We start from the raw sequence: 57,671 nt of genomic DNA on the forward strand, positions 1-57,671 counted from the left end.
ATGGCGCTTTGTCCGTATTGCAATCTCCCCCCTTGAGGGGGAGATGCCTGGCAAGGCAGAGGGGGGTAGGCCACGCCAAATTCCTCAGCGTCGTGTACTATGAAGCCTTACAGCGTCCTTTGTGCGTTTGATAAACGCACGGCGCTGTAAAAGCCCCGGCCGCAATCCGGGGCTTTGTCATGTCCGGGGTGACAGGACCGCTTTCTCGATGAAGTCGGCAATTGCATCTGTGTCGTCCAGATCGAAGACGGGCAGGCTGCAAGCGGCAACGGCGTGATCGGCGGCAATTGCGAGAATATGCGGATCGTCGGGCGCAAGCGGGCTCTGCCGCTTTGCCTCAAGGCGTCGCGTTTCGATCTTGGGTATCGGGTCGCGCTTATAGCCCTCAACCAGTACTAGATCGCATGGCGCAAGCCGGTCAAGAATGTCTGAAAGGGAAGGTTCCGGCTCGCCGCGCAACTCCCGCATGATTGCCATGCGCTGTGCGGAAACCAATGCGACCTCCCTTGCGCCTGCCTGCCGGTGCCGGTGGCTGTCTGCGCCGGGCTTGTCCACATCCACGTCGTGATGGGCGTGCTTGACGGTGGAAACGACAAGACCGCGCGCGGTAAAAGCTGCGACCAGTCTTTCGGTAAGCCCTGTCTTGCCGGAATTTTTCCAGCCCGAAATCCCGAAAACGGCTTGCTGTCTGCTCATGATCCTGTTGCCAGAAAGGCCTCGGCTGCGGCGAGATCCTGCGGGGTGTTGACGTTGAAGAAGGGGTCGAACGAGCCGGACGGTGTTTCGAACGGCGGAAACTCGACCGTCACAATGCTCCGGCCTTCGAGAAAGTCCATCACTTTGCGGCTCTTTCCCTCGGCAAGCCAGCTTACCAGCTCATGCCGGAGGCTGGTGGGCCAGAATGCGATCACTGGATGCAGACGGTTGGACGAGGAAGCAATCGCAATCGCCTGATGAGGGGCTGGAGCATGTCCCGTGGCGGCGGCCGCGTGAAGGGTTTCCAGTGCCGCGCCAAGACGCCTGCCAAGATCTTTCGGGATGAAGGGCGAATCCACCGGCACCGTCAGCACATGGCTGGCGCGGGTTTCTGCAAAGGTCATGGCTGCGGCAATGCCCGCCAACGGACCGGGACGGTCGGGCAGGGGATCGGCAATACGGGCATAGCCCATACTGTCGCAAGGATCATTGCTGTTGATGGCAATCTCTTCCGCTTGGGGGCCAAGCCGTGCCAGCACATGGGCAAGCAGCGGTTTGCCCGCAAGCAATACCTCCGCCTTGTTTGCGCCCATGCGGCGAGAAAGCCCGCCTGCGAGAACAACAGCCGGAAAAGGAGGTCCGCTCATGCCCTGCGTGCCTCGCGGCGGCGCTTGCGCTCACGGCTGAACATGTAGAGGCCGGAGGCGACGATGATGACCATGCCCAGTGTCATGGTTGCGTCCGGCACTTCGCCGAATAGAATGTAGCCAAGCGCGATGGCCCAGAGCAGCCCCGAATAACGAAACGGCGCAATAAAGGAAATTTCGCCCGAGCGCATGGCAAGAATGATTGATTGATAGCCGATGAACATCAGCGCTGCCGCCGCGACGAGCAGGGCGAGAACTTGCGGTTCTATGCTCTGCCAGCCGCCCTGGAAGGGAATGATGGCCGCGCCCGCAACCGTGTTGCCGATGGCCGTCAGCAGGGTCACGACAATGGAGGGCGTGGCAACGTGGATACGGCTGGTGACGAGATCGCGCGTGGCGGCAAGAAAGACACAGGCGACCACGTAAAGTGCCGGTGCGGTAAAGCCTTCCGCTCCCGGCTTGATGATGATCATGACCCCGACAAACCCTGCGAAAATGGCAAGCCAGCGGCGCCAGCCAACCGGCTCGCGAAAGAAAATCGCCGCCCCGAAGGTTACGGCAAGCGGCAGGGATTGCAGAATGGCCGATGCATTGGCCAGTGGAATGAGAGAAAGGGCGGTGAGATAGGCAACGGAAGACAGCATTTCGCAAAGCACGCGCGTGCTGACCAGCCCGTTGCGCAGCGGTGCCAGGCTAAGGCCGATACCTTGAACGCGCATCAGCGCGTAGATCATCAGGCAGGCCAGTCCGCCGCGAACGAACATGATCTGGCCGACGCTGAGCGATGTTGTCAGCATTTTCGTCATGGCATCGTTGATGGTAAAGCCCGCCATGGCTGATGCCATGAACAGCGCGCCCTTCCTGTTGTTGAAACCGTTCACGCATGTCTCCCGAGACAGGATGCCACACATCCTGTCCATTCAGGCCCGTCCGTTCAGACTGTAAACCAGAGTCGTGAGACTACTTCACAATGCGTTGAACCGAAATCGGTTTTTGCTGGAAATGCTCTGCTGGTGACAATGATTATCCGCCAGTTACGCTCATATGGCGCGAAACAGCCGGCCGGCTGGTTGTGCGGTCGATGATGAAATCATGGCCCTTCGGCTTGCGGGTAATTGCCTCGTCAATGGCGCGCGCCAGCAATGTGTCGTCTTCGCTGGCTCTCAGCGCGCCGCGCAGGTCGGCGGCGTCGTTTTGGCCAAGGCACATATAGAGCGTGCCGGTGCAGGTCAGCCGGACGCGATTGCAGCTCTCGCAGAAATTATGGGTCAGCGGCGTAATGAAGCCAAGTCTGCCGCCGGTTTCCTCCACCCTCACGTAACGTGCGGGGCCACCCGTACGGTCAGGAAGATCGGTTAGCGTAAACTGGCGGGAAAGATCGGCCCGAACCGTGGTAAGCGGCAGATAGCGATCCGTGCGATCTTCTTCCACCTCGCCCATCGGCATGGTTTCGATCAGTGTCAACTCCATGCTACGCCCATGCGCAAACCGCATCAGATCGACGATCTCGTCCTCGTTGAAGTCCTTCAGCGCAACGGCATTCAGCTTGATGCGTATGCCTGCTGCAAGGGCCGCCTCAATGCCTTCCATCACGCGGGCCAGCTCGCCCCAACGGGTAATCTTGCGGAATTTTTCCGCATCGAGCGTATCGATGGATACGTTGATACGCCTGACCCCGGCACGCGCGAGATCTTGTGCATGGCGGGCCAGTTGCGAGCCGTTGGTGGTGAGGGTCAGTTCCTCCAATGCGCCGGTTTCCAGATGCCGCGACAAGGACTGGATGAGAAACATGATGTTCTTTCGCACCAGCGGTTCGCCGCCTGTCAGTCTCAGTTTGCGCACACCCTTGGCAATGAAGGCGGAACAGAGCCTGTCCAGCTCTTCCAGAGTCAGCAGATCTTTCTTCGGCAGAAAGGTCATGTTTTCCGCCATGCAATAGGTGCATCGAAAATCGCAACGGTCCGTCACCGAGACCCGCAGATAGGTGACGGCGCGGCCGAACGGATCGATCATGGAATTGCCATCTGCCGGGGCAGGCAGGACATTGGCCAGTATGCCGGGCGCAATATTCACATAAACCTCCTGATGTACCCATCCTATTTGGCGGGGCATCTGGCATCCGTCAAGGAAAGCCTCTCATATTGCCTTGAACTGGAAGGAAAGCGGTCGCATTTTTGTCGGCGCAATCTTCGGGCGTCGCATCAGCGCTCTAACGTGGGGAGTATCCAGCGGAAATCCATTGCATTTGCAGGTCAGGAGCTATACCCCCGAACAGGGAAGGAACAGGAGCCTTGAATGCCGGACGTCTGGCCAACGGAAATTCGCATATCGGAAGATCGCCGCCTGCTGACCATTCGTTTTGATGACGGCAAGGCCTATGGTTTGCCCGCAGAAATGTTGCGCGTGCTTTCCCCTTCCGCCGAGGTGCAGGGCCATGGGCCGGGGCAGAAAAAAACCGTGCCCGGCAAGCGAAATGTCACGATCCGCAATGCCATTGCCACGGGCAATTACGCCGTGCGCCTCGTCTTCGACGATGGTCACGATAGCGGCATTTTCACCTGGACCTATCTTCGTGAATTGGGGGAACAGGGCGCAGAAAAGTTTGCCGCCTATGAGCGAGAGCTTGCCGAGAAGGGGCTTGCGCGGGACTGAAACATCCGTGAGCAGGTGTGCCCCATGGGCAATGCTCCTGTGTTTACCGCTTGTAGATCAGCCAGCTCTTGTTGAATTCCTTTTGCATTCCCGCCTCGAACAGACGGGTGCAATTGCGCCCGGCATTCTTTGAACAGTAGAGGGCAAGATCGCTTCGGCTGTAAAGCTCCGTGGCGTCTTCACAGGCGCCAGCCATGGCCAGGCCGAGTGAGACCGTGACCGGACCATAATTCAAGCCGGTTCGTGAATTGCGGAATGGCGTCTGCTCCAGACTTGTGCGAATGCGCTCGCAAAGCCCATAGGCATCCGCCTGCGCAATGCCTTCGATGATAATCGCAAACTCCTCGCCGCCGGTGCGTGCAACGAAGGTTTCCGCTGGCACGTTCATGCGGATAACGCCGGCAACCGTTGCCAGAATCTTGTCGCCGACCGGGTGGCCGAAGCTGTCATTGATCTTTTTGAAATGATCGATGTCGATGAGGATCAGAGCCGTGCTCGGCAGGCTGGTGGGAAAGCCGAATAGCGAGGCTATCCTTTCATCGAATGCGCGCCGATTGGCCAGACGAGTGAGCGAATCGGTGTTGGCGATGCGTTTATACTCGTCGAGTTCACGCCGGACCGCGTCCATTTCCTGGGATTTTCGACTGACATTTTCGACCATTTCCTCGCCTTGCGCCATCGTGTCGCCGGTCGCACGAGTGAGGATGGTAATGGCGTTACGAATAAGATCGGCACTGGAGTGGTTCTTGGCATCGATGCGCTCATAGGTCTCGCCGAGAATGCGGTTATAGCTCAAAAGCGAGTCCTGCTCCCGGCGCAGCAGAAGCAGCAGGCCTTCGAGTTCGGCGGTCATGCGCGAATGGGCGCTTTCGATGATGCGTTCGGAACCGTGCAGGTTGAATTCTGCGGCGATCTGGTCCAGCTCTTCCTGTCCTGCGCGGCTGCCAAGGCTGTTCAAACGGCGGGTCAGCGCCGGATTGGAGCCGATATAGGCCTCGTAAAACAGCTCGTAGTTCCGCGGAATAGGCGCCACCCCCATCGAGCGCATGGCAAAAGCGATCTGCGCGGCAATGTCAGCAGTTGGCGCTTTCGGCGGTGGTGCCGGGCTCATGCTGGGTTCCAACCTCGTCATCATATGTCTTAATGCCATTTACAGAAAACAAGTATCGAAAGGTTTAAGCTCATTGCCTGCCTGTAAAAAAAATCACTAATTGTTTATACAAATCATTGCTTTTATATGCGGAAGCACTGCAACGAGCAGATGATTTGAATTTACGAACATGACGTATGTTTGAATTCTATTCAGGGTTTATCCTGGAAAAGGAAAGCAACTTCGGCATATATGGTAAACAAACTCGTATCTTACACGAAAGCGCCGCGCATCCTGCGAGACGCGCGGCGCTCCAAACGGAAGTATCGCATGGGTAAATCCCCCGCGAAGATGGTCGTTTTTAGCTCAGGTTGAATTCCTGGAAGAAGTCATTGCCCTTGTCGTCGGTGACGATGAAGGCCGGGAAGTCCTCGACCTCGATCTTCCAAACCGCTTCCATGCCCAGTTCGGGATATTCCAGCATCTCGACCTTTTTGATGCAATCCTGCGCAAGACGCGCTGCCGGGCCGCCGATGGAGCCGAGATAGAAGCCGCCATGGGCTTTGCAGGCCTCGCGCACGGCCCGCGAGCGGTTGCCCTTGGCCAGCATGACCATGGAGCCGCCGAAGGACTGGAACTGATCGACATAGCTGTCCATGCGTCCAGCCGTTGTCGGCCCGAAGGAGCCGGAGGCGAAGCCTTCCGGCGTCTTGGCGGGGCCAGCGTAATAGACTGGATGGTTTTTCATGTAGTCGGGCATTCCTTCGCCCTTTTCCAGCCGCTCGCGGATCTTGGCATGGGCAAGGTCGCGCGCCACGATGATCGTGCCGGTAAGCGAAAGGCGTGTCTTGACCGGATGCTTTGTCAGCTCGGCCAGAATGGCGCTCATCGGCTGGTTCAGATCGATCTTCACCATAGAAGAAGAAAGAGCGCTCTCGTCGATTTCCGGCATGTATTTCGACGGATCGGTTTCAAGCTGCTCGATGAAAATGCCGTCGCGGGTGATCTTTCCCTTGGCCTGACGGTCGGCGGAACAGGAGACACCAAGACCGATCGGCAGGGATGCGCCGTGCCGGGGCAGGCGGATGACGCGCACGTCATGACAGAAATACTTGCCGCCGAACTGCGCGCCGACGCCGAGCGACTGGGTGAGCTTGTGGATTTCCTGCTCCATCTCCAGATCGCGGAAAGCGTGGCCGGATTCCGAACCTTCGGTCGGCAGGTCGTCCAGATAGCGGGCGGAGGCGAGCTTTACCGTCTTCAGGTTCATTTCCGCCGAAAGCCCGCCGATGACGATGGCCAGATGATAGGGGGGACAGGCCGCCGTGCCGAGCGAGAGGATCTTGTCCTTGAGAAAATCGATCATCCGATCATGGGTCAGAAGCGACGGCGTGCCCTGATAGAGGAAGGTCTTGTTGGCCGAGCCGCCGCCCTTGGCCATGAACAGAAACTTGTAGGCGTCCTCGCCCTCTTCATAGAGGTCGATCTGGGCGGGCAGGTTGGTCCTGGTGTTCTTTTCCTCGAACATCTTCAGGGGCGCGAGCTGCGAATAGCGCAAGTTGCGCTTCTCGTAAGCATCGCGCACACCCTTGGCCAGCGCTTCGTAATCGCCGCCTTCGGTCCAGACCCGGCGACCCTTCTTGCCCATGACGATGGCCGTGCCGGTGTCCTGGCACATGGGCAACACGCCACCTGCGGCAATATTGGCGTTTTTCAGGAGGTCATAGGCCACGAAGCGGTCATTGTCGGTCGCTTCTGGGTCTTCCAGAATGGAGGCCAATTGCTTGAGATGGCCGGGACGCAGCAGATGGTTGATATCGGAGAGCGCGGTCTCGGCCAGAAGCCGCAGGCCCTCAGGATCGACGCTCAGGATTTCCTGACCCTTGAACGTCTCGACCGAGACGTAATCCGAGGTGAGCTTGCGGTAAGGAGTCGTGTCTTTGCCGAGAGGAAAGAGATCATCAGCCATCGCGGGACCTTTCATGCCGGAAGGGAGTGCATTCCGGTTTTCGTTAGTCCCGCGACGGAGAGTTTGCAAATGATTCTAAACTGGAGTTTGCGGCGCAACATTTGCGCCGCTTTACCTCACTTGGGGCCGATCATCAGTTCCGGCCGCACATACTGGTCGAACTCTTCATTGGTCAGATAGCCGCCGCCCACGGCTTCCTCGCGCAGCGTCGTGCCGTTCTTGTGGGCGGTCTTGGCGATCTTGGCGCAGATGTCGTAGCCGAGCTTGCTGTTCAGGGCCGTCACCAGCATCAGCGAATTTTCGACGCCCTTTTTGATATTGTCCTCGCGGGCCTCGATGCCGACCACGCAATTATCCGTGAAGGAGACGGCGGCGTCGCCCAGCAATTGCGAGGATTGCAGGAAATTATAGGCCATCATCGGGTTGAAGACGTTCAGCTCGAAATGCCCCTGGCTGCCCGCAAAGGTAATGGCTGCCTGATTGCCGAAGATATGGGCGCAGACCTGCGTCATGGCTTCCGACTGGGTCGGGTTGACCTTGCCGGGCATGATGGAGGAGCCGGGTTCGTTTTCCGGCAGCGCCAGTTCGCCAAGGCCGGCGCGCGGGCCGGAGCCGAGGAAGCGGATATCGTTGGCGATCTTGAAGCAGGCGGCGGCGGCGGCATTGATGGCGCCATGGGCAAAGACCATGGCGTCATGGGCGGCAAGCGCTTCAAATTTGTTGGGAGCCGTTACGAAGGGCAGGCCGGTGATCTTTGAGATTTCTTCCGCCACTTTTTCGGCAAAGCCGACCGGCGCATTGAGGCCCGTGCCGACGGCGGTGCCGCCCTGCGCCAGCTCGTAGAGGCCGGGCAGGGTGAGTTCGATGCGCTTGATGGCGGAGGCCACCTGCGCGGCATAGCCGGAGAATTCCTGCCCCAGCGTAAGCGGCGTTGCATCCTGCGTGTGGGTGCGGCCGATCTTGATGATATGGGCAAAGGCTTTCGCCTTGGCATCAAGGGCTTCGTGCAGGTGCTTCAGGCCCGGAATGAGGTGATGCACCACATGTTCCGCCGCCGCGATATGCATGGCGGTAGGATAGGTGTCGTTGGAGGACTGGCTCATGTTCACGTGATCATTGGGGTGAACGGGCTTCTTGGAGCCCATCACGCCGCCCAGCATTTCAATTGCGCGGTTTGAGATGACCTCATTGGTGTTCATGTTGGATTGCGTGCCGGAACCGGTCTGCCAGACCACCAGCGGGAAATGGTCGTTGAGCTTGCCCTCGATCACCTCCTGCGCAGCCCTTATGATAGCCTCGCCCAATGCGGGATCCAGCACACCCAGCGCCATGTTGGCGCGCGCCGCCGCCTGCTTGACGATGCCAAGCGCACGCACCACCGGCAGGGGCTGCTTTTCCCAGCCGATCTTGAAATTACCGAGCGAACGCTGAGCCTGCGCACCCCAGTAACGGTCGCTGGCAACGTCAATCGGGCCAAAGGTATCGGTTTCGGTGCGGGTCGCGGTCATGTCTGCCTGTTCCTCCTGCGGCGCGGCCCACGAAAAAGGGCGCGGGCCGGATATTTTAAAAATATGAGTTTTCCATACATGTATTTGCTGCGCTCGCAAAGCCTTTCGCGCTCGCGATTATGTCATCCAGGCGTGATGGCTTTGTGGCCTTTGCTTACTTTTTATTAAGGTGTTGCACCCTTAAACTTTCAAAGGCGTTAACCATGTGCAGGCCCGTGAATCGGGCCTTTCGATAACGCCTTGAGACAATATAGGCCTGAAATGTGCATTGCCATCATGGGGCGAAGCGCATTAAGGAAACCGGCAAAAGATGGCGGACATTCCGTCTCTGCCGAACGTGTTTCTGAATGGGGAAGCAGTTGCAAAATTCTCGACTTCACCGGGCTTGCGTGGCAGCCCTTCTTGCGGGCGTAACGCTGGTGGGCGCAGGCACCCAGCCTGTCATGGCAACCACGCTGATGGAACTGCTGCGCGGCGGGCCTGCCGCGCAGAAGCGCCAGCCGCCACCGCAGGAAGTCATTCCGCCCCAGCAGCTGGCCGATCCTGAGCCGCTGCAAAAAGTGGATGCTCCGAAATACTATACCTACAAGGCAGAAAAGCCCCGGCTGATTGCCATCACCGCACCGGCCACGCCCATTGCCGTGTTTGGCGCCGATCATGATATTGCGCAGGCGCAACTGGCCATGTCGCAGGTGCAGGTTTTTGCCGTGCCGGACGTGGCCCAGGCGGTTGAGGCCTATTACAACAATAAGGGCGCGCCGATCTGGGTCAGCGATGCCGGGGTGAGCGACAAGGGCCGTCAGGCGATGGAAGCGCTGGCCGGTGCCGAAGCCGTTGGGCTTGAGCCTGGCGACTACGCGGTCAAGGTGCCGGACGGGTTGGATGGCATGGATGCCGACGCACGCCGCAAGGCGCTGATGAAGGTGGAGCTTGATCTCTCCGCCAAGCTTCTGACCTATGTGCAGGATACGACGCGCGGACGGTTGGATCCCAACAAGATCTCCGGTTATCACGATTTCAAGCGCAAGGCCGTCAACCTGCAACCCGTGCTGGATCTTTTGCGCACCAGCCCGGATGTCGCTGCCTATCTACGCGGACGTGATCCGGCGAACCCGCAATTTGCCGCGCTCAAGACCGAGTTGCAGCGCCTGTTGAGCGAAGATCGTCAGCAGCAGCAGGCGCCGGTGCGCATCAAGCCGAACACCTTGCTGAAGCCCGGCGGCTCCAGCCCGGAACTGCCGAATATCATTGCTGGCGTCAAGGCATTTGGCAGCGATTCGCTGAAGACCGAACACGCCCTGACCCTGACCAATTATACCGGCGGCCTGGACTATACGCCTGAACTGGTGGCGCTGGTGGAAGGCTATCAGAAGGAGCGGGGCCTCAAGGCCGATGGCGTGATCGGCAATGCCACGATCCGCACCATGGTGGGCCATTCCAATGCGGAGAAGATCGAAAAACTGGTGATTGCCATGGAGCAGCTGCGCTGGCTGCCCAACGATCTGGGGCCGCGTTACGTCTTCATCAACCAGCCTGCCTTCGAGGCCTATTACATCAATGATCGCCAGCAGCAATTGGCCATGCGCGTTGTTGTGGGTGCGCCGCAGCACCAGACGTTCTTCTTCCAGAACATGATCCAGACGGTTGAGTTCAACCCTTACTGGGGCGTGCCGCGCTCGATCATCGTCAACGAATTCATGCCGAAACTGCGGCAGGATCCAAGCTATCTGGACAGGCTTGGTTACGAGGTGAGCTACAAGGGCCGCAAGGTTAACTCCTCGCAGCTCGACTGGAACGCAAATCCCGATGTGGATGTGCGTCAGCCGCCAAGCAGCGACAACGCGCTGGGTGATCTGAAGATCCTCTTCCCGAATGCCCATGCCATCTATATGCACGATACCCCCGCCAAGAGCTTTTTCAAGCGCGACATGCGCGCGCTCAGCCATGGTTGCGTGCGCTTGGCGGAGCCGCGCGTGATGGCCGCTGCCGTCATGGGAACGACGGTTGACGACATCAACCAGCAGATTGCCTCCGGCCAGAACCGTGCTGTGCAGGTGCCGCAGAAATTCCCGGTCTATGTTTCCTATTTCACAGCATGGCCCGACAAGGATGGTGCGGTGCGCTATTACGACGACATCTACAGCCGCGATGAAGCGACCCGAAAGGCATTCATCGCTACGTCGGAAGCCCGTCAGGCGCAGAGCTGAGGCGTTTGCGGCAGGCCATAAAAGCTCAAAACCCGGCAGAGATGCCGGGTTTTTTATTGCACTTGAAAAATCTTAGAGCATTTTCAGGAAAAGTGGAAACCGGTTTTCCGTCCGGAAATGCGTAAAAACAAACAGTTAGAGCCTTTCCCTGTTTCCATGAAACAGGGAAAGGCTCTAGAGAAACTCGCTCAATGCATCGCGCGATTGCAGCGTGCTGAACTCGATAGCCACGCCTTCCAGAAAGTGGCGCACCACCCGGCCGCGCATATTGCCAAGCCGAACGGGGGCGCCAAGATTGGGCCGGACGTCCACGGTGATTGCTGCCCCTGACAGGGAAAGGTCCATGATGCGGCAGGCATAGCTGCGGCCGTCTTCCAGATGTATTTCGGTCTGGGTCTTGCGTGGCGTGAGGCGGTCGTGACGACGGTCCTCGGGCAAGCCCAGCTCATGCTTGTTGGCAAGCCAGGTCAGTTGCGCGGCCAGCTTTTCCCGCTTGCGGTCTGTGGCGGTGATAGAAATGACAAAGCCGTCCTCGGTGCATTTCACCACGCTCCCTTCTATGCGTCCGACATGCTCGAGATAGGCGATGATGCGTTGGCCTGCGACTGGCCGGGCAGCGCAGAGAAAGCGCACGTCGCCGGGCGACATGTCCATGGTCACACAGGCATATTCGTCATGCGTGGGAAGCATCAGCCGACCTTCAAGCCGCACCGCAACGCGCTGGAAGGCGCGCTGAACATGCCGTCTCGCCGGTGCTGTGGAGTGCGAAGGTTGAAAGGAATACATGACATGCTTCTTAATAAAATGACCCTCACCATATATTAGAGAACATGTCTTAATAGAGGGTTGTGGGTTGCGCCGCCAATGTGTTCCGTCTTGACCCGCCTTTGGTGCCGGGTGGGTATTTCAGTGCTCGAGTCATTTCTGTAAAGAAATGAAAAATATATGTTTTCAAGCATTGTTGCCGATGGTGTGGACTGCGCCGGAAAATCGCCTTTCGCGATAAGCTGTGGATAAGGTTTTGCGCGCAAAGCGTTTATCCCCGTGTGCAGCGCTGCCTTCAGGCGATTTTCAAGGCAGGAGCGAATGCCTTGCCCAACAGAGAGATTCCACCGGGTTTCCTCCGTTTCTGGTTGCAAATAAAGGCACAATTAACGCTATGGGGGAATGTCGCTTGCTGCCTCCACATCTCTGTGACATGCATCTCGTGATTGTTCCTGCCGCCCGGTGCTACTGACCTCGGCTGCGAGCGGCATCGATCAGGTGAAGTGTCACGCCTTTTTATCGGCGCCGATACTTCATGCGTCATCTATTCGGCTATCACCTTGCCGTCCGGCCCAGCCGGACGGCTTTTTTGGTTTCCTTCATCGCAGCCAAGGCAGCAACCGGGTCTATTTGAAGGTGAGCGTTACGCCGGTCTTGTCATAGGCAATCTCCGCATCGCCGCCCTGAACGACCACCTCGGCAAATTTCCCCTCAAGCGTTCCGGCATAGATCAGGCGGATGGCTGTGCCTTTGGCGGGGGCGGCATTTGCGGCAATCTGTACGAGGAGGCGCGCATCGGCGATGTGGGCGGTCTTTGCGATGGTCAATGCCGGTTGATCGGATTTCGTCACAGTCAGGGCGACATTCGCATCCTTCGTGGCCGTAAACTGACCGTCGATCGCAACGGTCGCAGGGCTGTTGACCTGAAGCGTTCCGGCTTCGACGAAGACGTCGCCCTTGCCAAGCGCAGAGGGTGAGAGTGCTGCAAGCGTTCCGCCTGCGATGAGTGTGCCGCCGCCATAACTGTTTGCGCCGCTCAGCGATAACAGGCCGCTGCCGAGCTTCTTCAGCCTGCCCGCGCCGGAAATATCGTTTTTCCAGCTATCTGCGGCATGGTAGCCGCCCAGCCCGGCATCCATCGTCACCGTCACGTCGCCGTTGAAGGCGCCATAGCCATCGGCGGCGGCAAAGAGGTTTAGCCTGCCCCAACCTTCGGCGTCGTTGAGAATGGGATAGCCAGAGGCAATTTCGGTTGTCTTCAAGACCACGCGCCTTTGTTCCGCGCTCAGATAAGGCAGACGGGTTTCCAGTAGCACTTCCGCGCCCTTCGGCACGATTGGCGGCAGGTTTGCATCGGTAATCTGCGGATAGCCATAGGTCAGCCGCTGGTTGAAAAACGACTTGTTGGCCGCATAATTTGCAAAGCCGTCCTGCGGGATGGCCTGATGGGCGCGGGCGAAAAGCTCGGCAAAGCTCGTGCTGCCGGTCTCATGGCTCAGCCAGCTTTGCGTCTGCTGATAGGCCTCGGTTTTCAGCGGGGCATATTCCGAGCGGTTGAGATTATAGGCGACGACAGCGGTGGCCTGAACCCGACCGCCAATGACATCGAAGGTCTGATGCATTCCCGCGAGAATGCGGTTTTCGCCCATCAACATCGCGCGCGTCAGCATTTCCTGATAACGTTGCGGCACCAGATAGGCCATGGTCAGCGCATTGCGCCAGCCTTCGGCGGTGTGCCCGCTGGGAAAGCCGCCATCGCCTGCTGGCTTGGAGCTTTTGGCGGGCATCAGCTGCGGCAGCACGGCCACCTTGTCGCTGGCGCGGAAGGGGCGGGCATATTTGTAAAAGCGCTTGGCGGGTTCGGTCGAACCGTTTTCGCTTGTCGCATTCATAAGGTCCACGGCTTTGCCCAGATCGGCATTGTCCTTCGAGCCCACGCCGCGATCATTGCCCTTGTCGTCGTATTTCACCGTCGTTGCGTCCGGCGCCATGTCGGTGATCGTGGTGATCTGGCGCGTTCCCTTGCGCCAGGCCTCCGTCAATGGACCAAGGCCGTCGGTAATGCTGTAGGCCTTGTTGCGCCGGTCATCGAGATAGGCGGCAAGGGCCTGTTCCGGTGTGCGGGCCGCTGTCACCTTTTCGGAATAGGCAATATTGGCCTCGTGAATTTCCGGGTGTTTCTTCACCCCATCCGTAGCGCTGCCGGGCAGGCCATCCCAATCGGATTTGACAACGGCTGCGCAGCCATTTGCTTCGGGGGCGTCCTGATCGGCATCCACGAAGGCGCTTCTTGGCGTCCACAGGTCGAGGAAGCCCGACAGGACCCGCACACCGGCATTGGTTTCGAGGGTGGCCATGCAGGCGATGCCGCGCTGATTGGTTGCCCCTGTATCGACATAGGCCGGGACCCCGGAGGGCGCGGGAGCGCTGTCTTCATGCCCAAGGCCGGAAGGCGGGGCCGGGACGGACGAGCCTGCGGCAATGGCCAGCGCAGGCGTGAGCGCGGTGGCAAAGGCAAGCATGGGCAAAAGGCGGAATCGGCGCGACGATGACATGAAAAAGCCTCTCGGTTGCAAATGGCACGGGCATAAGCATGGCGCATGACGCCATCATGAAGGTGATGAGTATATTCATTCGTCAGGTTGCTGAATTAAATGAGAGGTCTTCACGCCCGTCAAGCGCTCTGTGTTTTCTATTCGTGACAAGTCTCTCCGTAACCCGTCCGGCGTCAGTCTGCTGTTATTGCTCAGTGGCGTTTTGTTGTCTTCTCTTTGTCTGTTTCCTGTTTTATGCCTTGCTGGCAGATAAAGGAACGCGCGCATATGAGTGACAGGCAGTGGGAGCCGCCCCGAGGCGAAGAGGACGAGAACGAGAACGAGGCTTTGGCCCCTCAGGGGGGGGCGGCACGGCGCGAACGTGAGCGCGTTTTCAACATTCCCGGACCATTGCTCAGCCTGCTGCTGTTCATGGGGGTTATTTTTGCCATTCAGAACTGGATCACCTCGGACGAAATTGCTGAGTGGATTACGCTCGAATTCGGCTTTCTGCCCGTGCGCTATACATTCCCTCTGGCCGAGCAGGATCTCGCCTGGCTCTGGACGCCCGTTACCTATTCGCTCCTGCACGGCAATGTGCAGCATTACCTTTTCAATGCCGTTGCGTTGGCGGCCTTCGGTACGCCGGTTTTCCTGCGCATCGGCTTGCTTCGCTTCATGGCGATGTGGCTGGTTTGTGCTGCTGGCGGTGCAGCGGTTCACGCGGCCTTGTTCTGGCAGGATCAAACCGTGCTGGTGGGCGCATCGGGTGTTATATCCGGGGTGATGGGTGGTCTGTGCCGGTTTGCGCTGGGTGCGGAGTTCAGGGAGCCCTGGTTTCGGGAGGAGCGTTTTCTAGTGCCGCGTATGACGGTGATTACATCGCTTCGCCGCCGCACGGTTGTCACCTTCGCGTTCGCCTATCTGCTGCTCAACAGTCTTGTGGCCTTCGGCATCAATCTTCTGGGTGGCGAATCGGGCGCTATTGCCTGGGATGTCCATATTGCCGGCTTCCTGATCGGATTTTTGGGTTTTGCCCTTTTCGACCGTTCGGGCGCTAGTGGCGCAAGCCACTCATAAGACTGCCGTTTTTCTGGACCGGTATATGAAAAGGCGGCGCGCTTCTATCTGCGCGTGTTGCATCCTCTCTAAAATAAAGGCACATTATCGTTATCGGCGGGTTGTTGGAGGACAACACGCCGCGCACCCGCAAAGGAGGCGGGCGCAGAGGGCAGTTGCAGCCGATGCTTTCTCCTTGGAATACGCCTTGGACCTGCCTGCCTGGATTTCGTGAATGCCGGAGATTTGCTGAAGGAGGGAAGCAATGTCTGTGACAGTCAGAATGATTCTGGATGAAAAGGGCCGCAACGTCGTTACCCTTGGTCCAACGGTGACGCTGGGGGAGGCCGCCGCAACGCTGCATCAAAACAAGATCGGTGCTGTCGTGGTGGTCGGTATGGAAAATCGCATAGTCGGGATTTTTACCGAACGCGATCTGGCCTCGGCAATCGGCCGCATGGGGGCGCAAGCGCTTGAGCTTCCGGTGTCCAAGTTCATGACCGCCAACGTCCATCGCTGCAACGAAGACAGCACGGTCAATGAGTTGATGGAGCTTATGAGCAGCAAGCGCTTCCGCCACGTTCCCGTGGAAAGCGACAGCAAGCTGATCGGCATCATCTCGATCGGCGACGTCGTGAAGCAGCGTATTCGCGAGGTGGAAATGGAAGCCGAACATATCAAGGCCTATATCGCAGGATAAGCGGCCCTAAATCAAAGACATGCTTCACGGGTCTGATGGTCCTTGAGGCGTGTCTTTGAACGCGAATATCATGCCGCTGAAGAAGCGATCTTTCCGTCACTTTGCACTGGTCCTGAAATAATGGGAGAGTGCCGCGGTTTCCGCTAATTATAGCGCCGATCTGACGATGGCGGCCGATATCGGACTGTCGCATACCGCCATCCGTCGGATATGGGCCGCATTCGGCCTGCATCCGCACCGTGCCGAAACGTTCAAGTTTTCCTCTGATCCGCTCTTCGTCGGCCTCTATATGTCGTCCCCGGACCGGGTGATATCATACTCTGCGTTGATGAGAAATCGCAAATCCAGACACTACATCGCTGTTCGCGGCGCTCGACATTACCGCCAGCGCGGTGATCGGCCATGGCTATAAGCGTCACCGGCAACCGAATTCCTCGACTTCCTGAAGCGGATCGACGCTGAAATGCCCGTTGGGCCGGACGTGCATCTGGTGATGGACACTACGCGACACACAAGACTCAGAGAGTCAAAGCATGGCTTGCGCGCCGTCCGCACTGGCATGTTTATTTCACGCCAACGTCGGCATTCTGGATCAATCAGGTCGAGCGCTGGTTCGCGGAGTTGACACCAAAGCAGTTGCAGCGCGGTGTACACCGCTCCACCGCAGAGTTGGAAGCTGACATCGACGCCTTCATCCAAAGCCACAACGAAAGACCAACGCCGTACAAGTGGGTCAAATCCGCCGACCAGATCCTCGCGTCCGTCAATCGCTTCAGCCAAAAGACAATAAACCGCACTTCAGATTCAGATGACTGCTGCATAATTTCTTAAATCGGAATCGATTTAAGAAATTATGCAGCAGATTTAAAATGCTACAGCGCCGTGCGTTTGACAAAACGCACGGCGCTGTAGCTGTGGGTGGGGCGTTCATTGCCACAATTTGCCCCTCATCGGTCTATTTTCCTTGTCTGAATTCATGTGTAAGCCCATATAAAACCACAGCAAGAGGAGTTTTCATGCGTGGTCTGAAATTGAACCTGTCCGCTTGTCTGGCGCTTGTCGTCCTGTCCGGCCCTTTGGTGTCCAGCCTGCCCGCCGTGGCTGAGGACAGTCGCGCCGTGCCGCAAAGCCGTGCCGACGTGCAGGCCTCCTTTGCGCCGCTGGTGAAGGAAACGCATGGCGCGGTGGTCAATGTCTATGCCGAACGCATCGTGCAGCGGCGCACCAATCCTTTTGCGGGCGATCCCTTCTTCGAGCAGTTTTTCGGACAGCGCTTTCCCAATCGCACGGAAAAGCAATCGTCTCTAGGCTCTGGCGTGATCGTGGAATCCAATGGGACCGTGGTGACGAATAACCACGTGGTCGAAGGGGCAGATGACATCAAGGTCGCCCTGTCAGATGGCCGCGAATTTCCGGTGAAGGTGCTGCTCAAGGACGAGCGGCTGGATCTGGCGGTCCTGAAAATCGACGCGAAGGAAAGCCTGCCTGTTCTGAAAATTGCCGATTCCGACCGGATCGAGGTGGGTGATCTGGTTCTGGCCATCGGCAACCCCTTCGGTGTGGGGCAGACGGTGACGAGCGGTATCGTCTCCGGTCTGGCGCGCAACCAGGTGTCAGAGGGCGATTTCGGCTTCTTCATTCAGACCGATGCCGCCATCAATCCGGGCAATTCCGGTGGCGCGCTGATGAACATGAATGGCGAGCTGATCGGCATCAATACGGCGATCTTCTCCAAGGGTGGCGGTTCCAATGGCGTGGGCTTCGCCATTCCCGCCAATCTCGTAAAGGTCTTTCTCGCTGCCGCCGATCGCGGCGCCAAGAATTTCGAGCGACCTTATGTCGGTGCGACTTTCGAGCCTGTAACATCGGACGTGGCCGAAGCGCTGGGCCTCAAGCGGGTTCTGGGGGCGCTTGTGGTCAAGACCGTCGAGGGTGGTCCGGCCGCCAAGGCCGGGATCAAGGCCGGTCAGGTGGTGACGGCGGTGAACGGCATTCCGGTCGAGCATCCCGATGCGCTGAACTACCGCCTGACAACCTCCGGCGTTGGCAAGCCGGTAACGCTGACAGTGGTGGACGAGGGCCGGGAGCATGACATCTCCCTCAGCCTCAGCGGTGCGCCGGAAACGCGCCCGCGCGAAGAGCAGGTGATTTCCGGGCAAAATCCCTTCAGCGGCACCACGGTTGGCAATCTTTCGCCAAAGCTTGCCTATGAGCTGCAAATGGCTACCGATGCCACGGGCGTTGCGATTACCAAGGTGGCCGATGGCTCCGTCGCGGAACGGCTGGGCTTCAAGGCAAAGGACATCATCCTGTCCATCAACGGCCAGACTGTTGAAAGCACAGCCGATGTGGTGAAGATCACCCGCACGCAGCCGAATTTCTGGCGGGTGGAAATCAACCGTGACGGTCAGACCCTGAGGCAGATTTTCCGATGAGTGATCTCTTTGCTCCGCATCTCAGCGAGGACATGGCGTCGAGGCGGCCGCTGGCCGACCGTTTGCGTCCGCAAACCCTCGCCGAGGTGACGGGGCAAGAGCATCTGACGGGAGAGGACGGTGTCTTGCGGCGCATGATTGCCGCAAACTCCATCGGCTCCATGATCTTCTGGGGGCCGCCCGGCACCGGCAAAACCACGGTGGCGCGGCTGCTTTCCGGCGAGACGGGACTGGCTTTCGAGCAGATTTCCGCGATATTTTCCGGCGTTGCCGACCTCAAGAAAGTGTTCGAGACGGCCCGCACCCGGCGCATGGCAGGCCGCCAGACGCTGCTGTTCGTGGATGAGATCCATCGCTTCAATCGCGCCCAGCAGGATAGCTTTCTTCCCGTCATGGAGGATGGCACCATCATTCTGGTCGGGGCCACCACGGAAAACCCATCCTTCGAGCTGAACGCCGCTCTGCTGTCACGCGCGCGTGTGCTGACCTTCCGTCCGCATGATGGCGAGAGCCTTGAAACGCTGTTGCAGCGGGCCGAGACGGCGGAGGCAAAGCCGCTGCCGCTGGACGAAGAGGCCCGCCAAAGCCTGCTGCGCATGGCCGATGGCGATGGCCGCGCTGCGCTGACGCTGGCCGAGGAGGTCTGGAGGGCGGCGCGCACGGGCGAGGTTTTCGATACGCAAGGCCTGTCACGCATTGTGCAGCGTCGGGCGCCGGTTTACGACAAGGGGCAGGATGGGCATTACAATCTCATCTCCGCTCTGCACAAGGCCGTGCGCGGCTCGGACCCGGATGCCGCGCTTTATTATCTCTGCCGCATGTTCGATGCGGGCGAAGACCCGCTTTATCTCGGCCGCAGACTGGTGCGCATGGCGGTGGAGGATATAGGGCTTGCCGATCCGCAGGCGCTGGTGATCTGTAACGCCGCAAAGGATGCCTATGACTATCTGGGCTCGCCGGAGGGGGAGCTGGCGCTGGCTGAGGCCTGCGTCTATCTTGCCACCGCACCGAAGTCCAACGGGGTCTATACCGCCTACAAGGCGGCCATGCGGGCGGCAAAGGAAAACGGGTCGTTATTGCCGCCCAAGCATATTCTCAACGCGCCGACCAAGCTGATGAAAGGCGAGGGTTATGGCGAGGGCTATCTTTACGATCACGACCAGCCGGATGCCTTTTCCGGACAGGACTATTTCCCGGAAAAAATGGGCCGCCAGACCTTTTACGATCCACCTGAACGTGGGTTCGAACGTGAAATCCGCAAACGGCTGGACTGGTGGACAAAGCTGAGGCGCGAGCGTCAGAGGGGGTAAGCTACCCTGCTTCTCAACCTGCTTTTTTCAGGGGTGGAGCTATCATCTTCACGGAGGAGTCCGCCAATCCGTGATGGCCCTCCATATCGACGATCAGGTGCCAATGGGCGCTTTCGGGAATGACGAGCTTGACCGGGGCCTTCTTGGCAACGCCACCGGCATATTTATAATCCAGCCCCTCCTTGAAGCGCTGGAAATTCGTCGCGGTCATCAGGCGCACATTGTTTACCGCCGAGAGAGAGACCTCGATAATCGCGCCTGCGCGCAATTCCTTCAGGTCGTAATGGGTGAAACGGAAGCTGACCTTGCTCACCGGCATCCTCCACAATGCTTGCCATGGTGTTACACCCCTCCGAGAATGCCGCCTCAGTGCAAACAGGGCACAGCGATTACGGCATGTCGGGGTGGATGTGTGTCTAAATTAGATTGTTCGACTTAATAAAAAGTAACAATCCTTTCTGGAACCTTGCCGGAAAATCGACGTTTGGCTGACAGGAAATGGCCTTGGACGCGGCTGATTTACGCCGTTCTCCATTGCTACTTCATACCTCCCAACCTCCAGTCCCCCGTTTCGGCCTTGTGCCGGGCGGGGTCTTTTTTTAAAGCATAATCCGACCGGAATGAAACGAGGATCGACAAGATTATGCTTCAAAAATAAGATGTTAGAGCACCGATCTGATTGAATCAGATCGAAAGGCGCTCTAACTGCCGGCCTTTTTCAGCCGCAGCGCGTTGGTCAGCACGAAAACACTGGAAAGCCCCATGGCCGCGGCGGCAAACACCGGTGAGAGCAGCGTACCGTTGACGGGATAAAGCGCACCGGCGGCAACGGGAACAAGCAGGATATTATAGCCGAAGGCCCAGAACAGATTCTGGCGGATATTGGCGAGAACCGCGTGGCTGAGCGCGATTGCGCGGCAAACGCCGGTCAGTTCGCCGCCCATCAGCACCACGTCGGCGCTTTCAATGGCAATGTCCGATCCGGTGCCGATGGCTATGCCGACATCGGCAGCCGAAAGGGCCGGGGCGTCATTGACGCCATCGCCCACGAACGCCAATGTGCCATTGGCCTTCAACCGGTTGATGGCTTCCACCTTGCCGCCTGGCAGCACGTCCGCCACGATGTGGTCGATCTCCAGCATGGTGCCGATCGCTTCGGCCGTGCGGCGATTGTCTCCGGTAATCATTGCCACCTTGAGGCCCATGCCATGCAGGGTGGCAATGGCTTCTGCCGAGTCCGGCTTGATGGGGTCGGCCACGGCCAGCAGGGCCAAGGCCTTGCCATCCACGGCGAGGTAAAGGGGGGTGCGGGCCTGCTCGGCCAGTGCTTCTGCTCTCTCTGTAAAGGTTTCGAGATCGATACCCGCCTTGCGGATGGCGCGATCGGCGCCGATCAGCACCTCATGCCTGTCCACTATGCCCCGGACACCGAAGCCGGGCTCGGATTGGAAGCCGGTGACGGGCAGGAGCGTTGCACCATCGGCCTTGGCGGCAGCCGTTATGGCCGTCGCCACAGGGTGTTCCGAATGCGCCTCAAGGCTTGCCGCCAGACGCAGCAAGGCGTGCCGGTCGAGCCCGGCGCCGGAGGAAACCGTGCTGTCCGGCTCGAGCATGATGAAATCCGTCAGCTCCGGCTTGCCGCGGGTCAGTGTGCCGGTCTTGTCGAGAGCGACCACGCAGACATCCTTGAGGCTTTGCAGGGCTTCGCCCCGGCGAAACAGCACGCCAAGCTCGGCGGCGCGGCCCGTTCCCACCATGATCGACGTCGGCGTGGCAAGCCCCATGGCGCAGGGGCAGGCAATGATGAGAACCGCCACCGTATTGACCAGCGCATGGGACAGCGAGGGTGTCGGGCCAAATGCCAGCCACAGGCCAAACGTCAAAAGGGCTGCCGCCATGACGGCAGGCACGAACCAGGCCGTTACGCGATCCACCATGGCCTGCACCGGCAGTTTCGAGCCCTGCGCATCTTCCACCATGCGGATAATCTGGGCCAGAAGCGTTGCCGCACCCACTTTTTCCGCCTGAAAGCGGAAGGCGCCATTGGTGTTGATCGTGCCGCCGGTAACGCTGCTTCCGGGATGTTTTTCCACGGGCAGGGGTTCGCCGGTCATCATGGATTCGTCGATGAAGGAATGGCCCTCGATGACCCTGCCATCCACGGCTATCCTTTCGCCGGGGCGCACGTCGATAAGATCGCCCACGAAAATTTCACCGATCGCCACGTCGCGCATCTCGCCATCGCGCATGACGCGGGCCGTTTTCGGGGCAAGATTGACAAGCCGCTTGATGGCCTGGCTGGTTCGTCCCTTTGCGCGGCTCTCCAGCATCCGGCCCAGCAGAACCAGCGTGACGATAACCGCCGCCGCTTCATAATAGACATGGACGGTGCCAGCGGGCATGAGCTGCGGCGCAAAGGTTGCAACAGCGGAATAGCCGAAGGCGGCGCTGGCGCCCAGCACCACCAGCGAATTCATATCCGGGCCGCCATGCAGCAGGGCGGGAATGCCACGGCGGAAAAAGATCAGGCCCGGCCCGAACAGGACCAGCGCCGTCAGCACGAATTGCAGGCGCCAGCTTACATCTTCGCCCAGACTGTGCATCACCCACATATGCAGGGCAGGCGAGACGTGCCCACCCATTTCGACAAGGAATACCGGCAGGGCAAGCAGCGCGCTGGTGACGGTTAGCAAAGTGAGATGGCGGGTTTCCTGCGCGCGTCTGTCCGGCTGATCCTCCGCTGCGGCCTCAGCCGGTGAATGGGCCACGCGCTGGTGAAAACCCGCGCTTGCAAGGGCGGCTTGCAAGGCCTGGTCCTCCACCCCTTCGAGCGTGCTGAGGCTGGCCTTTTCCGTCGCGAGATTGACGTTGGCGCTGATAACGCCGGGCACTGTGCGCAGGGCTTTTTCGACGCGCCTTACACAGGAGGCGCAGCTCATGCCCTCAATTTCCAGTTCGCGATGGTGCAGGCGCGGCGCATATCCAGCCTTCGAAATTGCTTCCAGCACGCCGTCCAGATTGCCACCTTCGCCAAGGGTGATGCTGGCCTTTTCCGTTGCGAGATTGACCACAGCCGCCTCGACGCCGGGTGCGGCAAGAATGGCTTTCTCGACGCGCCGCACGCAGGAGGCACAGCTCATGCCATCGATGGCTATGTCTGCTCTGGCTGTGTCAGCCAAGCGGGCGGGGCTGGTCATAGGGTTCTCCATGGTCCTGTACTGCGTGTTCGCTATCAGGATAGGGCTTCCCATTATGGGAAGGTCAAGGGCCGCGAGCAGGTTTTTTACAGCGCCGTGCGTTTTATCAAACGCACGAAGGACGCTGTAACACTTTAAATCTGCTGCATAATTTTCACCTTAAATCGATTCCGATTTAAGGAATTATGCAGTGAGCCGCCGTCGTGCTGCACGGGCATGTGTGGGAGCGTCGATCCAATTGAAAAAATCGACGCTCGCGCATTCTAGCGGACCGGCGCGTTGACCTGACGGAAGAGCTTGCCGTTTTCGGCGATCAGCACGAAGAACAGGCCAATGATGCCGAGGAAGAAATAGCCGCAGATCAATGGTGTTGCCGTGCCGTCGAAGGCCTGACCGATCCCTGCGCCAATCAGCGAGCCGCCAACCGTTCCCATGAAGCCCAGAACGGAAGAGGCCGTGCCTGCGACATGGCCGAGCGGCTCCATGGCCAGCGCATTGAAATTGGAGCCAATCCAGCCAAACTGGAACATGGACAGGCTGAAGAAGCCGAGGAACAACAGGAAGGGCATGGGCTGTTCCAGCGAAATTTGCACCAGCAGCCAGACGCCGGTGGTGAAAATGAAGCCAATGAGCGAGCCATGCGAAAGGCGGCGAATGCCCACTTGCGTTACCAATTTGGCATTGACGAAGGCCGAAACCGACATGAGCAACGCCACGGCGGCAAAGGCCACGGGAAACCATGCGCCGAGCCCGTAAATGCCCATATAGATTTGCTGGGCCGAATTGATGAAGCCGAACAGTGAGCCGAAGATAAAGGCGCTGGACAGCGTGTAGCACAGCGCCAGCCGGTTGGTGAGGACGATCTTGAAACCGCCGAAAATCACCGAAGGCGTCAGAAGGCGGATGTTTTTCGCATCCAGCGTTTCCGGCAGGCGAAAATACATCCAGCCACTTACGAGAATGCCGCCAATGCCGATGAAATGGAAGATCAGGTGCCACTCACCCAGAAACATGATGGCCTGCCCCGTGCCCGGCGCGATGATGGGGATGACCATGAACACCATCATGATGAGCGATGAGACCTCGGCCATCTGCCGTCCGCCATAAACATCGCGCACGATGGAAATGGTGATGACCCGCGTTGCGGCAGAGCCTGCGCCTTGCAGGAAGCGCAGTGCAAGAAGCATGGTGAAGGATGAGGTGACGGTAATGCAAAAGGCGCCGATCACATAAACGACGAGGCCGAGCAGCATGGGAATGCGCCTGCCGAACCTGTCGGAAATCGGGCCGTAGAAAAGCTGGGCTATGCCGAAACCGAGAAGATAGGCCGTGACGATAAGCTGCCGGTGATTTTCATTGCTGACATTCAGCGCTTCGCCGATCTGTTGCAACGCTGGCAGCATGATGTCGATGGCAAGCGCGTTCAGCGCCATCAGCGAGGCGCACAGGGCGACGAATTCTGCCTTGCCCATGCCTTTCAGAATGGGCGGCGTCGTGGCGGGGGAAATAGACATTGAAAGATCCAGAACAACAAAAAGCGCCGCAACGCGACGCTTTCTAGGGGAGGGTTGCCCCCAAGTCTTAACGGGTTACAACCGTGATGTCGCCCAAAAAATCAGGCAGCGCCTCTGGTAGTAATCCCTTTTTCTTCCAGGTGGCTCTGGAGTTCGCCTGCCTGGAACATCTCGCGCACGATGTCGCAGCCGCCGACGAATTCGCCCTTGACATAGAGCTGCGGAATGGTCGGCCAGTTGGAGTAATCCTTGATGCCCTGGCGAATTTCCTGATCAGCCAGAACGTTGATACCCTTGTAATCGACGCCGACATAATCGAGAATTTGAACGACCTGACCGGAAAAACCGCATTGCGGAAATTGCGGCGTGCCTTTCATGAACAGCACAACGTCGTTGGTCTTGATTTCGTTGTCGATGAATTCCTGTACACCGCTCATGGTTTTTTTCCTTTCACATGCGGGTCAAGGCCGCTGCTTTACGCCTTATATAGGCGATGTCTGGTATTTCGCAAAGATCGGGCCGTCCGGCGCAGCCGGAAATATGCATTGACCGCCCTTCACCTCGCCATTGACGCTTTCAGCCGCGATTGCGGGTAATGCGCCGTGCCTGCCTTGCGGATTTGCTGCGGTTGCTGGCGCGCGTCACCACCACCTTTTTTTCAGCCGCTTGATCGGCCTTGGCTGCGGGCAGGCGGCGCGCCTGCTTGTGGCGGCGCCGTTCGGCGAATTCGGCCCGGATCGACTGCACGAGATCACGGATGAATTTGGAAAGCGGGTTGCTCATACGGCAAGGTCCATCATGCTTCGGGAACGGATGTTTGCAGGGCGAGCGCATGGAGCACCCCGCCCATATTGCCCTTCAGGGCCTCGTAGACCATCTGGTGCTGTTGCACGCGGGTCTTGCCACGAAAGGCCTCGGCCACCACTTCGGCGGCGTAATGGTCGCCATCGCCTGCCAGATCGCGGATGACCACCTTGGCGCCGGGAATGCCGGCCTTGATCATGTCTTCAATATCGCCTGGGTTCATGGCCATGATTGTGCTTCCTCTCCTGTCATTCCGCGGCGGCGCGGTTTTCGGCCGTGCCATCCATGAATTCAGGGAACCATGATTCATGCGCCTTGCGCAATTCGTCAACCGCAATGGTGCAGACGCCTTCGATGGCAAGCTCCGAGCCCGTGACCTTGCCAAGACGGCGGAACGGAACGCCAGCACCTTCGGCATTGGCGCAAACGAAGTTTGCCAGATCGGCAGGAACGGCCACGACATAGCGCGCCTGATCTTCACCGAAAAGCAAGGCGTGGCTGGGGCCACGGCTTTCCGAAAGGTTGACCGCCATACCTCGGGACGAGGCCATGGCCATTTCCGCCAGCGCCAAGGCAAGGCCACCGGATGAAATGTCGTGGCAAGCCGTAACCTGGCCGTTGCGAATGGCAGAGCGTACGAAGTCGCCATTGCGGCGTTCGGCGTGCAGGTCAACCTCTGGCGCCGGGCCATCGGTGCGGCCCAGAACGTCACGCAGATAGACGGAGCTGCCCAGATGCGTGCCGTCGGTGCCAATCAGCAGCAGGTGATCGCCTTCCTGAGCGGAACCGATCTTTGCCATGCGCTTCCAGTCCGGCAGCAGGCCCACACCGGCAATGGTGGGCGTGGGCAGAATGGCAACGCCATTTGTTTCGTTGTAGAGCGAGACATTGCCTGAAACGATCGGGAAATCCAGCGCCCGGCAGGCTTCGCCAATGCCCTTGATGGCTTCCACGAACTGGCCCATGATTTCCGGCTTTTCGGGGTTGCCGAAGTTCAGGTTGTCGGTTGCCGCCAGGGGTTCGGCGCCGGTGGCGGTGATGTTGCGCCAGCATTCGGCCACTGCCTGCTTGCCGCCTTCGAAGGGGTCGGCCTCGACATAGCGCGGCGTAACGTCGGAGGAGAAGGCAAGCGCCTTCGAGGGATGGTTTTCCACACGGATCACGCCCGCGTCGCCGCCCGGCAGTTGCAGGGAATTGCCCTGGATCAGCGTGTCATATTGTTCATAAACCCAGCGGCGGCTGGACTGGTTCGGAGAACCGACCAGCGTGAGAACCGCGGCCCGGTAATCGGCCGGTTCTTCCACCAGATTGGCAGGCAGCGGCGCGCGCTTATCGGACTGGCGCCAGGGGCGGTCGTATTCCGGGGCTTCGTCGCCCAGCTCCTTGATGGGCAGATTTGCAACTTCCACGCCCTGATGGATGATGCGGAAGCGCAAATCATCGGTGGTCTTGCCGACAATGGCGAAATCCAGACCCCATTTGACGAAAATGGCCTTGGCTTCCGCTTCCTTTTCCGGCTTCAGCACCATGAGCATACGCTCCTGGCTTTCCGAAAGCATCATTTCATAGGCGGTCATGCGCTCTTCGCGCACCGGCACCTTGTCGAGATCAAGCTCGATGCCGAGATCCCCCTTGGCGCCCATTTCAACGGCAGAACAGGTGAGTCCCGCAGCGCCCATATCCTGAATGGCGATGACGGCACCCGTTGCCATCAGCTCAAGGCAGGCTTCCAGCAGGCATTTTTCGGTGAAGGGATCGCCGACCTGCACGGTGGGACGCTTTTCCTCGATGGATTCGTCAAATTCGGCCGAGGCCATGGTTGCGCCGCCCACGCCGTCGCGGCCGGTCTTGGCGCCGAGATAGACGACGGGAAGGCCAACGCCTTCTGCCTTGGAGTAGAAGATGGCATCCGCACGGGCAAGTCCTGCCGCAAAGGCGTTCACGAGGATGTTGCCGTTATAGCGTGGGTCGAATTCCACCTCGCCGCCCACGGTGGGTACGCCGAAGGAATTGCCGTAACCGCCGACACCTGCCACGACGCCCGCGACCAGATGCTTCGTCTTGGGGTGATCCGGCGCGCCGAAGCGCAGGGCGTTCATGGCCGCGACAGGGCGTGCGCCCATGGTGAAAACGTCGCGCAGGATGCCGCCAACGCCGGTTGCCGCTCCCTGATAGGGCTCGATATAGGAGGGGTGGTTATGGCTCTCCATCTTGAAGACCACGCAATCGCCATCGTCGATGTCCACGACACCGGCATTTTCGCCCGGACCCTGAATGACGCGCGGCCCCTTGGTGGGAAGGGTGCGCAGCCACTTTTTCGAGGATTTGTAGGAGCAATGCTCGTTCCACATGGCCGAGAAGATACCGAGTTCGGTGAAGGTCGGCTCACGCCCGATCAGGTGCAGGATCCGGTCATATTCTTCCGGCTTCAGGCCGTGGGAGGCAACCAGTTCCGGGGTGATCGGGATGGAGTTCGCAATCGTCATGGCTCTCTCTAACAATATCCGGCGTGGAAATTTGCCGCCCTTTTATAGCAGCGCAAGGCTTTGTGCGACTGGAAAATGCGGCTTTTTCATGCTGTGGATGAAGGTGGTGGAAAACAGGGCTGGGGATAGGCGTTTTCTTTCCACATTTTCGCCCTGCCTTGCGTTAGACTTGCGGCTGATTTGCGGCGGCCCGTTCTTGTCTGGCCGCATGAGGAAAGCCGTTTATCTCCTTTGTTTCCTTGTAAAAAGGTGTTTTTGTGATCGATCCCTACGCCATGCTCGGACTGGAGCGAGACGCCGATGAAGCCGCCATCAAGGCGGCCTACCGCGGCAAGGCGAAAAATGCGCATCCGGATGCGGGTGGCGATCCCGAGGATTTCGGCAGGCTCACCACCTCTTATGAATTGCTGAAGGATCCGGTGCGCCGCAAGGTCTATGACGATACCGGCTATGATCCGCAACTGGCCGACGTTGCCGACCTCAAGGGGCTGATGGTTCTGGAAACGCTTATCAACGACATGATTCTGGATGAGCGGGAGCCGGGCAGCTTCGATCCCGTCGCCGGTTTGCGGCGCAAGTTGACCGACGATATTCTCAAGGCGCGCTTTCACATTCTGGAGCTTGAGCGGCATCGCACCCGTATTCGCAAACATATGGACAGGATCGGCCGTCGCCCGGAAACCGATGTTCTCGGCTCCATGCTCCGGGCGCGTGTCCAGTCCATTGCCGAGGCGATCAAGACCGCCGAAACGCAGATCGAGGCGATAGAGCGGGCCTATTCCATGCTTGAAGGCTATTCCTACGAACTGGAGCCGCCTGCCATCACCATCGCTGAGCCGGTGCCCGATCTTCCCAAGGCGGCAGAATAGGCAAGACGGCAGGCGCGAAGATGCCGGGGCGCGTCTGCGCACGCGATCCCGCCTGTATTTGCGTTTTTGCAAGACCTGCGTCGCGAAGCGTTCCCGGTCTGCCGCAAATGCCCATGCCCAACCCTTGCCATAATGGTAGGGTTCATCGCACGCGGAAAATATTTTCCTGACCATGGAACGGAATGTCTCTGCCGGCATTTGGCGGCGATGATGTGGAGTGTCTTGCAGCTCGGGCTGCGGCGCGACCGATACGGAGATGGGACTTTATGGCTCGCTACGATCTTAACCGGCTTCTGGAGATTGATGACGATACGCCGGGAGGAAGGCTTGCAGCGGCGCGCGATGCGGCGGGCATTGACCTTGCCACGCTTTCGCTGCTTGCCGGTGTGCCGATGCAGTGCCTGAAGGCATGGGAAGCAGATCGATGCGAGGCCGACCCCTCCGGTCTCGACCATGTTGCCGGGGTTCTGGGCGTTACCGGCGAATGGCTGGCAACGGGCGTTGGAAGCGAACCGGATCAATGCGGTGACGCTTCCACCTTGACCGTGATGCGGCGCGAATTGCAGCGGCTTGTGAACATGTATGAGGAAACCGGCGCCATGATAGAAACCCTTCACCAGCGCATCCGCGACATGGAGCAGCGCAGCGGCAACCGCCGCTGACGCTCAGGCTTCGTTTGCCGTGGCGCCGAAGACGCTTTCAAACGCCTGCCGCAACTGAATATCCACATCGGTCATCATGACGGGAAGGCCAAGATCGGCAAGGCTGGTGACGCCATAGGCGGAGATGCCACAGGGCACGATGCCGCCATAATGGCCAAGATCCGGCTCCACGTTCAAGGACAGGCCGTGAAAGCTCACCCAGCGGCGCAGGCGAATGCCGAGTGCGGCGATCTTGTCTTCGCTGACCGAACCATCCGGCAGGGGCGGTTTTTCCGGGCGGCGTACCCATACGCCCACCCGATCTTCCCGGCGCTCGCCCCGCACATTCATGCTGTCCAGCGTGCGGATAACCACCTCTTCCAGCGCGGCCACATACGCGCGCACGTCCTGCCGGCGGCGCTTGAGGTCCAGCATGACATAGGCAATGCGCTGGCCCGGTCCGTGATAGGTATATTCGCCGCCCCGCCCGGTCGCAAAAACGGGAAAACGCTGCTTGTCTACCAGATCTTTCGGATCGGCGCTGGTTCCGGCGGTGTAAAGGGGCGGATGTTCCAACAGCCATACCAGCTCGTCAGCCTCGCCAGCGGCAATGGCGGCAACCTCGGCCTCCATGGCGGCCAATGCCACAGGATAGGCAACCGGCTCATCGGAAATGCGCCAGCGAACCGGAGGGGAGCCCGGTGTTGCAAACATCTCAACCTGAAGATCGGTGCGGAGCATGGCGCTCATCCTTTCCAGCGGCGAGGGCGAAGGGGCTGTGGAATCGATTCCCGATGCTCTTGCCGTTTTTCGCGAATTTTTTCCGGTAAGTGGCAGGAATGACCTCTGAATTCAAGGGAGGCGAAAAAACCTCTGAATATTTTTAAAAGCGCATATAGCCGGATTTGCGGGCTTTCCGGTCGTTCATCCACAGGCTGGCTTCGCCTGTTTCGAAGTTTTCATAAAAATGTTGCACACGACACTTGTGCAGCCCAAATCCATTTGCTAGATGCCTCCTCGCCGACGCAAGTTGGCGCAAAACACTACCACGATGCGGTCGTGGCGGAATTGGTAGACGCGCAGCGTTGAGGTCGCTGTGGGGCAACCCGTGGAAGTTCGAGTCTTCTCGACCGCACCAAAAAAACCCGGCCATCGGCCGGGTTTTTTGTTTTTCTTCAATGATCTGGCGGTGAAGGCGCCCGGCGCCTTACGCTATTCCTCGTCTGGCTGATGTGTGTCTACGCCCAGCGTCTCGATGTGGTTGATGACGTGGCGCACGCCGGGAACGGTGAGGGCTATGCGTCCGGCAAGGTGGCGCTCCTCATTGGTGTCCACAGAGCCGGTCAGCGTCATGATATGGCCTTCGGCGTGCATTTCCACATTGTTGAACTCGGCTTCGTGTTGCAGGTCGAGTCGGTCGCGCAACTGGCTTTCCATTTCGTCGGCATTTTCGCGTCCCTGTGTTTCAGGCAGAAGTCCGTCGGTGAGGGGTTCCTGTGCGCCGGCTGCATTTGTGCTATCGATACTGAAGCCGCCATTGGTGTCGCGGTCGAAATTGCCGGGCGTATCGCCATAGGCGCGATTTTCCGCCGGTTGCGAGGATGCGCCGGGGGTGTCGGAATAGGGCCATCCGTCGCGCAGGTCGCGCTCCTGACGGTCACGAAATTCTTCTTCGCCGGAAAGTTCCTGATTGCTGCGGGGGTGGGCCATGCTGCATCTCCCTGTCGGATCAAACCACTGCTGCCACAACGTGCGGGCAGGGGTTTGGTTCAACGGGACTGTCAGGCGCTCTTGCGCCACTTCTTCAGGAGGCGTTCCCGCTTCAGCCGGGACAGGCGTTGCACCCAGAAAATGCCGTCAAGCTGATCGATCTCGTGCTGGATGCAGATTGCCGCGAAACCCTTCAGCTCCTCCTCGCGCAAGGTTCCATCCAGGGTCTGATAGCGAATCGTGACGGAAGACGGGCGCACAACCTTTTCGACCATTCCGGGCATGGAAACGCTTCCTTCCTCGTGCTCCATCGTTTCGGCGGAGGAGCAAAGGATCACCGGATTGACGAAATCGCGCCTGCCGCCAAATTCCGCAAGCTCAATGATTGTCAGACGGCGCAGGTCGCCCACATGCGCGGCTGTGATGCCAATGCCGGGGGCGGCTTTCATTGCCGCGTAAAGCTCGTCCGCAAAGGTTTTCAGCTCTTCGTCGAACAGCGTCACCGGCGCGCAGGCGCTGGCAAGGGCCGGATGAGGGTAGGTGAGGATGGAAAGACGCATCAATCCACGCCAGCGGCGTCCTTGAGGCGGTGGGCATCGGGCACCACGACGTGGCGATTGTTCTCGATGACAATGACGCCTTCCTTGCGGAGCTTGGTCATCTGGCGGCTGACGGTTTCGATGGTCAGGCCGAGAAAATCGGCGATGTCGGCGCGCGATAGCGGCAGATCGAAGGCTTTGCTGAATTTCTCCAGCGGATTGATGTGGGTGGCGATGAGATAAAGGAAGCTTGCGACCTTTTCCTGGGCTGTCTTGCGGCCAAGGGTCAGCATCCAGTCGCGGGCTTCGTCCAGTTCCTTGAGCGATTGCGTGTGCAGCTTATGCTCGAAATCCGGGGCCTCGGCCACAATGCGGTCGATCACGGCGCGGGGAAAGGCGCAGATTTCCGCGTCGGTTGCCGCTTCCGCCGTCAGGCTGCTTTCCTTGTAGAAGGGCCGCCCCATGAAATCGGGGGCGAATTGCAGGCCGACAATCTGCTGGCGGCCATCGGCCATCATCTTCGACAGTTTCACAACGCCATTGAGGATGTTGCTATAGGCGGCGATCTGTTCGCCCTGGCCGATCACCTCGTCACCGGCGCAAACCTTGCGGCGCGTCGAGTGGCGGTTGAGTTCGATCAATTGCAAGACGGAAAGCGTGGAGCATACTCCACCGTGCCGTGCTTCGCAGCCCTTGCACACCTGAGGTGCCTCAGCTTCCAGATTGATGCGTTTGCTATGCATATCCAAGTGTCCGCCACCCCGAACGCAGGTTTGTAACCGCTGGTTCACGCCCGGCCGCACCCTACACGCGGAAAGGCCATTCTTGCTTCGATGCCCGTCAAGATACCTCACTGTCCTTACCATAACTTGATCGAAGTCAAAGTCAGGAAGTGAAATCGGGCCTAGGACATTAGACCAATAGAGACCGCCCGAAAGCCGTTATCCCGAGGATAAATCCCCATGAACATCCAGCCCCTTCTGGAAAAATATTCCGCGCCGGTTCCTCGCTATACCAGCTATCCTACCGCGCCGCATTTTCACAGCGGCATTGACTGCGGCAAATATGCGCGGTGGCTTTCCATGCTGGGCAAGGGCGATCGTCTGTCTCTCTATCTCCATATACCTTATTGCGACAGGCTGTGCTGGTTTTGCGCCTGCCACACCAAACATACGTTGCGATACGATCCTATTGCAACTTATCTTTTGGCAATTCACCGGGAAATTGAAACGATCGGCAGTCTGGTCAGCCGAGAGAGCCGCGTTACGGCGGTGCATTTCGGCGGCGGCTCGCCCACCATGCTCAAGCCGGAGGATATGGAGGCGCTGATGGCCAAGCTGCGCTCCTCCTTCACCTTTGCCGATGATGTGGAAATCAGCGTGGAGATGGACCCAAACGACCTTGACGAGGCGCGCTATGACGGGTTGGCCGCCATTGGCATGACACGGGCAAGCCTTGGCATTCAGGATTTCGATCCGAAGGTGCAGCAGTCCATCAATCGCATCCAGACCTTCGAGCAGACCCGCGCCGTGGTGGAGGCCATGCGGGCACGGGGTGTGCGCTCGGTCAATTGCGATCTGCTCTATGGCCTTCCGCACCAGACGCTCGAAACGTTGGAAAACACCGTACGTCAGGTTCTGTCGCTCGATCCGGACCGGCTGGCGCTGTTCGGCTATGCCCATGTGCCGTGGATGAAAAAACACCAGACGATGATCGATGAGGCAACACTTCCCGATCTTTCCGGGCGCTTTCAGCAGATGCAACATGCCGCTTCACTGCTGACGCAGGCCGGTTACGAACCCATCGGCATCGATCATTTTGCCAGGCCGCAGGACAGCATGGCAAAGGCTGCCGCAAATGGCACGCTGCGGCGCAATTTCCAGGGCTATACGGTGGATGCGGCCGAGGCGCTGATCGGCTTCGGTGCATCGTCGATCGGGCAATTGCCGCAAGGCTATGTGCAGAACACCGCTGCCACCGGCGAATATCAGCGCATGGTGGAAGAGGGCGGTCTGGCCGTGCAGCGCGGCATTGCGCTCAGCGAGGAGGATCGGGCGCGCGCCAGCATGATCGAATCCATCATGTGCCGATTTTCCGTTTCCTTTGCCGCGCTGCGAAAGGCTTTTCCGGCCGTGGCCGGAACATTGATTGGCGAGGCGAGAGATTTTGCGGCTGGAAATCCGGATCGTCTCTGTTTTATCGCCGATGATGCGCTTGTTCTGACCGAGGCTGGCAAGCCCTTCGCGCGGGTGGTGGCGGCTGTGTTCGATTCTTATCTTGCCACCGGCAAGGCCCGTCATTCCATCGCCGTTTGAGAAAAGGCAGGCGTTTTTGTTCCATTCGCCGAAAACAGGCCATTGGCTTTTGTGCGAGTTTTGCCTATGTGGGACGCTGAATTGGAATTTGTGAAGGACTATCCCCGTGACTGCAACATTTGACAAGGTCGCCGACATCATTGCTGAAACCAGCGAGATCGACCGCGAAACCATCACTCCCGATAGCCATACCATTGACGATCTCGGCATCGACAGCCTTGACTTCCTGGACATCGTTTTCGCGATCGACAAGGAATTCGGCATCAAGATCCCGCTGGAGCAGTGGACGCAGGAAGTGAACGAAGGCAAGGTTTCCACCGAGGAATATTTCGTCCTCAAGAACCTTTGCGCCAAGATCGACGAATTGCGCGCCGCCAAGGCCTGATTGAACAACGGTCAGCCGAGGGCCTGCCATGCTGCTGGAATATTTCCAGATGATCGACGAGGTGGTGAGCCTCGACCAGCCACGCGCCAACATCGTGGCCCGTTCGGTGGTGCCGGAAAAAAGTCCGGTCTTCGAAGGACATTTTCCGGGAATGCCGCTGGTGCCGGGTGTTCTTTTGATCGAGACCATGGCGCAGGCTTCCGGTTTGCTGGTGCTTGCCGCAACCGATTTCGTCGCCATGCCCTTCCTCATGTCGGTAGATGGCGCGAAAATGCGCGCCTTCGTGGAGCCGAATGCCGTGCTCGACATTGAGGCGCATCTGGAGCATGAAGGGTCCGGCTTTGCCGTCACGAAGGCGAAGATCACCTCCGGCGGCAAGAAAGTGGCCGACTGCCAGTTGAAGCTGCGCACAATGGCTTTTTCCGAAGTGCCGCTTGGCGACATCGTTCGCGCCCGCGCGGCGGAGATCGGCCTGATGAAGGCCATCGCTGCGGCTGGATAAAGCAGGACTCCGGCCCTGCCGCCGGAAGAAAGACAGTCATTGATCGGTGCGCCGGCAGTACGGTTTGCCAGAAAGTGACTTTTTCATGATTTCGTCATCAAGGCCGCCGCTTTTGCGTGCGGCCTTATTGCATATGGAAAAGCTTCGGAGTAGGGCACTGCCATCCTCTCCCGGAGTGCAGTTGCGCCGCCATACCGGCGATCCTGGCCGGGTTGGCCATTGATAAAGGAATGGACATGCAGAAGACGCTGAGCGATGTGGTGATCACCGGTATTGGCATCGTCACGTGCCACGGCACCGGCAAGGAGCCGCATCTTTCTCTCCTGACGGCTGATAAAAGCGGCGTGCCGCCGGTCGATGCCGAGCGGTTCAAGCCCTATCCCATTCATCCCATGCCGGAAATCGACTGGTCGCAGCAGATTGCCAAGCGCGGCGACCAGCGGCAGATGGAAAACTGGCAGAGACTGGGCGTTTATGCCGCCGGCCTGGCACTGGACGATGCCGGATTGAAGGACAAGGCGGAAGCCTGTGCCAGCATGGACATGATCGTTGCGGCAGGCGGTGGCGAGCGCGATGTCAATGTCGATACCATCATCGTTTCCGAAGGGTTGAAGAGCAATGACCGCGAACGGCTGGTCAATGCCAAGCTGACCACCGAACTGCGTCCCACGCTGTTTCTGGCCCAGCTTTCCAATCTCATGGCGGGCAATATTTCCATTGTTCACAAGGTTACAGGTTCCTCGCGCACCTTCATGGGCGAAGAGGCGGCTGGTATCTCGGCCATCGAAACGGCTTTTGCCCGCATTCGCGCCGGTCAATCGACCCATTCGCTGGTGGGTGGCGCCTTCGTGGCCGACCGCGATGACATTTTCCTGCTGGTGGAGGGCGCCCAGGCCCATGCGCAGAATGAGTGGCAGCCTTTGTGGCAGCGGGAAAATGGCGCTGGTGGCGGCGTAATTTTCGGTACGATCGGCGCGTTTCTGGTGCTGGAATCCCGCGCCAATGCCGAGGCTCGCGGCGCGCATGTCTATGCGACGATCAATGCCATCGAAGGCGATCGCGGCGCCCGCGCGGAAGGTGCGTTGGAACACCGTCTGGAGCGTCTTTCCCGTGCCATGGGCGATGGTGCCGAAGACGTGCTGATTCTTTCCGGCGCCAGCGGTCTCAAGGATATAACCGCGCGTGAAAAGCAGGTGCTGCAAAAGGCGTTTCCCAAGGGGGCGCTTCGCGGCTACGGTGGCATGACCGGCCACGGGCTTGAGGCGCAATTTCCGCTGGGGCTGGCGCTTGCCGCGCTGGCGCTGGATGCAAAGGCTGTGGTGCCGGCCTTCGATGCCGGTGCAGAAAGCCCGATGAACAAGCCCGCCTCGCAGGCCATCGTCACCACCGTCGGCTATGGCCGGGCGGAAGGCATGGCGCGGCTTTCGGCTGAGGCGTGAGGAGAGACTTATCATGACACAATCACGTTTCAAGGATCATCTCGGGCGTCCCATCGTTGCCGTGACCGGCATGGGGGTCATCACCTCGCTGGGGCAGGGGCTCGAGGATAACTGGGCCAAGCTGACAGGCGGCATTTCCGGCATTCACGCCATCACCCGTTTTCCGACGGATGGCTTGAACACCCGCATCAGCGGCACGGTGGATTTCATCGAGGTTCCCGCCAACAATGCCGTGGAGCGCTCCTATGCCATGGCGCGGGAAACCACCATCGAGGCGCTGGCGCAAGCAGGGCTGAACGGCGATTTTGCCGGGCCGCTGTTTTTGGCCGCCCCGCCGGTGGAGCCCGAATGGGAAGACCGCTTCCGTCTGGCCGAGCGTGTGGGGGATGGAGACTACGAACACGCCTATAAACGTCTGCTCGCCTCGGTGCGGGGCAAGGCCGATCCGGTTTTCAACGAGGCTGTGCAGTTCGGCTCGATTTCGGAGCGTCTGGCCGACCGCTTCGGCACGCGAGGGCTGCCGGTCACGCTTTCCACGGCCTGCGCTTCGGGGGCAACGGCCATCCAGCTTGGCGTGGAGGCCATTCGCCAGGGCCGCACGGATCGTGCCCTGACGGTTGCGACCGACGGTTCGGTGGGTGCTGAAGCGCTGATCCGCTTCGCCTTGCTGTCAGCGCTTTCCACGCAGAACGACCCGCCGGAAAAGGCCTCCAAGCCGTTCAGCAAGGACCGGGACGGCTTCGTGATTGCCGAAGGGGCGGCAACGCTCGTGCTCGAATCGCTGGAATCGGCCATTGCACGGGGCGCCAGGGTGCTGGGCATCATGAAGGGCTGCGGCGAAAAGGCCGATCACTTCCACCGCACCCGCTCGTCTCCGGATGGCGGACCGGCCATTGCCACCATTCGCGCCGCGCTGGAGGATGCCGGTCTTTCCGAACAGGAAATCGGCTATATCAACGCGCATGGCACCTCGACGCCGGAAAACGACAAGATGGAATATGGCGCGATGCTGTCGGTGTTCGGCGAGCGGTTGAAGGACCAGATTCCCGTTTCCTCCAACAAGTCGATGATCGGCCATACCCTGACGGCAGCGGGCGCGGTGGAGGCGGTTTTCTCCATTCAGACGATGCTGACCGGCACATTGCCGCCCACCATCAATTACACCAATCCCGATCCGCTTATCGTGCTGGATGTGGTGCCGAACGTGAAGCGAGAGGCGCAGGTTTCCGCCGTGCTGTCCAGCAGCTTCGGCTTTGGCGGCCAGAACGCCAGCCTCGTGATGACGCTGGCCTGAGTGGAAGAACAAGAAGGATAAGACCCGATGCGCGCATTGCAGCTTCTGGAAGACCGCAAGCTTGAAATCACCAATATCCCCGAACCGGATGCTCCCGGTCCCGGTGAGGTCACGCTGCGCGTGAAGGCGGTGGCGCTGAACCATATCGATGTCTGGGGCTGGCGCGGCATGGCCTTTGCCAAGCGCAAGCTGCCGCTGACCATTGGCGCGGAAGCCTCCGGCGTGGTCGAGGCAATCGGGCCGGGCGTGTCCAACGTTCTTCCCGGTCAACTGGTATCCATCTACGGGGCGCGCACTTGTGGCCTTTGCAAGCCCTGCCGCGAAGGGCGCGACAATCTGTGCGAGCATGTCGGCGGCGTGCATGGTTTCCATCTCGATGGCTTCGCGCAGGAAAAAATGAACATTTCCGCCCGCCAGCTTGTTCCTGCCCCGCATGGTGTTGACGAAATCGGTGCGGCGCTGGCGCCCGTCACCTTCGGCACGGTCGAGCATATGCTGTTCGACAATGCGCGGCTGGAGCCCGGTGAAACCATTCTCGTCCATGCCGGCGGTTCCGGGATTGGCACGGCCGCCATTCAGCTTGCGAAAAAAACCGGCTGCACGGTCATCACCACGGTAGGCTCGGACGACAAGATCGAGCCCGCCAAGGCTCTCGGCGCAGACCACGTCATCAATTATCGTACCGACCGCTTCGAAGGCGTTGTGCGCAAGATCACCCGCAAGAAGGGTGTGGATGTCGTGTTCGAGCATGTCGGCAAGGATACCTGGGCGGGTTCCATGTTCTCGCTCAAGCGTGGCGGACGCCTCGTGACCTGCGGCTCAACCTCCGGCGTTTCGACGGAAATCAACCTGATGATGCTGTTCCAGCAGCAGTTGAAACTGCTTGGCTCCTTCGGCTGCCGCATGGAAAACATGGCCAATGCCATGCAGAAAATGGCGCGCGGTGTCGTGCATCCGGTGATCGATACGCTGGTGACGCTGGACGACATCGAGCGGGCGCTGCACCGGATGGAGGGCCGTCAGGTCTTTGGTAAAATCGTGTTGAAGATGGATTGAGCCGGTGCTTCGCCGGGTGATAACCAAGCTTGTGCTGGCCATGCGGAATTTTCCGCAATGGCTGGTCGCGCAATTGCTGTTTGTGATTCTCAAGCTGTTGAAACTGCTGCCTGCCGATGCCGCCATTGAATTTGCGGATCGGCTGGTGCGCTTTGTCGGGCCGCGGCTCAAGCGCCACCGGCTGATGCTCACCAACCTTCGCAATGCTTTTCCTGAAAAAAGCGAAGCGGAAATCGCCGGGATCGCGTTGAAGGCCTGGGGGCATATGGGCCGCCAGATGGCGGAATATGTTTTTCTGGACGAACTCTTCGATTTCGATCCGAACCAACCCGGTAGCGGCCGGGTGGAAGTGTCGGGCATTCCGATCTTCATGGATCTTCTGGAAAACAGACGGCCTTTCATTGTTTTTACCGGTCATACCGGCAATTTCGAAATGCTGCCGGTGGCAGGGGCTGCCTTTGGCCTGTACGTCACGGTTCTGTTTCGTCCGCCGAACAATCCCTACATCGCCGATATGGTCTTCAATTTCCGGCGCGCGCGCATGGGTAAGCTGGTGCCTTCCCATGCCGGATCCTCCTTTCATCTGGCGCGTCAACTGGAGGCGGAGCAGGGTGTTGGCGTCCTCGTGGACCAGAAATTCAAGAAGGGGCAGGCCACGACGTTTTTCGGGCGGGATGTGCGCACCAACCCGCTTCTGGCCAAGCTTGTGCGGCAGTTCGAATGCGATGTTTATCCGGCGCGCTGCATTCGCCTGCCCGGCAATCGCTACAGGCTGGAAATAGAGCCTAAAATAAGCCTGCCGGTGGATGGCAAGGGCCGCGTGGATGTGAACGCCACCGCCCAGATGCTGAACGACAAGGTGGAAAGCTGGGTGCGGGAATATCCCGAACAATGGCTTTGGTACCACGACCGTTGGGGCATCAAGAACATGCTGGATTGAGTGATTTCAAAAAAAAAACCATCCCTGCTTGAGGCCGATAAGAGCAGGCACGCTTCACGAGAAAAGCGGCCCCAACCTCTCCCGCTCTAACTATTTGTTTTTACGCATTTTCAAACGGAAAACCGGCTTCCACTTTTCCTGAAGATGCTCTAGGCTGCGTTGGAGGTTTGCTCCGGCGCTTGCTCTTCAATTCCGAGCTGATTGCAGACCTCGATGAAGGCGTTGTTGACGGCTTCGAATTTGGCGGCCTGCCAGTGGAAATAGTCTGCGACGAAATCGCGGGAGAGCCAGAGATTTCCGCGTCTGCGGGCCTGTTCCCAGCCTAGAAGGCCTTCGGATTCGGCCTTTTTGAACATGCGCTTCAGATTGGTGGAGGAGACGAGATAGCTGTCTCCCAGGCGCGTGAGGCTTACCGGCCCCAGCAGGTAGCGCGCATCCGCATTGGCATGATCCGGCATCCGGCTGATGAGGTCGTGCAGGATAAGGCCGCCCATGTCCGAGCCGAGAAAATGATTTATGGTCTCGCGCGGGACGCGCCATTCCTCGTCCGCCAGCAATGCGCGGGCAATGATCGGCTGGCTTTCGAAAAAGATCCGGTCGTCCGCCTTGGCAAGGGCCAGTCTGTTTCCGCCATCGAGAAGGTCCAGACACTCCAGATGGCCGTGAAACCAGGTGCGCATCGCCTTGAGGCTGGTATCGGTCAATATGAGAACCCGCACGCGGCGGTCGGTGACACCTTCGGCATCCTGTAGGAATTTATAGGCCAAAAGCTCTGACAGAAAGGCCGCCGCAGTATTGCGGCTCGCGGCGCCCACCTGCATGACGATTTCAATAAAGCGCGTTGCGGTCAGGCCAGATAGAGGATCGCCACTATCGCGCTGGAGAGCAAGAGCGAAGAGCGCGTGGGTCATCAGACCTTTGCGATGGGAGGCCTTGAGACGCGATAGACGCGGCGTAACCCCATGAACACTGGAGAGATAGGGCCAGATACGCCTTTCTACCTCAGGAAAAAGAGCGTGAGCCGCGATCATGTCGCGAGAAAGCCTTTCGGCTCTGTAAAGCTGTAATGCCGATTCGATCATTATTGCGAGCACCCCAAGGAAATCGTGGAGGAGGGATTTCAGAGGTTGTATAAAATCTTGCGCTTTCCCCTGCCGATTAGAATTTATTACAATAGATTTTGAGGGAAATCTAATGGTATCTCCAAGCCTCAGCCGCCTTTGGGGCGCAATCGACAACTTTACTTGGGTCATCAATATTTAAGGTAAATGCAATATTTATCCTTTCCCTCAGACCGCTTTGCATGACGGGTGGTTCGTGGCGGCGGGGGAGTGCATAAATGCCCGTTGCGGTTCAGGCCGCTTGAGGATAAACCGGCAGCATGATCGAGAACGCTTCCAGACGTGACCGGCTGCGTATCGCCGTGGCCCAGCTGAACCCCACCGTCGGCGATGTTGCCGGTAATCTTGCCAGCGCCCGCGCCGCCCGCGCCAGGGCCGCCGCGCAGGGGGCCGAGCTTCTATTGCTGACGGAACTGTTTCTCTCCGGCTATCCGCCGGAGGATCTGGTGCTGAAGCCGGCCTTTCTTCAGCACTGCCTGCGAGCCGTGGAGGAGCTGGCCGCCGAGACCGCCGATGGTGGTCCCGGTGTGATCATCGGTTTTCCGCGACAGGGAGAGAAGGGGCGCCATAACAGCGTGGCCATTCTCGATGGCGGCAGGATCCTTGCCCTCCGCGACAAGATCGACCTGCCGAATTATGGCGAGTTCGACGAAAAGCGTGTTTTTGTCGAAGGTGAGATGCCAGGGCCGGTGAATTTCAGAGGCGTCAGAATCGGCGTGCCGATCTGCGAGGAAATCTGGAATGATCTCGGTGTATGCGAGACGCTGGCCGAAAGCGGCGCGGAAATCCTGCTGGTGCCGAATGGCTCCCCCTATTATCGCGGCAAGCTCGAAGTGCGCCATCAGGTCGTTCTGCGGCAGGTGATCGAAAGCGGCCTGCCGCTTCTCTTCGCCAACCAGCTTGGCGGGCAGGATGAGCTGGTTTTCGACGGCGCAAGCTTCGCCATCAATGCCGACAAGAGCCTCGCGCTCCAGATGCCGCAGTTCGAGCAGTCTCTGACGATGACAGACTGGGTGCGCCTTGCGGATGGCTGGCGCTGCGAGCCCGGCGAAATTTCGACCATTCCCGAAGGCGAAGAGGCGGATTACCGCGCCTGTATGCTGGGCTTCCGGGATTATGTGAACAAGAATGGCTTCAAAAGCGTGGTTCTCGGGCTATCGGGCGGCATCGATTCGGCGCTTTGCGCGGCCATGGCGGTGGATGCGCTTGGGGCTGATCGAGTTCGCACCATCATGCTTCCCTATCGCTATACTTCGGAAGAATCCTTTGCCGATGCCGCCGCTTGCGCCAAGGCTTTGGGCTGCCATTACGACATCGTGCCGATTGCCGAGCCGGTGGAAGGGTTTCTCGCCTCCCTTGGCGAGATGTTCGAGGGAACGGAAAGCGGGATTACCGAAGAAAATCTGCAAAGCCGTACCCGCGGCACGATCCTCATGGCGGTTTCCAATAAATTCGGCTCCATGGTGGTGACGACCGGCAATAAATCGGAAATGTCGGTGGGCTATGCCACGCTTTATGGCGATATGAACGGCGGCTTCAATCCCATCAAGGATCTCTACAAGATGCAGGTCTATGCCCTTTCGGCATGGCGCAACGCCCATGTCCCCGAAGGGGCCATGGGGCCTGCGGGCGAGGTTATTCCGGCCAATATCATCACCAAGGCGCCGTCGGCGGAACTGCGTCCGAATCAAACGGATCAGGACTCGCTGCCACCTTATCCCGTGCTGGACGATATTCTCGAATGCCTCGTCGAGAAGGAAATGTCGGTGGGCGACATTCTTGGTCGGGGGCATGATCTGGCAACGGTGCATCGGGTCGAGCATCTTCTTTACCTTGCGGAATACAAGCGCAGGCAGTCCGCTCCCGGCGTAAAGATTACCCGCAAGAATTTCGGCCGGGACAGACGCTATCCGATCACCAACCGCTTCCGGGATCGCTGAGCTTAAGCTCTGTCAGAAAAGCTGGTTTTCTCTCTTTGCCCGAATGCCTGCCTTCGAAAGGAGAGACCTGTGAAAGACAATGAAGCGGCATCTCCGGTGGCTTCGGCTTTGAGAAGCTCGGTCGAGATATACGATCTTGCCACGCGCCGCAGCAGTGTGGTCTGGCAGACGGAAAAGCTTGTAGAGGCGCCCAACTGGTCACGGGATGGCCGGGAGCTTGTCATCAACGCCGATGGGCTGATCTACCGGCTGCCGCTGGTGGAAAATCCAGCGCCGGAAAAAATCGACACGGGCTTTGCCACGCGCTGCAACAATGACCACGGGCTTTCGCCGGATGGGCAATGGCTGGCAATTTCCGACAGGGTCGAGCATGGCAAATCCTGCATTTATATCCTGCCTGCCAGCGGCGGTGTGCCGAGGCAGGTCACGCCCGATCTTCCTTCCTATTGGCATGGCTGGTCGCCGGATGGCGCGCGTGTTTGCTATTGCGGCATCCGCGATCAGGTTTTCGACATTTACACCATCGCAACCAATGGCACCGATGAGCGCCGCCTCACCCATGGTGAAGGCCGCAACGACGGCCCTGACTGGTCGGCCGACGGTCAGTGGATCTATTTCAATTCCAGCCGTAGCGGCACTATGCAGATCTGGCGGATGCATCCCGATGGCACCGGTGTCGAGCGGTTGACGCAGGACGGGCACGGGGACTGGTTTGCCCATCCCTGCCCGAACAATCGCAAGGTGGTGTTCATTACCTATGCGGCGGACGTTTTCGATCACCCACGCGATCTTCCCGTGCGGATGCGCATGATGGACATGGATGGCGGACATGTCGAAACGCTTTTCGAGCTATTCGGCGGGCAGGGCTCGATCAACGTTCCAAGTTGGTCGCCGGATGGTGCTGCATTTGCCTATGTGCGCTATTTTCCCGCTGGCAATTAGAGCATTTCCAGCAAAAGTGTAGTCGGTTTTGCGTCCGGAAATGCGCCGAAACAAGAAGTTAGAGCATTGTAGGTGAACCCGTGTTCACCGGAAGTGCTCTAGAGCATTGCCCCGAGCAAAGTGTAGCCACGGTTTTCGTCCGGTCAACACCGGTTCAGTTGCATTGCTCTATGCAACAGCGCGGCTGGCTTGCGGGTTTTTGTTTCTGAACTGCGTCAGCCAATTGGCGATCATGTCGGCAGGGATGGGGCGGGAGAAGAAATAGCCCTGGCCAATATCGCAGCCCATGCGCCGTAGCGTCTCCAGCTCTTCGCGGGTTTCAACCCCTTCAACGAGAATTTCCATGTTCAGCGCGGTGCCCAGGCTGACCATGGCGGCAATCAGCGCGTGGTTGGTGCGATTATTGGCGACATCGGCCACGAAGCTGCGGTCGATTTTCAATCTGTCGATCTTGAGATCGATAAGATAGGTGAGGGATGTGTGGCCCATGCCGAAATCATCGACGGCCAGTTTGTATCCGGCGCGTTCCAGCTTGTGCATCTCCTCTCCGGCAACTTCCGGATCGAGCATCGCCTCTTCGGTGATTTCCACTTCCAGCCGGTGCGGAGGAAGGTCATAGGTCTCGATCAGCCTGTCCAGCATATCGCTGACTGCAAAGAGCGTGAAATCGCGTGGCGAGATGTTGATCGCCACGGTGGCCTCCGGCAGGCCCAGATCAGGCAATTTTTGCAAAAGGCGGCAGGCATCCTCGGCAATTCTTGCCGTCAATTGTTCCGAAAGCTGGATGGCGTGGGCTGCGCCGAAGATTTCCGGTGGCGAAACCGCGCCAAGTTCGGGATGAAACCAGCGCGCCAGGGCTTCGAAACCCACCACGGCACCGGTGGTGAGGTCCAGCTGCGGCTGGAACCAGGCCTCGACCTTGCCCGTCCTGATGGCATTTTCCAGATCCTGCTCGATGCGGCGCTGGCGATCGATGCGGTCCCGTATGCGCGGGTTGAAAATGCGCCATTGCCGCCGTCCGGCCTGTTTGGCCTCCATCAGCGCCATGCTGGCGGCGGTAAAAAGGCTGTCGGCATCGTTTGCGTGATCGGGAAAATAGGCAAGTCCGCTGCTCAGGCTTGGAATCGTGCTTTTGCTGCCAAGAAAAATCGGTTCGCGGCAATCTTGCAGGATCCTGGTCGTTAACGCCTCGGAGCGGGCAGCTGCATCGTCGCCACGCATGAGTATGGCAAATTCATCGGCGCTGATGCGTGATACGATGGCGCTGTTGCCAGCGGCCTGCCTTAGCCTCTGGCCGATAATGGTCAGAAACTGGTCGCCACTACGGTGGCCAAAAGCGTCGTTGATGAGCTTGAACCTGTCGATGTCGATCAGGATCAAGGCAAGCCCTTGCTTGTTCACACCGGCCGTGATGATTTCCCCGGCCATCTTGCCGTTGAAATAGATGCGGTTGAAAAGGCCCGTGACCGGATCGCCGTTCGCAAGGGTTTCGAGCCGCAGATTTTTCTGGCGAATATCCTCGTTGGCAAGCGTGAGTGAGCGGTTGACCGCCTCATTCTCCAGCTTGTTGAGTTCGATCCGCAGGAAGCGGCGTTCGGAATCGACCATTCGGTGCCCGACAATGGCCATCAGCAATGTCAGTTCGATGGTGGTGATGAGGCCGATATAGCCGCCATGCGCCACGAAGGTCCACGCAAGACTTATGGTGATAGGGGTTGAAAAACTGAAGGAAACCAGACTGCTGCCGTTCTGCCGGATCGCTGCCCCGCAAATGAGGCCCGTGAGCAGCAGGGTGATTGCGCTGTCAGAACTGACAAGATCGAGAGACCGAATGAAGACCGGCAAAGATGCCCAGACAAGGCCCTGAAAGAAAGCGCTCAGCGCCATGAGACGAATCGTCGTGCGGGGCCGGATGGACGCAAAACTTTCTCTTCTGAGTTTGCGAACAAGCGCAAGACGGGCGGCAGTGATGGCGAGAAAGCTGAGAAGCCACCAAATCAGCTCATCAGATATGCCATGTTTCGTCGCCAGCAGGCTGGTCCCGGCAACTGCACAGGCGCCATTGAGCAGCATGATGCTCTTGCTGTTCTTGAGCAAGAACCTGGCCTGAGACTTGCGGGCTGACTCTATCAAACGGAATACCTGGTAAACTGAAGGGTAGATAAATTCTAAAAAAGACAATCTAGGACTATTTGTATCCAATCAGGTTTTAATCTAGGGTTACGTCATAAGCCTAAAAAATACATAATTCGTATTTACATGCCCCGGTTCTTGCATGAAATAGATTGAAACTATCCGTTTTTTTGCTATTTCGCAGCTTTCGCTGAGAGTCTGTTCATGAAAGTGGATATCGAGCAAGCCGTCTGGTAATGCGCTTGATCATTGCGGTCTGGATGAAGGCGACGCTTGTTGCTGAGAAACGCTCAAAATCCTTTGCCATTCGGCGGTTTATGCCGAGCCACGCCAGCGTCCGCACGACACAAAGGCGTCAGTCGGGCATTCTTATGGATGTTCATTCGGAGCGATCCCAAAAGACTGAGGTGTGGTAACTCCAGTCTCCCAAATCTGCTCCGAATGACAACCTCCTGACAGCTCACATCTAAGGCGACAGGTTTTGGTGCTTTGAAAGGAAGGGGTATGGCGATGCCTCTTCCTTTGTTCTCAATTATCAGGCGAATTCCGGCTCCTGTTTTGGCGCAATAACCCTCTGCGGCAACGCGCTGGCGCTCTTTGCACCCTGCCATACGCGCAGGAAATTGCCGCTATAGACCCGGCAAATCCTCTCTTCAGGCCAGCCGGCGGCCAGCATGGCGCGGGTGAGCTGGATAAGGTCGGTACCGCTTTGCATCCCGGTCGGTATGCTTGAAATCCCGCCGTCGAAATCGCTGCCGAAGGACAGGTGATCCCACGGATCGGCGGTGACATGCATTGTGGCGATCAGACTTGCCAGACGTTCGTAGTAATTCACTACATACTCAAGATCGACATCCATGCAGGGCTTGCCGTTTTCGAGAATACGGGCATTCAGGAAAATCGGCGCAAGAATGATGCTGATCGTGCCGCCGGTTTCGACGATGGCGCGAATTGCCGCATCGCTCAAGGTGCGGTCCAGATAGCGCGGCGGCGTGGCGGGCTGTCCGCCGTTGAGCGAGACGGTTCTTGAGGCTGCATGGGACGCAAGAAGTGGCACGCCGTGCGCAAGGCATAGCTCTGCCGTTTCGATAATGGCCTGATCCGCCGTGTGCGACACGTCGATCAACAACCCCAGTTCCATGCAATGTTCCACGAAATCCCGCCCGAAGGCCGATAATCCGGCTGGCCCCTTGCGCCAGGGATTCATTGGAAGATAACCGCTGCGGCAAATATCGGTGTGGCTGAAATGGTTGAGCGTCACATAGGCGGCGCCACTCTTTGCCAGTTCGCCAAGCCGCGCCAGGCGTTTTGCCTGGGTGGATGCGCCGTTGCCGCCCAGAACATGGGCACCTTCCACCGCAAGAATGGCGCTTGCCACACCATCGGCCCACGCGGCGCGGACGGCCTGGGGCGTGTTGGCGAGCCGCAGTCTGCCGTGGCTTTGCCCGACGATTTCATGAACATAATCCCGATGCGTCAGCCAATTGCTCCAGGGATCGCCAAAGCGTGCGCCAAACAGGTTTTCCCACAAGGCATGGGCCGCAAAGCAGGCGCCGCCATAGCCGCCATGCAGGAAATCCGGGCCGCCGACATGGCGAAAATGCGGCACATTCTTACCCCTGGGCGCGGTGGCCGTAATCAGCCGCATACTCAAGGGCCATTGCTTTGCCCTCCAGTCTCCGGCCCAGAAATCGCAACCTGTCAGCCGCGTAACATAAAGAGAATCAAGATGCGTATCGATCGGGTAGGCCAGACTGTGCACCCTGCGCGTTTTTCTGGCCAAAAGGGAATCGTTTTCCGCCTCATGCAATGCCGTGTTACCCATATCCGCCCCCGGACGTTAAAAATTCAAATGAAAACTTAAAATTCAAACATAACTCGCCATGCAATTATGATGCCATTTTCCCTTCGGGGGCGGTGATGACGGCATTTGCCGCGTCAGGCGTGTGTCTTTCTCTGTCTTTGTGCCGAACGCGATCGGGTTGTGCGGCTCTTTGTCCAGCCTTGATATAAGTCAAGGTGTCTTGCGGCGGAACGGGCGACATAGAAGCTGCCAACAGAGGTCAGCCCCGATGACACAGCCCAGTTTTAACCCCGCCGAAGAGGTGCCCGCCATAGAGAGGGCGGATGTGGAAGCGGTCAATTCCGCGAAAATCCGCAAGCCGCTTTACGAGGCGCGCAAGAAGATCTTTCCGAAACGGGCAAGTGGCCGGTTTCGCCAGTTCAAGTGGCTGGTGATGGCCATCACGCTTGGAATATATTATCTCACTCCATGGGTCAGGTGGGATCGTGGCGCCTATGCGCCGGATCAGGCGGTGTTGATCGATCTGGCGCATCGGCGCTTTTATTTCTTCTTCATCGAAATCTGGCCGCAGGAATTTTTCTTTGTTGCCGGTTTGCTGGTCATGGCCGGATTTGGCCTGTTTCTGGTGACATCGGCAGTGGGCCGCGCATGGTGCGGCTACACCTGTCCGCAGACGGTCTGGACCGATCTGTTCCTCGTGGTCGAGCGCTTCATCGAGGGGGATCGTAATGCGCGCATCAAGCTGGATGCTGCGCCCTGGAGCCTTGGAAAGCTTTGGAAGCGGGTGAGCAAACACGCCATCTGGATCGTCATCGGTATTGCGACAGGCGGGGCCTGGATCTTTTATTTTGCCGACGCACCGGGCCTTCTGAGAGAATTCGTAACGGGCGAGGCCGAGCCGGTTGCCTACATCACCGTGGCCATCCTCACCGCCACGACCTATGTTTTCGGTGGGCTGATGCGGGAGCAGGTCTGTATCTACATGTGTCCCTGGCCGCGCATTCAAGGCGCCATGCTGGATGAGAATTCTCTGGTTGTCACCTATAACGACTGGCGGGGAGAGCCGCGCTCGCGCCACGCCAAAAAGGCGGTTGCTGCCGGGCAGCCGGTAGGCGATTGCGTGGATTGCAATGCCTGCGTGGTGGTCTGTCCCATGGGCATCGATATTCGAGATGGTCAGCAACTCGAATGCATTACCTGCGCGCTGTGCATCGATGCCTGCGATGGGGTGATGGACAAGCTGGGCAAGCCACGCGGCCTTATCGCCTATGCAACGCTTGCGGAATATCAGGGCAATATGGCGCTTGCGACGGATGAGGGCAGAACGGCCATCGATCCCACCCGCGTTCGAAACGCCGATGGTGGCTTTGTGGATACGATCCGGCATTTCGACTGGCGGGTCATTTTCCGGGTGCGCACCCTGCTTTACATGGGCGTCTGGTCTGCCGTCGGCATTGCGATGCTGGTGGCGCTGATGATGCGCGAGCGGCTGGAAGTGAATGTCCTCCATGATCGCAATCCGCAATTCGTGCTGGAATCGAATGGCTCTATCCGCAATGGCTATACGGTCAGGCTGCTCAACATGATCCCGGAGCCGCGCGACATTATCGTCAGTCTCGACGGCCTGCCAGAAGCCTCGATGAAGGTCAACGGAATGCAGGAAGAGGCGACACGCTCTCTCACCGTTTCCGTTGAGCCGGACGAGGCCACCACGCTCAAGGTCTACGTAACCTTGCCGCGCGAGGCTGTCACGGAGCCTGCCCAGACCTTCCGCTTTATCGCCACCGATCCGCAATCGGGTGAAACTGCCGCCTACAAGGCCACCTTTAACGGCCCCGGAGAAAAGAAATGACTGCTCGTATCGGAAAATCTTTCACCTTCACCGGCTGGCATATGCTTTTGACCATCTGCTCGTTTTTCGGCGTCATCATTGCCGTGAATTTCACCATGGCATGGTATGCGAGCCATAGCTGGAGCGGCATCGTGGTGGAAAATACCTATGTCGCCAGCCAGCAATTCAATGAGACCACGGCAGAGATCCGCGCCATTCTGGACAGCGGCGTCACCGGCAAAATGGCGGTGCAACAGGGTATTATCACCTATGATCTGCAAATTCCCGGCAAGGGCCCGGTCAATGCCGATAAGGTGGTGGCTAATTTCAAGCGGCCTGTCGGCACGGCGCAGGACTTTTCCATCGAGCTTCGGCCCGAAGCGCCCGGCCATTTCGTCGGCGCGCATCCCGCCGGTCCCGGTCACTGGATCTATGAGGTTGTTGCCACCGATCACGGCAAGCTGGTGATGCACGAGGCAAATCGCATCGCGGTGCTGGAGGATTGAGCCATGAGCTGCTGTGCACCCGGAACGGAAAGCGCCCTGGACATGGCGCGGGCCACGCTTCCTTCCACGGAGGAAATCGGACTATCCAGCCGGTCGTTGGGGGATGGCTTGCGCCAGATCGATTTCAGCGTTCCCGGTGTTTATTGCGGCACCTGCATCACCAGCATCGAAAAAGCGCTGAAGGACGTGCCGGAGGTGGAGAAAGCCCGCGTCAACCTGTCCACCCGCCGCGTTTCGGTCGTGTGGCGGGCGGGCGAGGCATTCGATCCGCAGCAACTGGCGCGCACCATCGCCGCCACCGGCTATGCCTGCCATCTCTTCACCCCGGAAGAAGGCAGTGCCGATCAGCTTCTCAAGCAACTGATCCGGGCCGTTGCCGTCTCCGGCTTTGCGGCTACCAATATCATGCTGCTTTCCGTTTCTGTCTGGTCCGGGGCCGATGCCGGCACGCGCGACCTGTTTCACTGGATTTCGGCGCTGATTGCCGCTCCGGCGCTGATTTATGCCGGAAGGTTCTTTTACCGCTCCGCCTGGAGTGTCTTGCGGCATGGCCGCACCAATATGGATGTGCCGATCGCCATTGGCATTACCATGTCCTATTTTTCCTCCCTGTGGGAAACCATCCACCACGGCGAACACGCCTATTTCGATGCGACCGCCTCGCTGCTGTTCTTTCTGCTGATCGGCCGGGCGCTGGATCACATGATGCGGGACCGTGCGCGCTCGGCCATCAGCGGTCTTGCGCGTCTCAATCCACGCGGCGCAACGGTCATCCTGCCCGACGGCAGCCGCGAATACCGGCTGGTGGATGATCTGCGCCCCGCAGACCGTATTGCCATTGCCGCGGGTGAACGGGTGCCGGTGGATGGCGTCGTTCTGTCGGGGGAAAGCGATCTCGACCGCTCGATCGTCAATGGCGAAAGCGCGCCGCATCCTGTCAGCGCCGGAGATGGCGTGCAGGGCGGTACGCTGAACCTGACGGGCGCGCTGGTGGTGGAGGCGGTGGCAGAGGCGCGTGATTCATTTCTGGCCGAGGTGGTACGGCTTATGGAGGCTGCCGAAGGCGGCAGGGCGCGCTATCGCCGCATTGCCGACCGTGCCGCGCGTTTCTATTCACCGGCCGTGCATCTTCTGGCCTTTGGCTCTTTCGTGAGCTGGGGTCTTTACGATGGCGACTGGAAGCACGCCATGCTGGTTGCCATTGCCGTTCTCATCATTACCTGCCCCTGCGCGCTCGGTCTGGCCGTGCCGGTGGTGCAGGTGGTGGCCGCGGGCCGCCTGTTTCGCAACGGGGTGATGGTCAAGGACGGATCGGCCATGGAGAGACTGGCCGAGATCGATGCCATTGCCTTCGACAAGACCGGAACACTGACGCTTGGCCGTCCGCGTCTTGTGGAAACCGAGGGGGGAAATTCATGGGCCCGCGAAATCGCCGCTGGCCTTGCCATGGGCTCGCGCCATCCGCTGTCACAGGCGCTGGCAGCGGCATTGCCACGCGGGCGAACCTTCGATTCGGCGCGGGAAATTCCCGGCGCTGGCGTGGAGGCGGTGACGCCGGAGGCGACCTTCCGGCTCGGCAGCCGCAGTTTTGCCTGCCCCGGCCAGCCGGTGCCGCAGGAAACGGCTCTTTCAGAGGTGGTTCTCTCGCAGGATGGGCAAATTTGCGCGGTCTTCCGCTTCGAGGACAGTCTACGGCCAGATGCCGAACAGGCCATTGCCCGGTTGAAGGCCATGGGCCTGTCGATGACAGTGCTTTCCGGTGACAGAGCTCCTGTTGTAAAGGCGCTGGCCGAGCGGCTGGGCCTGGATGGCGCACGGGCCGAACTTTCGCCCGCCGACAAGGCGCGTGCCTGCGCCGAGGCAGGCGAGGCAGGCCACAAATTACTGATGGTGGGAGATGGCATCAACGATGCGCCCGCCCTTGCCGCTGCGCATGTTTCAATGGCGCCTGCGACGGCGGCGGATGTGGGGCGGCAGGCCGCCGACTTCGTCTTCATGCATGATGGGCTGGATGCCGTTCCTTTCGCGCTGGAGATGTCGCGCAAGGCAGGCCGGCTTATCCGCGAGAATTTCGTGCTGGCAATTGGCTATAATGTCATTGCCGTGCCGATTGCGCTTGCGGGCTATGCCACGCCGCTTATTGCCGCCGTCGCCATGTCCACCTCATCCATGATCGTGGTGGCGAATGCCTTGCGGCTGAACGCCTTTGGCCGGGCGGAACCCGTTGAGGGCAGGGTGGCCCCTTCTTCCATGCTTCAGACCACCGCGCCGAGGCTTGCCGCATGAATATGCTGATCTATCTTATTCCCATAGCGCTTTTCATGGGCGGTCTCGGCCTCTTCGCTTTTCTCTGGTCGTTGAAAAGCGGCCAGTATGACGATCTTGAAGGGGCCGCGTGGCGGGTGATTACCGATGATGACGAGAAGCCCGCAGCCTGACGGTTGAAGACCTTCGCGTCCGATTGGAGGGGCGCTTGCACCTCCGGTCCATCGGAAAAATCTATTGCATGAAATGCGCTGTGTTACTTGCCCGGTTTGGCAATGAGTGCCAAAACGAGTGTCCTTGTCCTGGGAAAAACAGTGGAGCATGATAATGCAGCAGGCGGAAATCGGACTGATCGGTCTTGGCGTCATGGGCTCGAACCTGGCGCTCAACATCGCCGAGAAAGGCAACCGAATCGCGGTTTTCAACCGGACCCCGGCACGCACGAAGGAATTTGTCGCCGAGGCTGGCGCGCTTGCGGAAAACATCATCGGTTGCGAAACCATCGAGGAATTCGTGGCTGCCATCCGGCCGCCGCGCCCGATCATCATCATGATCAAGGCGGGCGACGCCGTTGACCAGCAGATGGAACAGTTGAAGCCGCTGCTGGAAGCCAATGACATTCTGATCGATGCGGGCAATACCAATTTCCGCGACACGATCCGCCGTTTCGACAGCCTGAAGGATACCGGCCTGACCTTTATCGGCATGGGCGTTTCCGGCGGCGAGGAGGGCGCGCGCCACGGCCCGTCGATCATGGTGGGCGGCACCGAGGAAAGCTGGAAGCGGGTGGAAAAGGTGCTGACCTCCATTTCCGCCAAGTTCAACGGCGATCCCTGCGTGGCCTGGCTTGGCACGGATGGCGCGGGCCACTTCGTCAAGACCATTCATAACGGCATCGAATATGCCGACATGCAGATGATTTCCGAAATCTACGGCATTCTGCGCGATGGTCTGGGCATGAGCGCGCGGGAAATCGGCGAGGTCTTCGGGCAGTGGAATAAGGGCCGGTTGAATTCCTACCTCATTGAAATTTCCGAAACCGTACTGAAGGCCGACGACCCCATCACCGGCAATGCCATGGTGGACATGATCGTCGATGCAGCGGGCCAGAAGGGTACGGGCAAGTGGTCGGCCATCGAGGCGCAGAATATGGGCGTTGCGGCAACCGGCATCGAAGCCGCCGTGGCCGGGCGCGTGCTGTCTTCCCAAAAGGCCGAGCGTGTTGCGGCAGAAGCAATTTTCGGCCTGCCCGCACCGGCTGAAAAGCCGCATGACGGCATGGGCTTTCTGGCCGATCTCGAAAATGCCCTGCTGGCCGCCAAGATTGCCGCCTATGCTCAGGGCTTTGCCGTCATGGCGGCGGCATCCAAGGAAAATGGCTGGGATCTGCCCATGCCGACCATTGCCCGTATCTGGCGGGCGGGTTGCATCATCCGCTCGCAGTTCCTCGATGAGATCACGTCTGCCTTTACCAAGCAGCCCGACGTGGCAAACCTCATCGTCACGCCTGCCTTCTCGCAAATGGTGAAGGACACGGATGCGTCCCTGCGCCGCGTCGTTTCCTATGCCGCACTTTCGGGTATTGCTGCCCCGGCGCTTTCCTCGGCACTTGCCTATTTCGATAGCTATCGCCGTGCGCGGGGCACCGCCAACCTCATCCAGGCGCAGCGTGATTTCTTCGGCGCGCACGGGTTCGATCGCGTGGATGGCAAGGAATATCACCACGGTCCGTGGGGTTCCGGCGCATCTATCTATTAAAGCATTTGCAGGGAAAGTGAAAAAGCTCAGCCTCGGTTACGCGAAGGCTGAATGGCTCGTAAAAAGAAAGGGTCGCCGCAACGGCGGCCCTTTTTCCCAATCTTCATTCCCCCCGATCGAAGACCAGTGTCGCATTGGGGCTCTTGTCGGTGTAGCCGACAACCTTGCACCCTTCGCGGACCGGCGCCTTGCCGCTCAAGCGCAATTGAAGTGAGCCATTGTCATTGCCGCTGACAAAATAGGGGGCGGGGTCGCAACCCTGCTTGAACGTGTAGGCAATCCCCGAAATCCATTCATTCGCGACGCTCCAGCCGCGAAACAGCACCGTTTCGGGCTTGATGGACCCGGCAATCGATGGTTTTGGCTCGGAATAGACGATGATGTGCTGCTTCTGATGGAAAAACATCAGCGAGCCGTTATGTCCCATTATCTCGCCGTAACGCTCCGGCGTTTCGAAGCGGGGGCCGGGCGCAACGTCCTTGTATGGCCAACCCATGGGGCAGAGCGTGAGCCACATCGTGCCAAATTCGCGCCCGCGCTCGGCATTGGACATGCCCACACGTTTGCCGGTCTCGACATCTTTCACGCCGAGATAACCTTCAAACAGGTGGTTTTCGGTCTCCGGGCCATCGAACCGGTAATGTTTTCCCTCTGTCCAGAGATCGCCGGTTTCACAGTCGGCGCGTGCTTCATGGACGGTGTCGTCCACGATGTGCGTAGCCGCGCAGTTTGCGTCATTCGGGTGCCAGCTGCCGCACCAACTCTTCACGGATTGCGGCGTGATCTTTGCCCGCATCGTGGAATTTTTGCCGCCATAATCGGAAAACTCGTAAATGATGGGTGCCACGGCTTTTGAGTTCCATGGGAATTCATCGCCGACCGGCGGCGGCGGGAGCGAAGGAATGGCAGACGCGGCGAGAATTGCATAAGCGAGAAATGACATTCATGTACCGATATGATTTTGATGCCCCTGACAGGCTGACGAGAATGGTGTTTCTTTCGCGCTGGTTGAAAAAATATTCCAATCGCGCAATCTGATATGTCTCCCGAACGTATTACTATTTTCGAAATGGTGGACGTTATGCGGAAGCTATGGATAACAGATTTTATCTATGGAAGCGCGCAGCAACTGAGGCGGGCAATATGGTCAGGCCTCAGACGACCAGACCGGCCGGGAGATGCTTTGCAGCTTTTCAGCGCTCACGCCTTCAATGCTGGCGATCACGGCGCTTGCCAGTTCCCGTCCGGCTTCACGGAAGTCTTCCGTGGCGGCAATCAGGTCCGGCACGATCCAGTTGAGAATAGGCACGGACTGCTTGGATACGAGATCGACATCCGTTCCGACCTTCATGCCTGCCGCTTCGATGCCGGCATTGATGGCAATGGTCGTGCTGGAGGCAGAGGAAATGATGGCGTCCGGAGCGTCGGCGGCGCGCATCATCTGCTGCACGGCGTGTTTTACCTCCTCGAGAGATGCGTCGATATTGATGGCGAGCGGAACCTCGTTCAGCCCATGGGCGCGCAAGCCATGGATGAAGCCGTCTCTGGTGTGGCGGTAATAGGTCAGTTTTTCCGGTGGGGCGAGGAGGGCAATACGCTTGCGTCCCCGCCTGGCCAGCCGCTCCACGGCCTCGCGGGCAAAGGCCTCGTTGTCGTAGTCATGATAGGGGTGGGCAATGCCGCAGGCCGTGCGGCCATGCGTGGCAAAGGGCATTTTGCGTTCCGCCAGAAGCCGCACGCGCGGGTCGTCCGGCTCGGTGCGCGAAATAATGACGCCATCCGCCGAGCCGGTTTCCAGAATATACTGCACCGGCAGCATCGGGTCCTTGCTATGGGCATGAGGCGTCACCACCACATGGTAGGGCGTGCCTGACAGAACCTCGGAAATGCCGAAGATGATCTGACTGCTGAAACCCATGATTTCTTCATCGATGCTCAGCACCAGCGCGATCACGTTGGTCTTGCCGGTTCTCAGCCGCACACCGGCGCGGTTGGGCTGGTAGCCCACCTGCCGCGCCACCATGCGCACCCGCTCCTTGGTGTCTGCGCCAATGTCAGGCGCGTCCTTCAATGCGCGCGACACCGTGGTAATGCCAAGCCCGGTCATGAAGGCAATGGTTTTGAGGGTAGGGCGCTCGCGTGGAGCCGAAGCGGGCTTCAGGTCGTCATCCATGGCGGTTTCCGAAACAACAGATCATGTCTTAGCGCGGCCCCGAAACGGGAGCAAGCGCGAGGGAGATTGGATGGGCGCATTATCCGTGCGACTGAAACGTTTTAGATAATGATGTCACGAGTTGGATTTTTCTTCCATCCAAAAGATTTCCGAGGCGCACAATCGGCCTTGTGCATTGCGGCGATCTAACTGGGTGTTGAGATGATAATATCCTGTAATTCAGGCAATAAGTCGGAATTTGCAGCGCAATATTAGAAAAGACAGAAAAAAATTCCGGCCACATCGTCAACCTGCTACAGGCAATATCATTACCGATTGCTGAAAATCGGAGGTTGCGCGGCTGGAAATCTTGCCGTAGGTTTCATCTGCAACGTTTCAGTGAGGGAGGAGACTCAATGAAGATCCGGTGCATCGCGGCTGCATTTGCGGCCAGCGTCGCCATGCCTTTCGGTGCGGCCAGCGCGACAGATCTCGAAGTAACACACTGGTGGACCTCCGGAGGAGAGGCTGCCGCCGTGAAGGAGATGGCCAAGGCCTTCGATGCCACTGGCAACAGGTGGGTGGATGGCGCGATTGCCGGTTCCGGCGGCACCGCCCGCCCCATCATGATAAGCCGCATTACCGGCGGCGATCCCATGGGGGCCACGCAATTCAACCACGGACGTCAGGCGCAGGAGCTGGTGGAAGCAGGCCTGATGCGCGATCTTACCGATCTTGCGACCAAGGAAAAATGGAAAGACATCATCAAGCCCTCCAGCCTGCTGGATAGCTGCACCATCGACGGCAAGATCTATTGCGCGCCGGTCAATATCCATAGCTGGCAGTGGCTGTGGCTTTCCAATGCAGCCTTCGCCAAGGCCGGTATTGCCGTTCCGAAGGACTGGAACGAGTTTGTCGCGGCAGCACCAGCCCTGCAAAAGGCAGGCATCCAGCCGCTTGCGGTGGGTGGCCAGCCCTGGCAGACCAGTGGTCTGGTCGATGTGCTGATGCTGTCTTTGGGCGGCAAGGATCTTTACATGAAGGTCTATCAGGACAAGGACGCCAAGGTTGCCGCCGGGCCGGAGATGGCGAAGATCTTCAAGGCTGCCGATGATGCGCGCAATCTGGCCAAGGGCTCCAATGTGCAGGACTGGAACCAGGCGACCAACATGGTCATAACCGGCAAGGCGGCTGGCCAGATCATGGGTGACTGGGCGCAGGGCGAGTTCCAGCTTGCCGGACAAACGGCTGGCAAGGACTATAGCTGCCTGCCGGGGCTTGGCCTGAACGACTATATCACCACGGGCGGCGATGCCTTCTATTTCCCGCTGTTGAAGGACAAGGAAAAGGCCAAGGCGCAGGAAGTTCTCGCCTCCACCATCGTCAGCCCCAAGGCGCAGGTGGCCTTCAATCTCAAGAAGGGGTCCCTGCCGGTGCGCGGTGACGTGGATCTTGCCACTGCCAATGACTGCATGAAAAAGGGCCTTGCCATCGTGGCAAAGGGCAATGCGCTGATCAGCACCGACCAGTTGCTCTCTGCCGATACGCAGAAGCAGAAGGAAGATCTCTTCTCGCAATTCTTCGCCAATCCGTCGATGACGCCGGATGCAGCGCAAAAGCGTTTTGTCGAGATCATCAGCAGCGCCGATTAGAGCATAATCCGATCGAAAAGCGCTCTACTGCATAATTCCTCAAACCGGAATCGATTTAAGGTGAAAATTATGCAGCCGATTTAAAGTGTTACAGCGTCCTTTGTGCGTTTGATAAAACGCACGGCGCTGTAAGGTTCTCACGTCGGAATAATTGCGCCTGCGGCAGGTTTCGGCCTGCCGCACGGGGACCCTTTGAAAAAAATCATGCTGTTGCGATGTAAGGAGGCCTTCATGGCGGCTCCGGGCCGAACCGGCAGACCCAATCGATTGTTTCGCAATCTGAATGCAAAGATTGCATCCATTC

49 protein-coding genes, 1 tRNA gene and 1 pseudogene (1 of these 51 running past the window's edge) are annotated in these 57,671 nt (G+C 58.8%); 26 read left to right on the top strand and 25 right to left on the bottom strand.

Translation table 11 applies throughout. The annotated features are described in order from the left end of the window. Positions 1-177 precede the first annotated feature (177 nt). From mobB to moaA, 4 genes are all read right to left on the bottom strand, one after another. Positions 178-696: a molybdopterin-guanine dinucleotide biosynthesis protein B gene (gene mobB, locus T424_RS0118970; RefSeq protein ID WP_027489105.1), complete on the bottom strand. Its 519-nt coding sequence runs from the start codon at positions 694-696 to the stop codon at positions 178-180. Beyond that, entirely contained in the window at positions 693-1,343 is a 651-nt protein-coding gene (gene mobA, locus T424_RS0118975; protein WP_027489106.1) for a molybdenum cofactor guanylyltransferase MobA, read from the bottom strand. The genes mobB and mobA overlap by 4 nt, the downstream gene beginning before the upstream one ends. Next, entirely contained in the window at positions 1,340-2,224 is an 885-nt protein-coding gene (locus T424_RS0118980) for a DMT family transporter (protein ID WP_037068451.1), read from the bottom strand. The genes mobA and T424_RS0118980 overlap by 4 nt, the downstream gene beginning before the upstream one ends. Before the next feature lie 142 nt (positions 2,225-2,366). Continuing rightward, positions 2,367-3,356, bottom strand: coding sequence for a GTP 3',8-cyclase MoaA (moaA, locus tag T424_RS0118985; protein ID WP_051559293.1), 990 nt, complete (start codon positions 3,354-3,356; stop codon positions 2,367-2,369). Positions 3,357-3,638: 282 nt separating this feature from the next. Between moaA and T424_RS0118990 the strand changes: the two genes are divergently transcribed. Beyond that, entirely contained in the window at positions 3,639-3,995 is a 357-nt protein-coding gene (locus T424_RS0118990; protein ID WP_027489109.1) for a gamma-butyrobetaine hydroxylase-like domain-containing protein, read from the top strand. A 43-nt stretch (positions 3,996-4,038) separates the two neighbouring features. Here the strand turns inward: T424_RS0118990 and T424_RS0118995 are convergent, their stop codons facing one another. From T424_RS0118995 to fumC, 3 genes are all read right to left on the bottom strand, one after another. Next, positions 4,039-5,106 carry a GGDEF domain-containing protein gene (locus T424_RS0118995; protein ID WP_027489110.1) on the bottom strand — a complete coding sequence of 356 codons (1,068 nt, stop codon included), beginning with the start codon at positions 5,104-5,106 and terminating at the stop codon, positions 4,039-4,041. A gap of 340 nt (positions 5,107-5,446) precedes the next feature. After that, complete coding sequence (locus T424_RS0119000; protein ID WP_407921407.1) at positions 5,447-7,069, bottom strand: fumarate hydratase; 1,623 nt, start codon at positions 7,067-7,069, stop codon at positions 5,447-5,449. Between the two features lie 101 nt (positions 7,070-7,170). Further along, entirely contained in the window at positions 7,171-8,562 is a 1,392-nt protein-coding gene (fumC, locus tag T424_RS0119005) for a class II fumarate hydratase (protein ID WP_027489112.1), read from the bottom strand. A 359-nt stretch (positions 8,563-8,921) separates the two neighbouring features. Between fumC and T424_RS0119010 the strand changes: the two genes are divergently transcribed. Then, on the top strand, positions 8,922-10,769 hold the full coding sequence (locus tag T424_RS0119010) for a L,D-transpeptidase family protein (protein WP_027489113.1): 1,848 nt from the start codon (positions 8,922-8,924) through the stop codon (positions 10,767-10,769). A 174-nt stretch (positions 10,770-10,943) separates the two neighbouring features. Here T424_RS0119010 and T424_RS0119015 read toward each other — a convergent pair whose 3' ends face one another. Both T424_RS0119015 and T424_RS0119020 read right to left on the bottom strand, forming a co-directional pair. Further along, positions 10,944-11,555 carry a PilZ domain-containing protein gene (locus tag T424_RS0119015; protein WP_027489114.1) on the bottom strand — a complete coding sequence of 204 codons (612 nt, stop codon included), beginning with the start codon at positions 11,553-11,555 and terminating at the stop codon, positions 10,944-10,946. 605 nt (positions 11,556-12,160) lie between these two features. Next, positions 12,161-14,089 (bottom strand): acid phosphatase, encoded by a 1,929-nt coding sequence (locus tag T424_RS0119020; protein ID WP_027489115.1) that lies wholly within the window; start codon positions 14,087-14,089, stop codon positions 12,161-12,163. 267 nt (positions 14,090-14,356) lie between these two features. On the opposite strand from T424_RS0119020, the gene T424_RS0119025 reads away from it, so the two are divergent. The 5 genes and pseudogenes from T424_RS0119025 to T424_RS0119040 all read left to right on the top strand — a co-directional run bounded on the left by T424_RS0119025 (position 14,357) and on the right by T424_RS0119040 (position 19,572). Next, positions 14,357-15,148, top strand: coding sequence for a rhomboid family intramembrane serine protease (locus tag T424_RS0119025; protein WP_027489116.1), 792 nt, complete (start codon positions 14,357-14,359; stop codon positions 15,146-15,148). Positions 15,149-15,392: 244 nt separating this feature from the next. Beyond that, a complete protein-coding gene (locus T424_RS0119030; protein WP_027489117.1) occupies positions 15,393-15,827 on the top strand; it encodes a CBS domain-containing protein in 435 nt (144 codons plus the stop codon). 163 nt (positions 15,828-15,990) lie between these two features. Next, positions 15,991-16,658, top strand: a pseudogene (locus T424_RS23110) (transposase); the annotation flags it as partial. A 185-nt stretch (positions 16,659-16,843) separates the two neighbouring features. Then, positions 16,844-18,262 carry a DegQ family serine endoprotease gene (locus tag T424_RS0119035; RefSeq protein WP_027489118.1) on the top strand — a complete coding sequence of 473 codons (1,419 nt, stop codon included), beginning with the start codon at positions 16,844-16,846 and terminating at the stop codon, positions 18,260-18,262. Next, positions 18,259-19,572, top strand: a complete 1,314-nt coding sequence (locus T424_RS0119040) for a replication-associated recombination protein A (RefSeq protein ID WP_027489119.1) — start codon at positions 18,259-18,261, stop codon at positions 19,570-19,572. The genes T424_RS0119035 and T424_RS0119040 overlap by 4 nt, the downstream gene beginning before the upstream one ends. Positions 19,573-19,585: 13 nt before the next feature. Here T424_RS0119040 and T424_RS0119045 read toward each other — a convergent pair whose 3' ends face one another. From T424_RS0119045 to purL, 7 genes are all read right to left on the bottom strand, one after another. After that, a complete protein-coding gene (locus T424_RS0119045) occupies positions 19,586-19,885 on the bottom strand; it encodes a DUF1883 domain-containing protein (RefSeq protein ID WP_027489120.1) in 300 nt (99 codons plus the stop codon). Positions 19,886-20,273: 388 nt separating this feature from the next. Beyond that, complete coding sequence (locus T424_RS0119050; RefSeq protein ID WP_027489121.1) at positions 20,274-22,769, bottom strand: heavy metal translocating P-type ATPase; 2,496 nt, start codon at positions 22,767-22,769, stop codon at positions 20,274-20,276. A 263-nt stretch (positions 22,770-23,032) separates the two neighbouring features. Then, positions 23,033-24,241, bottom strand: a complete 1,209-nt coding sequence (locus T424_RS0119055; RefSeq protein ID WP_027489122.1) for a multidrug effflux MFS transporter — start codon at positions 24,239-24,241, stop codon at positions 23,033-23,035. Between the two features lie 143 nt (positions 24,242-24,384). Beyond that, positions 24,385-24,720, bottom strand: a complete 336-nt coding sequence (gene grxD, locus T424_RS0119060) for a Grx4 family monothiol glutaredoxin (RefSeq protein WP_027489123.1) — start codon at positions 24,718-24,720, stop codon at positions 24,385-24,387. Between the two features lie 139 nt (positions 24,721-24,859). Then, complete coding sequence (locus T424_RS0119065) at positions 24,860-25,066, bottom strand: hypothetical protein (protein ID WP_027489124.1); 207 nt, start codon at positions 25,064-25,066, stop codon at positions 24,860-24,862. Positions 25,067-25,079: 13 nt separating this feature from the next. Then, positions 25,080-25,316 (bottom strand): BolA/IbaG family iron-sulfur metabolism protein, encoded by a 237-nt coding sequence (locus T424_RS0119070; RefSeq protein ID WP_027489125.1) that lies wholly within the window; start codon positions 25,314-25,316, stop codon positions 25,080-25,082. A gap of 19 nt (positions 25,317-25,335) precedes the next feature. Next, positions 25,336-27,573 (bottom strand): phosphoribosylformylglycinamidine synthase subunit PurL, encoded by a 2,238-nt coding sequence (gene purL, locus T424_RS0119075; RefSeq protein ID WP_027489126.1) that lies wholly within the window; start codon positions 27,571-27,573, stop codon positions 25,336-25,338. Positions 27,574-27,848: 275 nt separating this feature from the next. Here purL and T424_RS0119085 point away from each other — a divergent pair, with 275 nt between their 5' ends. Together T424_RS0119085 and T424_RS21585 are read left to right on the top strand one after the other, a co-directional pair. After that, positions 27,849-28,442 (top strand): DnaJ domain-containing protein, encoded by a 594-nt coding sequence (locus T424_RS0119085; RefSeq protein ID WP_154664998.1) that lies wholly within the window; start codon positions 27,849-27,851, stop codon positions 28,440-28,442. Between the two features lie 266 nt (positions 28,443-28,708). Then, entirely contained in the window at positions 28,709-29,104 is a 396-nt protein-coding gene (locus tag T424_RS21585; RefSeq protein ID WP_051559277.1) for a helix-turn-helix domain-containing protein, read from the top strand. Between the two features lie 3 nt (positions 29,105-29,107). On the opposite strand, the gene lipB is transcribed toward T424_RS21585, so the two are convergent. Next, complete coding sequence (gene lipB / locus T424_RS0119095; protein ID WP_027489128.1) at positions 29,108-29,824, bottom strand: lipoyl(octanoyl) transferase LipB; 717 nt, start codon at positions 29,822-29,824, stop codon at positions 29,108-29,110. Positions 29,825-30,136: 312 nt separating this feature from the next. Here lipB and T424_RS0119110 point away from each other — a divergent pair. Then, a tRNA-Leu gene (locus T424_RS0119110) sits at positions 30,137-30,221 on the top strand. A gap of 74 nt (positions 30,222-30,295) precedes the next feature. Here T424_RS0119110 and T424_RS0119115 read toward each other — a convergent pair. The 3 genes from T424_RS0119115 to T424_RS0119125 all read right to left on the bottom strand — a co-directional run bounded on the left by T424_RS0119115 (position 30,296) and on the right by T424_RS0119125 (position 32,075). Then, a complete protein-coding gene (locus T424_RS0119115) occupies positions 30,296-30,793 on the bottom strand; it encodes a BON domain-containing protein (RefSeq protein ID WP_027489129.1) in 498 nt (165 codons plus the stop codon). A 71-nt stretch (positions 30,794-30,864) separates the two neighbouring features. After that, the gene (locus T424_RS0119120) at positions 30,865-31,353 is read right to left on the bottom strand and encodes a peptide deformylase (RefSeq protein ID WP_027489130.1); all 489 of its coding nucleotides are present in this window, start codon (positions 31,351-31,353) and stop codon (positions 30,865-30,867) included. Next, a complete protein-coding gene (locus T424_RS0119125; RefSeq protein WP_154664993.1) occupies positions 31,353-32,075 on the bottom strand; it encodes a Crp/Fnr family transcriptional regulator in 723 nt (240 codons plus the stop codon). The genes T424_RS0119120 and T424_RS0119125 overlap by 1 nt, the downstream gene beginning before the upstream one ends. Positions 32,076-32,294: 219 nt before the next feature. On the opposite strand from T424_RS0119125, the gene hemN reads away from it, so the two are divergent. The 7 genes from hemN to T424_RS0119160 all read left to right on the top strand — a co-directional run bounded on the left by hemN (position 32,295) and on the right by T424_RS0119160 (position 39,263). After that, positions 32,295-33,647: an oxygen-independent coproporphyrinogen III oxidase gene (gene hemN / locus T424_RS0119130; RefSeq protein WP_027489132.1), complete on the top strand. Its 1,353-nt coding sequence runs from the start codon at positions 32,295-32,297 to the stop codon at positions 33,645-33,647. A 106-nt stretch (positions 33,648-33,753) separates the two neighbouring features. Next, complete coding sequence (locus T424_RS0119135) at positions 33,754-34,032, top strand: acyl carrier protein (protein ID WP_027489133.1); 279 nt, start codon at positions 33,754-33,756, stop codon at positions 34,030-34,032. A gap of 28 nt (positions 34,033-34,060) precedes the next feature. Continuing rightward, entirely contained in the window at positions 34,061-34,534 is a 474-nt protein-coding gene (locus T424_RS0119140; RefSeq protein WP_027489134.1) for a 3-hydroxyacyl-ACP dehydratase FabZ family protein, read from the top strand. A 236-nt stretch (positions 34,535-34,770) separates the two neighbouring features. Continuing rightward, complete coding sequence (locus tag T424_RS0119145) at positions 34,771-35,973, top strand: beta-ketoacyl-ACP synthase (RefSeq protein ID WP_027489135.1); 1,203 nt, start codon at positions 34,771-34,773, stop codon at positions 35,971-35,973. A 13-nt stretch (positions 35,974-35,986) separates the two neighbouring features. Continuing rightward, positions 35,987-37,267: a beta-ketoacyl-ACP synthase gene (locus tag T424_RS0119150; protein WP_027489136.1), complete on the top strand. Its 1,281-nt coding sequence runs from the start codon at positions 35,987-35,989 to the stop codon at positions 37,265-37,267. 27 nt (positions 37,268-37,294) lie between these two features. Continuing rightward, the gene (locus T424_RS0119155; protein WP_027489137.1) at positions 37,295-38,323 is read left to right on the top strand and encodes a zinc-binding dehydrogenase; all 1,029 of its coding nucleotides are present in this window, start codon (positions 37,295-37,297) and stop codon (positions 38,321-38,323) included. A 16-nt stretch (positions 38,324-38,339) separates the two neighbouring features. Continuing rightward, positions 38,340-39,263 carry a lipid A biosynthesis lauroyl acyltransferase gene (locus T424_RS0119160; protein WP_407921408.1) on the top strand — a complete coding sequence of 308 codons (924 nt, stop codon included), beginning with the start codon at positions 38,340-38,342 and terminating at the stop codon, positions 39,261-39,263. A 149-nt stretch (positions 39,264-39,412) separates the two neighbouring features. Here the strand turns inward: T424_RS0119160 and T424_RS0119165 are convergent, their stop codons facing one another. Further along, positions 39,413-40,345: a hypothetical protein gene (locus T424_RS0119165; protein ID WP_051559280.1), complete on the bottom strand. Its 933-nt coding sequence runs from the start codon at positions 40,343-40,345 to the stop codon at positions 39,413-39,415. A 299-nt stretch (positions 40,346-40,644) separates the two neighbouring features. On the opposite strand from T424_RS0119165, the gene T424_RS0119170 reads away from it, so the two are divergent. Together T424_RS0119170 and T424_RS0119175 are read left to right on the top strand one after the other, a co-directional pair. Next, positions 40,645-42,324: an NAD+ synthase gene (locus tag T424_RS0119170; RefSeq protein WP_027489140.1), complete on the top strand. Its 1,680-nt coding sequence runs from the start codon at positions 40,645-40,647 to the stop codon at positions 42,322-42,324. A 108-nt stretch (positions 42,325-42,432) separates the two neighbouring features. Next, on the top strand, positions 42,433-43,266 hold the full coding sequence (locus tag T424_RS0119175) for a TolB family protein (RefSeq protein WP_027489141.1): 834 nt from the start codon (positions 42,433-42,435) through the stop codon (positions 43,264-43,266). Positions 43,267-43,434: 168 nt separating this feature from the next. Here T424_RS0119175 and T424_RS21590 read toward each other — a convergent pair whose 3' ends face one another. Then, the gene (locus T424_RS21590; protein WP_154664995.1) at positions 43,435-45,363 is read right to left on the bottom strand and encodes a putative bifunctional diguanylate cyclase/phosphodiesterase; all 1,929 of its coding nucleotides are present in this window, start codon (positions 45,361-45,363) and stop codon (positions 43,435-43,437) included. Positions 45,364-45,934: 571 nt separating this feature from the next. After that, a complete protein-coding gene (locus T424_RS21595; protein WP_051559287.1) occupies positions 45,935-47,224 on the bottom strand; it encodes a membrane dipeptidase in 1,290 nt (429 codons plus the stop codon). Between the two features lie 247 nt (positions 47,225-47,471). Between T424_RS21595 and ccoG the strand changes: the two genes are divergently transcribed. From ccoG to gndA, 5 genes are all read left to right on the top strand, one after another. Then, on the top strand, positions 47,472-49,055 hold the full coding sequence (gene ccoG / locus T424_RS0119195) for a cytochrome c oxidase accessory protein CcoG (RefSeq protein WP_037068454.1): 1,584 nt from the start codon (positions 47,472-47,474) through the stop codon (positions 49,053-49,055). Continuing rightward, complete coding sequence (locus tag T424_RS0119200; RefSeq protein WP_027489144.1) at positions 49,052-49,540, top strand: FixH family protein; 489 nt, start codon at positions 49,052-49,054, stop codon at positions 49,538-49,540. The genes ccoG and T424_RS0119200 overlap by 4 nt, the downstream gene beginning before the upstream one ends. A 3-nt stretch (positions 49,541-49,543) precedes the next feature. Then, a complete protein-coding gene (locus T424_RS0119205) occupies positions 49,544-51,826 on the top strand; it encodes a cation-translocating P-type ATPase (protein ID WP_027489145.1) in 2,283 nt (760 codons plus the stop codon). Next, positions 51,823-51,978, top strand: a complete 156-nt coding sequence (gene ccoS / locus T424_RS0119210; protein ID WP_027489146.1) for a cbb3-type cytochrome oxidase assembly protein CcoS — start codon at positions 51,823-51,825, stop codon at positions 51,976-51,978. Before T424_RS0119205 ends, ccoS begins: the two co-directional genes overlap by 4 nt. Positions 51,979-52,132: 154 nt before the next feature. After that, positions 52,133-53,563: an NADP-dependent phosphogluconate dehydrogenase gene (gene gndA, locus T424_RS0119215; protein ID WP_027489147.1), complete on the top strand. Its 1,431-nt coding sequence runs from the start codon at positions 52,133-52,135 to the stop codon at positions 53,561-53,563. Positions 53,564-53,666: 103 nt separating this feature from the next. On the opposite strand, the gene T424_RS0119220 is transcribed toward gndA, so the two are convergent. Continuing rightward, entirely contained in the window at positions 53,667-54,506 is an 840-nt protein-coding gene (locus T424_RS0119220) for a hypothetical protein (RefSeq protein ID WP_027489148.1), read from the bottom strand. 204 nt (positions 54,507-54,710) lie between these two features. Next, positions 54,711-55,736: a LacI family transcriptional regulator gene (locus T424_RS0119225; RefSeq protein WP_027489149.1), complete on the bottom strand. Its 1,026-nt coding sequence runs from the start codon at positions 55,734-55,736 to the stop codon at positions 54,711-54,713. Between the two features lie 395 nt (positions 55,737-56,131). Between T424_RS0119225 and T424_RS0119230 the strand changes: the two genes are divergently transcribed. Beyond that, positions 56,132-57,367 (top strand): ABC transporter substrate-binding protein, encoded by a 1,236-nt coding sequence (locus T424_RS0119230; RefSeq protein ID WP_027489150.1) that lies wholly within the window; start codon positions 56,132-56,134, stop codon positions 57,365-57,367. Between the two features lie 231 nt (positions 57,368-57,598). Continuing rightward, positions 57,599-57,671: the start of a carbohydrate ABC transporter permease gene (locus tag T424_RS0119235; RefSeq protein ID WP_027489151.1), read on the top strand. Its footprint extends 830 nt past the window's final position; 73 of the gene's 903 nt are visible here — the first part of the coding sequence; its start codon is at positions 57,599-57,601; its stop codon lies beyond the right edge, outside the window.

Origin of the sequence: Allorhizobium undicola ORS 992 = ATCC 700741 (assembly GCF_000621665.1) — a bacterium.
GTDB lineage: Bacteria > Pseudomonadota > Alphaproteobacteria > Rhizobiales > Rhizobiaceae > Allorhizobium > Allorhizobium undicola.

What these genes read in the sequence shown, in the direction of transcription:
- T424_RS0119220 (WP_027489148.1), bottom strand. Translation starts at nt 54,506, where the DNA reads ATGTCATTTCTCGCTTATGCAATTCTCGCCGCGTCTGCCATTCCTTCG.
- fumC (WP_027489112.1), bottom strand. Translation starts at nt 8,562, where the DNA reads ATGACCGCGACCCGCACCGAAACCGATACCTTTGGCCCGATTGACGTT.
- T424_RS0119020 (WP_027489115.1), bottom strand. Translation starts at nt 14,089, where the DNA reads ATGTCATCGTCGCGCCGATTCCGCCTTTTGCCCATGCTTGCCTTTGCC.
- T424_RS0119070 (WP_027489125.1), bottom strand. Translation starts at nt 25,316, where the DNA reads ATGGCCATGAACCCAGGCGATATTGAAGACATGATCAAGGCCGGCATT.
- T424_RS21585 (WP_051559277.1), top strand. Translation starts at nt 28,709, where the DNA reads ATGGCTCGCTACGATCTTAACCGGCTTCTGGAGATTGATGACGATACG.
- T424_RS0119050 (WP_027489121.1), bottom strand. Translation starts at nt 22,769, where the DNA reads ATGACCAGCCCCGCCCGCTTGGCTGACACAGCCAGAGCAGACATAGCC.
- T424_RS0119120 (WP_027489130.1), bottom strand. Translation starts at nt 31,353, where the DNA reads ATGCGTCTTTCCATCCTCACCTACCCTCATCCGGCCCTTGCCAGCGCC.
- T424_RS0118995 (WP_027489110.1), bottom strand. Translation starts at nt 5,106, where the DNA reads ATGAGCCCGGCACCACCGCCGAAAGCGCCAACTGCTGACATTGCCGCG.
- ccoS (WP_027489146.1), top strand. Translation starts at nt 51,823, where the DNA reads ATGAATATGCTGATCTATCTTATTCCCATAGCGCTTTTCATGGGCGGT.
- T424_RS0119150 (WP_027489136.1), top strand. Translation starts at nt 35,987, where the DNA reads ATGACACAATCACGTTTCAAGGATCATCTCGGGCGTCCCATCGTTGCC.
- T424_RS0119055 (WP_027489122.1), bottom strand. Translation starts at nt 24,241, where the DNA reads ATGGGCAAGGCAGAATTCGTCGCCCTGTGCGCCTCGCTGATGGCGCTG.
- T424_RS0119025 (WP_027489116.1), top strand. Translation starts at nt 14,357, where the DNA reads ATGAGTGACAGGCAGTGGGAGCCGCCCCGAGGCGAAGAGGACGAGAAC.
- T424_RS0118990 (WP_027489109.1), top strand. Translation starts at nt 3,639, where the DNA reads ATGCCGGACGTCTGGCCAACGGAAATTCGCATATCGGAAGATCGCCGC.
- T424_RS0119145 (WP_027489135.1), top strand. Translation starts at nt 34,771, where the DNA reads ATGCAGAAGACGCTGAGCGATGTGGTGATCACCGGTATTGGCATCGTC.
- T424_RS0119125 (WP_154664993.1), bottom strand. Translation starts at nt 32,075, where the DNA reads ATGCATAGCAAACGCATCAATCTGGAAGCTGAGGCACCTCAGGTGTGC.
- T424_RS0119230 (WP_027489150.1), top strand. Translation starts at nt 56,132, where the DNA reads ATGAAGATCCGGTGCATCGCGGCTGCATTTGCGGCCAGCGTCGCCATG.
- T424_RS0119200 (WP_027489144.1), top strand. Translation starts at nt 49,052, where the DNA reads ATGACTGCTCGTATCGGAAAATCTTTCACCTTCACCGGCTGGCATATG.
- T424_RS0119065 (WP_027489124.1), bottom strand. Translation starts at nt 25,066, where the DNA reads ATGAGCAACCCGCTTTCCAAATTCATCCGTGATCTCGTGCAGTCGATC.
- T424_RS0119165 (WP_051559280.1), bottom strand. Translation starts at nt 40,345, where the DNA reads ATGATCGAATCGGCATTACAGCTTTACAGAGCCGAAAGGCTTTCTCGC.
- T424_RS0119000 (WP_407921407.1), bottom strand. Translation starts at nt 7,069, where the DNA reads ATGAAAGGTCCCGCGATGGCTGATGATCTCTTTCCTCTCGGCAAAGAC.
- T424_RS0119225 (WP_027489149.1), bottom strand. Translation starts at nt 55,736, where the DNA reads ATGGATGACGACCTGAAGCCCGCTTCGGCTCCACGCGAGCGCCCTACC.
- lipB (WP_027489128.1), bottom strand. Translation starts at nt 29,824, where the DNA reads ATGCTCCGCACCGATCTTCAGGTTGAGATGTTTGCAACACCGGGCTCC.
- T424_RS0119015 (WP_027489114.1), bottom strand. Translation starts at nt 11,555, where the DNA reads ATGTATTCCTTTCAACCTTCGCACTCCACAGCACCGGCGAGACGGCAT.
- T424_RS0119115 (WP_027489129.1), bottom strand. Translation starts at nt 30,793, where the DNA reads ATGGCCCACCCCCGCAGCAATCAGGAACTTTCCGGCGAAGAAGAATTT.
- T424_RS0119205 (WP_027489145.1), top strand. Translation starts at nt 49,544, where the DNA reads ATGAGCTGCTGTGCACCCGGAACGGAAAGCGCCCTGGACATGGCGCGG.
- gndA (WP_027489147.1), top strand. Translation starts at nt 52,133, where the DNA reads ATGCAGCAGGCGGAAATCGGACTGATCGGTCTTGGCGTCATGGGCTCG.
- hemN (WP_027489132.1), top strand. Translation starts at nt 32,295, where the DNA reads ATGAACATCCAGCCCCTTCTGGAAAAATATTCCGCGCCGGTTCCTCGC.
- moaA (WP_051559293.1), bottom strand. Translation starts at nt 3,356, where the DNA reads ATGATCGATCCGTTCGGCCGCGCCGTCACCTATCTGCGGGTCTCGGTG.
- ccoG (WP_037068454.1), top strand. Translation starts at nt 47,472, where the DNA reads ATGACACAGCCCAGTTTTAACCCCGCCGAAGAGGTGCCCGCCATAGAG.
- mobB (WP_027489105.1), bottom strand. Translation starts at nt 696, where the DNA reads ATGAGCAGACAGCAAGCCGTTTTCGGGATTTCGGGCTGGAAAAATTCC.
- T424_RS0119030 (WP_027489117.1), top strand. Translation starts at nt 15,393, where the DNA reads ATGTCTGTGACAGTCAGAATGATTCTGGATGAAAAGGGCCGCAACGTC.
- T424_RS21595 (WP_051559287.1), bottom strand. Translation starts at nt 47,224, where the DNA reads ATGGGTAACACGGCATTGCATGAGGCGGAAAACGATTCCCTTTTGGCC.
- T424_RS0119140 (WP_027489134.1), top strand. Translation starts at nt 34,061, where the DNA reads ATGCTGCTGGAATATTTCCAGATGATCGACGAGGTGGTGAGCCTCGAC.
- grxD (WP_027489123.1), bottom strand. Translation starts at nt 24,720, where the DNA reads ATGAGCGGTGTACAGGAATTCATCGACAACGAAATCAAGACCAACGAC.
- T424_RS0119085 (WP_154664998.1), top strand. Translation starts at nt 27,849, where the DNA reads ATGCTCGGACTGGAGCGAGACGCCGATGAAGCCGCCATCAAGGCGGCC.
- purL (WP_027489126.1), bottom strand. Translation starts at nt 27,573, where the DNA reads ATGACGATTGCGAACTCCATCCCGATCACCCCGGAACTGGTTGCCTCC.
- T424_RS0119035 (WP_027489118.1), top strand. Translation starts at nt 16,844, where the DNA reads ATGCGTGGTCTGAAATTGAACCTGTCCGCTTGTCTGGCGCTTGTCGTC.
- T424_RS0119170 (WP_027489140.1), top strand. Translation starts at nt 40,645, where the DNA reads ATGATCGAGAACGCTTCCAGACGTGACCGGCTGCGTATCGCCGTGGCC.
- T424_RS0119040 (WP_027489119.1), top strand. Translation starts at nt 18,259, where the DNA reads ATGAGTGATCTCTTTGCTCCGCATCTCAGCGAGGACATGGCGTCGAGG.
- mobA (WP_027489106.1), bottom strand. Translation starts at nt 1,343, where the DNA reads ATGAGCGGACCTCCTTTTCCGGCTGTTGTTCTCGCAGGCGGGCTTTCT.
- T424_RS0119155 (WP_027489137.1), top strand. Translation starts at nt 37,295, where the DNA reads ATGCGCGCATTGCAGCTTCTGGAAGACCGCAAGCTTGAAATCACCAAT.